General features: G+C 64.9%; 44 protein-coding genes (1 of these 44 cut by a window edge). 29 read left to right on the plus strand and 15 right to left on the minus strand.

Annotation, left to right across the window (positions count from 1 at the left end):
- Both AB7A72_RS17575 and AB7A72_RS17580 read left to right on the plus strand, forming a co-directional pair.
- Window positions 1-552 carry the 3' portion of a carbohydrate ABC transporter permease gene (locus tag AB7A72_RS17575; protein ID WP_369460708.1) on the plus strand. It extends 315 nt beyond the left edge of the window, so only the last 552 of its 867 coding nucleotides appear in the window; its start codon lies off the left edge, out of view; the stop codon is at window positions 550-552.
- Window position 553: 1 nt separating this feature from the next.
- Window positions 554-1645 (plus strand): ABC transporter ATP-binding protein, encoded by a 1092-nt coding sequence (locus tag AB7A72_RS17580; protein ID WP_369460709.1) that lies wholly within the window; start codon window positions 554-556, stop codon window positions 1643-1645.
- A gap of 63 nt (window positions 1646-1708) precedes the next feature.
- Here the strand turns inward: AB7A72_RS17580 and AB7A72_RS17585 are convergent, their stop codons facing one another.
- On the minus strand, window positions 1709-2260 hold the full coding sequence (locus AB7A72_RS17585) for a nitroreductase family protein (RefSeq protein WP_230773338.1): 552 nt from the start codon (window positions 2258-2260) through the stop codon (window positions 1709-1711).
- A 58-nt stretch (window positions 2261-2318) separates the two neighbouring features.
- A complete protein-coding gene (locus tag AB7A72_RS17590) occupies window positions 2319-2780 on the minus strand; it encodes a PaaI family thioesterase (protein WP_312413830.1) in 462 nt (153 codons plus the stop codon).
- Between the two features lie 191 nt (window positions 2781-2971).
- Here AB7A72_RS17590 and AB7A72_RS17595 point away from each other — a divergent pair, with 191 nt between their 5' ends.
- The 6 genes from AB7A72_RS17595 (at window position 2972) to AB7A72_RS17620 (ending at window position 7373) form a co-directional block, all read left to right on the plus strand.
- Window positions 2972-4327: a hypothetical protein gene (locus tag AB7A72_RS17595; RefSeq protein ID WP_369460710.1), complete on the plus strand. Its 1356-nt coding sequence runs from the start codon at window positions 2972-2974 to the stop codon at window positions 4325-4327.
- Complete coding sequence (locus AB7A72_RS17600) at window positions 4324-5511, plus strand: hypothetical protein (protein ID WP_369460711.1); 1188 nt, start codon at window positions 4324-4326, stop codon at window positions 5509-5511. The genes AB7A72_RS17595 and AB7A72_RS17600 overlap by 4 nt, the downstream gene beginning before the upstream one ends.
- A gap of 268 nt (window positions 5512-5779) precedes the next feature.
- A complete protein-coding gene (locus AB7A72_RS17605; RefSeq protein WP_312836305.1) occupies window positions 5780-5908 on the plus strand; it encodes a hypothetical protein in 129 nt (42 codons plus the stop codon).
- A 38-nt stretch (window positions 5909-5946) separates the two neighbouring features.
- Window positions 5947-6105, plus strand: a complete 159-nt coding sequence (locus tag AB7A72_RS17610; RefSeq protein WP_239810280.1) for a hypothetical protein — start codon at window positions 5947-5949, stop codon at window positions 6103-6105.
- 108 nt (window positions 6106-6213) lie between these two features.
- Window positions 6214-7014 (plus strand): hypothetical protein, encoded by an 801-nt coding sequence (locus AB7A72_RS17615; protein ID WP_369460712.1) that lies wholly within the window; start codon window positions 6214-6216, stop codon window positions 7012-7014.
- A gap of 206 nt (window positions 7015-7220) precedes the next feature.
- Complete coding sequence (locus AB7A72_RS17620; RefSeq protein WP_312525905.1) at window positions 7221-7373, plus strand: transcription initiation factor TFIID subunit D10; 153 nt, start codon at window positions 7221-7223, stop codon at window positions 7371-7373.
- Window positions 7374-7512: 139 nt separating this feature from the next.
- On the opposite strand, the gene gatB is transcribed toward AB7A72_RS17620, so the two are convergent.
- From gatB to gatC, 3 genes are all read right to left on the minus strand, one after another.
- Complete coding sequence (gatB, locus tag AB7A72_RS17625) at window positions 7513-8967, minus strand: Asp-tRNA(Asn)/Glu-tRNA(Gln) amidotransferase subunit GatB (RefSeq protein ID WP_312462188.1); 1455 nt, start codon at window positions 8965-8967, stop codon at window positions 7513-7515.
- Between the two features lie 20 nt (window positions 8968-8987).
- Window positions 8988-10463 (minus strand): Asp-tRNA(Asn)/Glu-tRNA(Gln) amidotransferase subunit GatA, encoded by a 1476-nt coding sequence (gene gatA, locus AB7A72_RS17630; RefSeq protein WP_312525901.1) that lies wholly within the window; start codon window positions 10461-10463, stop codon window positions 8988-8990.
- A gap of 142 nt (window positions 10464-10605) precedes the next feature.
- Window positions 10606-10905 (minus strand): Asp-tRNA(Asn)/Glu-tRNA(Gln) amidotransferase subunit GatC, encoded by a 300-nt coding sequence (gene gatC, locus AB7A72_RS17635; RefSeq protein WP_369460713.1) that lies wholly within the window; start codon window positions 10903-10905, stop codon window positions 10606-10608.
- Between the two features lie 212 nt (window positions 10906-11117).
- Between gatC and AB7A72_RS17640 the strand changes: the two genes are divergently transcribed.
- From AB7A72_RS17640 to mrdA, 4 genes are all read left to right on the plus strand, one after another.
- On the plus strand, window positions 11118-12164 hold the full coding sequence (locus AB7A72_RS17640) for a rod shape-determining protein (RefSeq protein ID WP_021026802.1): 1047 nt from the start codon (window positions 11118-11120) through the stop codon (window positions 12162-12164).
- A gap of 287 nt (window positions 12165-12451) precedes the next feature.
- Window positions 12452-13393, plus strand: a complete 942-nt coding sequence (mreC, locus tag AB7A72_RS17645; protein WP_239810286.1) for a rod shape-determining protein MreC — start codon at window positions 12452-12454, stop codon at window positions 13391-13393.
- A gap of 37 nt (window positions 13394-13430) precedes the next feature.
- Window positions 13431-13949 carry a rod shape-determining protein MreD gene (gene mreD / locus AB7A72_RS17650; RefSeq protein WP_239810287.1) on the plus strand — a complete coding sequence of 173 codons (519 nt, stop codon included), beginning with the start codon at window positions 13431-13433 and terminating at the stop codon, window positions 13947-13949.
- Between the two features lie 20 nt (window positions 13950-13969).
- Window positions 13970-15922, plus strand: coding sequence for a penicillin-binding protein 2 (gene mrdA, locus AB7A72_RS17655; protein ID WP_239810288.1), 1953 nt, complete (start codon window positions 13970-13972; stop codon window positions 15920-15922).
- Window positions 15923-16046: 124 nt separating this feature from the next.
- Here the strand turns inward: mrdA and AB7A72_RS17660 are convergent, their stop codons facing one another.
- Together AB7A72_RS17660 and AB7A72_RS17665 are read right to left on the minus strand one after the other, a co-directional pair.
- On the minus strand, window positions 16047-16805 hold the full coding sequence (locus AB7A72_RS17660) for a sulfite exporter TauE/SafE family protein (RefSeq protein ID WP_312462182.1): 759 nt from the start codon (window positions 16803-16805) through the stop codon (window positions 16047-16049).
- A 535-nt stretch (window positions 16806-17340) separates the two neighbouring features.
- Complete coding sequence (locus AB7A72_RS17665) at window positions 17341-19023, minus strand: GMC family oxidoreductase (RefSeq protein ID WP_312836564.1); 1683 nt, start codon at window positions 19021-19023, stop codon at window positions 17341-17343.
- Window positions 19024-19321: 298 nt separating this feature from the next.
- Here AB7A72_RS17665 and AB7A72_RS17670 point away from each other — a divergent pair, with 298 nt between their 5' ends.
- The 5 genes from AB7A72_RS17670 to AB7A72_RS17690 are packed head-to-tail and all read left to right on the plus strand — an operon-like array spanning window position 19322 to window position 23564.
- On the plus strand, window positions 19322-20446 hold the full coding sequence (locus tag AB7A72_RS17670) for an MlaE family ABC transporter permease (RefSeq protein WP_239810291.1): 1125 nt from the start codon (window positions 19322-19324) through the stop codon (window positions 20444-20446).
- Window positions 20447-20448: 2 nt separating this feature from the next.
- Complete coding sequence (locus AB7A72_RS17675) at window positions 20449-21276, plus strand: ABC transporter ATP-binding protein (RefSeq protein ID WP_313333438.1); 828 nt, start codon at window positions 20449-20451, stop codon at window positions 21274-21276.
- Window positions 21277-21278: 2 nt separating this feature from the next.
- Window positions 21279-22244, plus strand: a complete 966-nt coding sequence (locus AB7A72_RS17680) for an MlaD family protein (RefSeq protein ID WP_369460714.1) — start codon at window positions 21279-21281, stop codon at window positions 22242-22244.
- 10 nt (window positions 22245-22254) lie between these two features.
- Window positions 22255-22926, plus strand: a complete 672-nt coding sequence (locus tag AB7A72_RS17685; RefSeq protein ID WP_312525888.1) for an ABC-type transport auxiliary lipoprotein family protein — start codon at window positions 22255-22257, stop codon at window positions 22924-22926.
- The gene (locus tag AB7A72_RS17690) at window positions 22926-23564 is read left to right on the plus strand and encodes a hypothetical protein (protein WP_369460715.1); all 639 of its coding nucleotides are present in this window, start codon (window positions 22926-22928) and stop codon (window positions 23562-23564) included. Before AB7A72_RS17685 ends, AB7A72_RS17690 begins: the two co-directional genes overlap by 1 nt.
- A 67-nt stretch (window positions 23565-23631) precedes the next feature.
- Here the strand turns inward: AB7A72_RS17690 and AB7A72_RS17695 are convergent, their stop codons facing one another.
- From AB7A72_RS17695 to AB7A72_RS17720, 6 genes are all read right to left on the minus strand, one after another.
- The gene (locus AB7A72_RS17695; protein WP_239810296.1) at window positions 23632-23829 is read right to left on the minus strand and encodes a hypothetical protein; all 198 of its coding nucleotides are present in this window, start codon (window positions 23827-23829) and stop codon (window positions 23632-23634) included.
- Complete coding sequence (creD, locus tag AB7A72_RS17700) at window positions 23826-25241, minus strand: cell envelope integrity protein CreD (RefSeq protein WP_369460716.1); 1416 nt, start codon at window positions 25239-25241, stop codon at window positions 23826-23828. The genes AB7A72_RS17695 and creD overlap by 4 nt, the downstream gene beginning before the upstream one ends.
- Window positions 25242-25351: 110 nt before the next feature.
- A complete protein-coding gene (gene creC, locus AB7A72_RS17705; RefSeq protein ID WP_369460717.1) occupies window positions 25352-26818 on the minus strand; it encodes a two-component system sensor histidine kinase CreC in 1467 nt (488 codons plus the stop codon).
- A gap of 9 nt (window positions 26819-26827) precedes the next feature.
- Window positions 26828-27544, minus strand: a complete 717-nt coding sequence (gene creB, locus AB7A72_RS17710) for a two-component system response regulator CreB (RefSeq protein ID WP_312413766.1) — start codon at window positions 27542-27544, stop codon at window positions 26828-26830.
- A 24-nt stretch (window positions 27545-27568) separates the two neighbouring features.
- Window positions 27569-28315, minus strand: a complete 747-nt coding sequence (locus AB7A72_RS17715; protein ID WP_369460718.1) for an SDR family oxidoreductase — start codon at window positions 28313-28315, stop codon at window positions 27569-27571.
- 64 nt (window positions 28316-28379) lie between these two features.
- Window positions 28380-29255, minus strand: coding sequence for a helix-turn-helix transcriptional regulator (locus AB7A72_RS17720; protein WP_369460719.1), 876 nt, complete (start codon window positions 29253-29255; stop codon window positions 28380-28382).
- A 135-nt stretch (window positions 29256-29390) separates the two neighbouring features.
- Here AB7A72_RS17720 and AB7A72_RS17725 point away from each other — a divergent pair, with 135 nt between their 5' ends.
- The 3 genes from AB7A72_RS17725 to AB7A72_RS17735 all read left to right on the plus strand — a co-directional run bounded on the left by AB7A72_RS17725 (window position 29391) and on the right by AB7A72_RS17735 (window position 33558).
- Window positions 29391-30608, plus strand: coding sequence for an MFS transporter (locus tag AB7A72_RS17725; RefSeq protein ID WP_230773277.1), 1218 nt, complete (start codon window positions 29391-29393; stop codon window positions 30606-30608).
- Between the two features lie 46 nt (window positions 30609-30654).
- Window positions 30655-31347: a dienelactone hydrolase family protein gene (locus AB7A72_RS17730; RefSeq protein ID WP_369460720.1), complete on the plus strand. Its 693-nt coding sequence runs from the start codon at window positions 30655-30657 to the stop codon at window positions 31345-31347.
- Between the two features lie 159 nt (window positions 31348-31506).
- The gene (locus AB7A72_RS17735; protein ID WP_369460721.1) at window positions 31507-33558 is read left to right on the plus strand and encodes a bifunctional 2',3'-cyclic-nucleotide 2'-phosphodiesterase/3'-nucleotidase; all 2052 of its coding nucleotides are present in this window, start codon (window positions 31507-31509) and stop codon (window positions 33556-33558) included.
- Between the two features lie 51 nt (window positions 33559-33609).
- Here the strand turns inward: AB7A72_RS17735 and AB7A72_RS17740 are convergent, their stop codons facing one another.
- Window positions 33610-34854, minus strand: coding sequence for a magnesium transporter CorA family protein (locus AB7A72_RS17740; RefSeq protein WP_407064993.1), 1245 nt, complete (start codon window positions 34852-34854; stop codon window positions 33610-33612).
- Window positions 34855-34925: 71 nt separating this feature from the next.
- Complete coding sequence (gene hemB / locus AB7A72_RS17745) at window positions 34926-35939, minus strand: porphobilinogen synthase (RefSeq protein WP_239810305.1); 1014 nt, start codon at window positions 35937-35939, stop codon at window positions 34926-34928.
- A gap of 198 nt (window positions 35940-36137) precedes the next feature.
- Between hemB and AB7A72_RS17750 the strand changes: the two genes are divergently transcribed.
- The 9 genes from AB7A72_RS17750 to AB7A72_RS17790 form a co-directional block, all read left to right on the plus strand.
- Window positions 36138-36557: a CopD family protein gene (locus AB7A72_RS17750; protein WP_239810306.1), complete on the plus strand. Its 420-nt coding sequence runs from the start codon at window positions 36138-36140 to the stop codon at window positions 36555-36557.
- Window positions 36558-36617: 60 nt separating this feature from the next.
- Window positions 36618-37817 (plus strand): VanZ family protein, encoded by a 1200-nt coding sequence (locus tag AB7A72_RS17755; RefSeq protein WP_369460722.1) that lies wholly within the window; start codon window positions 36618-36620, stop codon window positions 37815-37817.
- A gap of 91 nt (window positions 37818-37908) precedes the next feature.
- Window positions 37909-38262 carry a (2Fe-2S) ferredoxin domain-containing protein gene (locus AB7A72_RS17760; protein WP_239810308.1) on the plus strand — a complete coding sequence of 118 codons (354 nt, stop codon included), beginning with the start codon at window positions 37909-37911 and terminating at the stop codon, window positions 38260-38262.
- Between the two features lie 109 nt (window positions 38263-38371).
- Window positions 38372-39013 (plus strand): alpha/beta hydrolase, encoded by a 642-nt coding sequence (locus AB7A72_RS17765; RefSeq protein ID WP_239810309.1) that lies wholly within the window; start codon window positions 38372-38374, stop codon window positions 39011-39013.
- An 85-nt stretch (window positions 39014-39098) separates the two neighbouring features.
- Window positions 39099-40271 carry a D-alanyl-D-alanine carboxypeptidase family protein gene (locus tag AB7A72_RS17770; RefSeq protein ID WP_239810310.1) on the plus strand — a complete coding sequence of 391 codons (1173 nt, stop codon included), beginning with the start codon at window positions 39099-39101 and terminating at the stop codon, window positions 40269-40271.
- A gap of 329 nt (window positions 40272-40600) precedes the next feature.
- Window positions 40601-40978: a 30S ribosomal protein S12 gene (gene rpsL / locus AB7A72_RS17775; RefSeq protein WP_012202325.1), complete on the plus strand. Its 378-nt coding sequence runs from the start codon at window positions 40601-40603 to the stop codon at window positions 40976-40978.
- Window positions 40979-41147: 169 nt separating this feature from the next.
- Window positions 41148-41621 (plus strand): 30S ribosomal protein S7, encoded by a 474-nt coding sequence (gene rpsG / locus AB7A72_RS17780; RefSeq protein WP_021026534.1) that lies wholly within the window; start codon window positions 41148-41150, stop codon window positions 41619-41621.
- Between the two features lie 157 nt (window positions 41622-41778).
- The gene (gene fusA / locus AB7A72_RS17785) at window positions 41779-43890 is read left to right on the plus strand and encodes an elongation factor G (RefSeq protein ID WP_239810311.1); all 2112 of its coding nucleotides are present in this window, start codon (window positions 41779-41781) and stop codon (window positions 43888-43890) included.
- A gap of 146 nt (window positions 43891-44036) precedes the next feature.
- The coding region (locus AB7A72_RS17790; RefSeq protein WP_244273727.1) for a GTP-binding protein at window positions 44037-44152 on the plus strand (116 nt) is incomplete at its 3' end.

Genomic DNA, 44152 nt, shown 5'->3' on the forward strand with positions numbered 1-44152 from the left:
TATGCGCTGTCGCGCTGGCGCTTCAAGCAGCGGCGCCAGGTGGCGCTGTGGGTGCTGAGCACGCGCATGGCGCCGCCCATTGCGTTCACGATTCCGTTCTTTCTGGCCTTTCGCTGGCTGGGTCTGCTCGACACGGTCTGGGCGCTGGTGCTGGTCTACCTGACCTTCAACCTGGCGATCGTGATCTGGATGATGCAAGGCTTTTTTGACGCGATTCCCACAGCGCTGGAAGAGGCGGCCTGGATGGACGGCTGCGGCATCTGGTCGGCCTTCTGGCATGTGACCTTGCCGCTGACCCGGCCGGGCCTGGTGGCCACGGCCGTGCTGTGCTTCATCTTCTCGTGGAGCGACTTTTTCTTCGCACTGATTCTGACCCGCACCCAGGCGGTGACGGCGCCGGTCGCCATCGTCAATTTTCTGCAGTACGACGGCTGGGAGTGGACCAAGATTGCCGCAGCCGGCACGATGGTGATGCTGCCGGTGCTGCTCTTCACGGTGCTGGTACGCAAATACCTGGTGCACGGCCTCACCGCCGGTGGCGTAAAGGACTGAGATGGCTTCGATTGCATTGAGACAGCTGCGCAAGCACTTTGAGGGGCACGATGTGCTCAAGGGCATATCGCTCGATATCGCCGAGGGGGAGTTTGTCGCGCTGGTCGGCCCGTCTGGCTGCGGCAAATCCACCTTGCTGCGCATGCTCGCCGGTCTGGAGGAAGTCAGCAGCGGCCAGATCGTGCTGGGCGGACAGGTCATCAACGACGTGCCGCCGCGCGAGCGCAATATCGCGATGGTGTTCCAGAACTATGCGCTCTACCCGCATATGACGGTGGCCGAGAACCTGGGCTTTGCGCTGAAGCTGCAGCGCCAGGCGCCGGCGGCCATCGCGCAGCGCGTGCAGCAGGTGGCCGAGATTCTGGGCCTGGAGCCGCTGCTGGGCCGCCTGCCTGCCCAGCTCTCGGGCGGCCAGCGCCAGCGTGTGGCGATGGGCCGCGCCATTGTGCGCGAGCCGCTGGCGTTTTTGTTTGACGAGCCGCTGTCCAACCTCGATGCCAAACTGCGCGTGCAGATGCGCACCGAGATCAAGTCCCTGCACCAGCGCCTGCGCACCACCACGGTCTATGTCACCCACGACCAGATCGAGGCCATGACCATGGCCGACCGCATCGTGGTGATGCGCGACGGCGTGATTGAGCAAGTCGGCACCCCGCTGGAGCTGTATGACCGGCCGCGCAATGCCTTTGTCGCGCAGTTCATCGGTTCACCCGCGATGAACCTGATTGCCGCCCGCAGCCAGCCAGCGCAGGACGGCTGGCAGCTGGTGACCGACGACGGCCAGCGCCTGCCGCTGCTGCCTGGCCTGCAGGCCCAGGGCGCGCGTGAACTGTGGCTGGGTGTGCGGCCCGAGCATGTGCAGCTGGAGGTGGCGCCGCTGAGCGGTGTGGCCACCAGCGCTGCGACGGTCGAGGTCGTCGAGCCCACCGGCGCCGAAACCCAGGTGGTCAGCCGCTTTGGCCAGCAGCCACTGATATCGACCGTCAAGGAGCGCCTGGCGCTGGCCCCCGGCCAGGGCCTGCATTGGCACACGGCGCCGCAGCATTGGCATGTGTTTGACCGGCACAGCGGCGAGCGCCTGAACGTCGCATAAAGCCTGATGTCTGAAGCACAAAGGCTCCCGGTTGGGAGCCTTTGCGTTGCTGGAGGCAGCCGTTTAAGCCAGCGGGCCTGCGCTCAGGATGTCCGACAGCGCCTTGCGTGGCGATGGTGTTTCGCGCTCTGCCAGGTCGGCTGGCAGGCTGGACTTGTCGCCGCGCTCGCCGATCGCGACCAGGCATTCGACCTGCCACTGCTCGCCCAGTTGCAGCACCTCGCGTGCGGCAGCCAGCTCGATGCCGGCCATCGCATGCGTGGCCAGGCCCATGGCATGCGCTTGCAGCGCCAGGTAGCCCCAGGCACAGCCGGTGTCAAAGCTGTGCATGGCCGATTCGGCCTTGTTCGACAGCACCACCAGCAACGCGCCGGCGTTCAGGCACCAGCGGCGGTTGAACTCGTTGGGGATGGTGGAGAACGCTTGCCAGTTGGCATCGCCATGGATCGAATACGCAAAGTGCCAGGGCTGCTTGTTGCTGGCCGAAGGGGCCCAGCGTGCGCCTTCAACAATGGTCTCGATGTCCTTGGGCGTCAGTGCCTTGCCGGAGAAGGCGCGGGGCGAGGAACGGTCCAAAAACTGGGGATGGATGGCATGGGTGGATTGGCGCGTCATGGTCAAAATTGGAGCAATAAGACCGCCAGCATGCCATATCTGCCGGTTTTTTGCAGGCTCAGATTTTCTGTTTGTCGACCAGCTTGAAGGTGCCGGTGGCCAGCCCCAAAAGGTTGCCGGCATCGTCATGCAGTTCGCCTCGCACAAACGACAGGCTCCTGCCCCTTTTTTCGCAGACGGCGGTGCAGACTACATCGCCGCTGCCCGGTGCGATGTAGTGGATGGTCAGGTCCACGGTGATGACGCCATAGCGCGACGGGTCATGCGCGCGTGCGGCGCAGGACAGGCCCACATCGAGCAACGTGGCGATGGCGCCGCCATGCATGTCGCCCCGGCTGTTGGTGTATTGCTTCTGGTAGGGCATGCGCACCCGGGCGCGGTCATTGCCGATCGCCTCGCCCTTGAGCAGAAAGGCCTCGGCCATGGCCATGCTGAGGCCGAAGATCTGGTGGGCCGGCTCATCCACGGTGTAGGCGGGGATGTCGTTGGCAACAGCGGTGGATGGGGCGGTGGTGGTCATGGGGCAGGGCGCAGCAGGTTCAAAAGCCAGCATGTTAGCGGCTGGGGCAGCCGTGCGGGCAAGGCGGCTGACGCCTGGGAGTCGCCCACCTGGCGGCGCCCAGCTTCGTTTGCAAAGCGGGTTCCCGGGCTCCTGGGGCCACGGTTTATCATCGCTGGCTTATGCCTGCCTGGTCCCCCGCATCCTCTCTGATGTCCCCGTATTGCCCGCGCTGCGGCGCTGCGCACTGCCGCAGTGCAGGCGTGCCCCATGCCTTTGCCTGCCTGCAGTGCGGCGCGCAGTTCCGGCTGGAGCAGTTGCAGGGCCAGGCCTACCCAGGCATGCCCGCCTCTGCAGGCGCAGCCAGCGGGGCGCGGCTGCGCCGGCATCTGCCCTGGGTCCTGGTGCTGCTGGCGATGCTGGTGTCCATACCCTGGTGGCTGCCCCGGTTGCAACCCGGGCTCCGACTGAGCCTGCCCGCTGCCTGGCAAGCCAAGGCACCGCCGCTGGCCCTGGGCCGCAGCGAGGCCACCACGCTCATTGAGCGCAACGGCCAGCGCCTGCTGGTGCAGCTGTATGAAAACCGTGAGCACGATGATGTGGTCTACCGCACGGTGGTGCGCGATGCGGCCACCGGCACCAGCCTGGGGGAGCCCCAGCGCATGGCGATGCCCTGGGCCGGCAGCTCGGGCAGCGCAGCGCTGCAGTTCTTCTCCGACGGCCAGCTCTACCTGTTCTTGAAGGAGCGCGGTTTCTGGCGTTTTGACCCCGGCACCTTGCGCTTTGTCGATCTGCAGCCCCAGCTGAGCGCGCGCTTTGCAGCGCAGCTGGGCGAGGGCATCGTCGGCGTGGCGCCCAAGGGCCGTGACCGGCCCGACAGCCTGGAGGTGACCAGCCGCAATGGCAGCAAATACCTGGTGTACTGGCTGCTGGGCCAGATCTGGCCGGCGGCCGACAGCAGCAGCCTGTATGAAAAGGCGCAAGCCGGCTACCGCCAGGAGACCGCCTTTTACCGCTATGAATCGCTGCCCCGCCCGACCGGCGAGGAGAACCGCGCCGTGCTGGTGCAGTCCTGGTGGCGGCACGAGCCCGGTCAGCCTCTTCACTTTGGCTACTTCGACCTGCAGCCCGGCGACAGCCGCGAGGTGCAGACATCGTTGCGCAGCTATGTGCCGATAGGCGATGGTTACTTCACGCCCCGGTATGCCACCCAGGACCGGGGGCTGCTGCGCATCAAGGTGGTGCAGCCGGCGGTGCCGCGCTTCCATGCCGATGTGATGGCGGAAAACGCGCGCCGCCTGCTGCTGGCCTACAACCCCAGCCCGGTGCGGCAGGAAGGCCGCGTCATCCAGCTGCTGGACAAGGCCAGCCAGCAGGTGGTGTGGAGCCGCACGATCGACCAGCTGCCCCCACTGGGCATGCGCGAAGGCGGTGCCTATGTCACCGGCCAGGCAGTCAGCGGCGGCTTTTTGCTGCTCAACGACATGCGCCAGCCTGCGCTGCTGATCGGCGAGGACGGTGCAGTGCTGCAGGACTTTAGCGCTGCGGCTGAAGGCGCCGCGCGATGAACATCCCCCGGCGCGCCATCGGGCCCCTGGGCATCGCCTTGGTGGTGTTTTTTGTGCTGCCGCTGCTGGTGCCCGCCACGGTCCGCCTGCTGCGCCCTGCGGACCAGGCCGAGGAGCTGGGCGAGGTCGAGGCATCGGCCATCTACCAGGGCGAGGATGGCAGCCTGCGCATGCTGCGGGTGATGAAGCACAGCACCACGCAGGACGATGTATTTGTGCTGTTGGACAACGACCTGCAGGCCAGGCAGCTGCTGGGCCAGCCCCAGCGCATCGTGCTGCCCCGCGCGCAGCTGCGCCAGCCCGCCCGCCTGCGCAGCGAGGCCGATGGCCAGCTGTCGCTGCTGCTCAATGACCGGCACTGGTGGCTGCGCCAGCCGGCGCAGACCGCGTTTGAACCGATGGATGCAGCGCTGCGCCAGCGCTTTGCGGCAGCGCTGGGCACGGGCGTGTCCAGGTACGCATTTGGCGAGCAGCGCGAACCGGGTTTGTTGGAGGTGACCAGCAATACCGGCGACCGCTATGCGCTGTACTGGGCCAGCGGCGAGCTGTACCCCTGGGCGGAGCGGCTGCAGCGCTGGCAGCAGCGCCCCTGGGCACAGTACCAGCAGACGGTATCGCGCATCGATTACGCCGACTTTGACACCGACGTGGCCCAGTACGGCTTGCCCACCATGCTGCTGCAGTTTGCGCAAAAAGTGCGGCCTGGCGAGTTTGAACGCTGGCCACGGCTGAGCGTGCATTCCAGCGCAGACCAACAGGTGCGCGCCGCGCCCAGGCTGTACCAGCCGGTGAGCGATGGTTTCGTCGTCAGCCGCCAGGCGCTGCGTGATGCAGGCATCACCCAGATCGCCGCAGTGGCCCAGGTGCCGGTGCAGTTCAGCGGCGAGGTGCTGGCCCGCAATGCCGACCGGGTGCTGATGCGCTACGACGAGACGCCCACCACCGCTGCCGAAGTCGTGCTGCAGATCGTGGATGCGCGCAGCCTGCAACTGGTATGGCGCAAGTCGTCACGCGATATGCCGCAGCTGCTGCTGGACGGGGCGCAGCTCGCTGCGCAGGCCTGGCCAGGCGGCTTTTACCTGACCACCAGCGCGAACCTTCCGGCGCTGGTGATCGACAACGCCGGCCAGACCTTGTACGACTTTCAGCCGCAAAAACGCCTTCCATCCCCGGGCGAAGACTGAGCGGCGGCAGACCGGCCCTTGCAGACCACTCCGCAGCCCGGCGGTGGGGCCATAGCCGGTCCCAAAAACGGCCCTTGCGTCGATAGTTATTGGCTGGGATAAGCTGCTGTTTTGAAAAGAAATTTTGCAAATCGAACGGCTCGTTTACGTAAAGCCATTCAGATCTCCAAAACTCCTACAAGCGCGGCGCAGCACCTGCGGCACCATCTAGTTACGGCAGTGTCCAGCGCCTGCCGCCCCTCTCAACTTGACACTGAAGGAGATAGCGATGACTCAGCAGAACCGCCAGGCGTCCACCCAACAGCCTGCGCAGAAAAAGGAACAGCAGCAACAGCAGCAGTCCCCCAAGCAGCAGCAACAGGGCCAGCAAGACCGCAAGCAGCAGTCGCAGAAGTAGATAGCGACGGCACGCAGCCAGATCACACGGAGCCAGCCATGCAACACCTGCCTTTGCCGATGACCAAGCAGCAACCTTGGCCCCTGCAACAGGGGCAGCCATTGCGCGAGGCCAAGTACTCGCAGCAGCAGTGCAAGTGCAACCGCCGCCAACTGGGCACCGAGCCCAAGACGCCGAGCAATGCACAGATGTGCTGATCTGCTGAATGCTGCGCCACAGCCCGCTTCCAGCGGGCTTTTTCGTGGGCGCAGCAGCGTTGGCAGCGGCGATACTGGCGTCCTCGACCCCCTCGCCAGCAGATTGCCATGAACACCGGTTTCTTCGCGCAGCCCAACCCCCCGTACCGCCGCGCCAACTACCCCTTTGCCTACCAGTGGCTGGAGGAGGTGGCCAGCCTCGCTGCACTGCTGGCCCATGTCGAGGCGCTGCGTGCCGCCGACCCCGGCCACCGCTACCTGAGCACCTTGGACGATATCCAGCAGGCCAGCTACACCAGCGGCCATGCCAGCCAGGACGATCGGCTCTCCCTGGCCAGCCCGCCGGACATGGACTGGGACGATCCGGCACAGGAGGCCGCCTGGGAGCTGCAGGCGCTGCAGCACCGCGCGCGGCAACTGCGGCAGGTCCAGAGCCCGCAACGCTGGGCACAGGTCTGCGGCAGCCTGGCGCTGAGCGGCAGCGATATCGACGCGCTGCTGGCCGCCAATCGCTGCCCCGATCTGCTGCTGGACGAGGTCATCTACATCCAGCGTCTGCCCCTCGCCGATGCCGACCCGCTGATCGCCGGCCAGCCCAATGGCTATTTCAGCGCCGACTGGGACAGCTTTCAGAACCATGCCATCCACCAGCATCTGGCGCAGCAGCATGGCTACCAGCTGTATGCGATGGGCGCCGCCTGGATGGCGCTGGCCCGCCCGCAGCCGCCGGATGCGGCGCAGGCCCAGGCGCTGGTAGAGGATTTGCGGGCGCTGTATGCCTCGGCTGATGAGGCGTTGCGGGCCCACGCAGGCTGGCAAGCCCTGCCAGCGGTGCTGCAAACGCAACGCAGCTTGGTGTTGGGCTATACCGAAGACATGGCCGACCGCTGGGAGTCAACCCAAGCTTGAACTTCTGTGAAGGAAGGAAAGGAATGTTGTGGACTTGCGCTGATCGCCCCAGGCAAGAGCGCCATGCGGCTTTGCAAAATGTGTGCAGAGAAACGTCTCGATGCAGGCGGCGCGTCAATTCCTACACCGGCCCCTGGGCTGGGGCGCGACTATAGAGCCATGGCAGGGCAATGTCGCCCCGTCATCATCTTGAAGGAGCTAATGCTATGAACCAGCCAAACAGCCAACGCAATCCCAACCAGGTGAACCAGCAGCAATCGGGCCAGAAATCCGGTTCGCAAAAAGAGCAGCAACACCAGCAGCAGTCGCCGCAGCAAAAGCAGCCTGGTCAGCAAGACCGGTCCCAGCAGCAGCGCTAAAGCCCGCGTTGGCCTAAGCAACTGGTAGTTGCCCCCGCGCGATAGCCAGCAGGGTCAGCCAGGGTGCATGCCTGGCAAGCCCGTAAAAAAGCCTCCATCGCTGGAGGCTTCTTGCTGTCTGCGGTTTGCGGTTGCGGGATCAGGCCAGCTTGGCCTTCAGCAGCTCATTGACCTGGCCCGGGTTGGCCTTGCCCTTGGAGGCCTTCATCACCTGGCCGACCAGCGCGTTGAAGGCCTTGTCTTTGCCGGCCTTGTACTGCTCGACATTGCCGGGGTTGGCGGCGATCACCTCGTCGATGATGGCTTCGAGCGCGCCGGTGTCATTGGATTGCTTCAGATCCTTGGCGTCGATGACGGCGTCCACATCTGCGCCTTCACCGCTCCACAGCGCCTCGAACACCTGCTTGGCGCTGTTGTTGCTGATGACATTGCCGTGGATGCGGGCGATCAGGGTGCCCAGCTGCGCGGCGCTGACCTTGACCTGGTCCATGCCGATCTCTTCCAGGTTCAGGCGGCGCGAGATCTCGCCCATCACCCAGTTGCTGGCCAGCTTGGGCTGGCCGCTGGCCTTGGCGGCGGCTTCAAAGTAGTCGGCCATCGCCTGGCTTTGGGTCAGGGTGGTGGCGTCGTACTCGGGCAGGCCGTAATCGGCGACAAAGCGGTCGGCGCGCTGGCGCGGCAGCTCGGGCATCTCGGCCTTGACGGCTTGCACCCAGCTGTCGGCCACCACCAGTGGCGGCAGGTCCGGATCGGGGAAGTAGCGGTAATCGGCCGCGTCTTCCTTGGTGCGCATCGCGCGGGTCTCGCCGGTGTCGGGGTTGAACAGCACGGTGGCCTGCTGGATCGCGCGGCCGTCTTCGATCTCTTCGATCTGCCAGCGGATTTCGTAATCGATGGCGATCTGCATGTTCTTGAACGAGTTCAGGTTCTTGATCTCGCGGCGGGTGCCCAGCGGCTGGCCGGGCTTGCGCACCGACACGTTGGCATCGCAGCGGAACGAGCCTTCCTGCATGTTGCCGTCGCAGATGCCGATCCAGGTGACGATCTTGTGCAGTTCCTTGGCATAGGCCACGGCTTCGGCGGTGCTGCTCATGTCGGGCTCGGTGACGATCTCCAGCAGCGGCGTGCCGGCGCGGTTCAGGTCAATGCCCGATTGGCCGATGAATTCGTCGTGCACGGATTTGCCGGCGTCTTCTTCCAGATGGGCGCGCACCAGGCGCACGGTCTTTTTCTGGTCGCCGACGAAGAAGCTCACCTCACCGCCTTGCACCACCGGGATCTCGAACTGCGAGATCTGGTAACCCTTGGGCAGATCGGGGTAGAAGTAGTTCTTGCGCGCAAAGATGCTGACGGGCGCAATGGTGCTGCCCAGCGCCAGGCCGAGCTTGATGGCGCACTCGACGGCCTTCTTGTTCATCACCGGCAGGGTGCCGGGCAGGGCCAGGTCCACGGCGCAGGCCTGGGTGTTGGGCTCGGCGCCAAAGGCGGTGCTGGCGCGGCTGAAGATCTTGCTGTTGGCGGCCAGCTGGGTGTGGGTTTCAAAGCCAATCACCACTTCGTAGCCGTTGATGAGCTTGACGGTTGTTTCGGTCATGTTCTGTGTTCCTCCCTGCGTTACTTCGCGATGCCGGTGGGCTGGCGCAGGTGGTGGTCGGTGGCTTGCTGCAGCTGGTGGGCCGCGTTCAGGAGCTTGGCTTCGCCAAAGTAGTTGCCGATCAGCTGCAGGCCCACGGGCATGCCGCCTTCGCCAAAACCGGCGGGCACGCTCAGGCCGGGCAGGCCGGCCAGCGACGCGGGCAGGGTGTAGATGTCGGCCAGGTAGTTGGCAAGCGGGTCGCTCTTGCCGCCTAGCGCCCAGGCCACGGTGGGCGCCGCGGGGCCGGCGATCAGGTCGCAGTCCTTGAAGGCGGCCTGGAAGTCGTCGGCAATCATGCGGCGGATCTTTTGCGCCTGCAGGTAGTAGGCGTCGTAGTAGCCGTGCGAGAGCACATAGGCACCGGTCATGATGCGGCGCTTGACTTCGTCGCCAAAGCCTTCGGCGCGGGTCTTCTTGTACATGTCGACCAGGTCGCTGTAGTCCTTGGCGCGGTGGCCGAACTTCACGCCGTCAAAGCGCGAGAGGTTGGACGAGGCTTCGGCCGGGGCGATGATGTAGTAGACGGGGATGGACAGCTCGGTGCGAGGCAGGCTGATCGGCACCAGCCTGGCGCCCAGCTTTTCGTACTCCTTGAGGGCGGCATCGACGGCGGCTCGCACATCGCTGCTCAGGCCGTCGCCAAAGAACTCGGCGGGCACGCCAATGCGCAGGCCGGCCAGCGAGTCGTTCAGGTGAGCGCTGAAGTCTTCGGCCGGGTGGTCGAGGCTGGTGGAGTCGCGGTCCAGGTCGGGGCCGCACATCTCGCTGAGCAGCAGCGCGCAGTCCTCGGCGGTGCGCGCCATCGGGCCGGCCTGGTCCAGGCTGGAGGCAAAGGCGATCATGCCGTAGCGGCTGGCGCGGCCATAAGTGGGCTTGATGCCGGTGATGCCGCAAAACGACGCGGGCTGGCGGATGGATCCGCCGGTATCGCTGCCGGTGGCTGCGGGGGCCAGGCGCGCAGCCACGGCGGCTGCCGAGCCGCCGGACGAACCGCCAGGCACGCGGCTGGTGTCCCAGGGGTTGCGCACCGGGCTGATGGCGCTGTTCTCGTTGGCCGAGCCCATCGCGAACTCGTCCATGTTCAGCTTGCCCAGGGTCACGGCACCGGCAGCGGCCAGCTTGCTCACCATGGTGGCGTCAAACGGCGACTGGTAGCCGGCCAGCATCTTGCTGCCTGCGGTGGTGGGGAAGTCCTGGGTGACGAACAGGTCCTTGTGGCCAATCGGCACACCGGCCAGCTTGCCGGCCGTGCCCGCTGCAATGGCGGCATCGGCGGCACGGGCCTGGGCCAGGGTCACCTCCTCATCGATATGGACATAGGCGCCCAGGTCCTGGTGGGCCTTGGCGCGGGTGAGGAAATGTTGCGCAGCCTCGACGGAGGACACTTCGCGGCTTTTGAGCTTGGCGGCCAGCTGGGCCACGCTCAAGTCATGCAATTCGGTAGGGATGCTCATGCAAATCTCGCGATCTTGGCGATCTCGGTGAATGGGATAGGGCGCTGCGCGCCGGTCTCAGGGCCGTGGTGCAGCCTGGTGCCGCCACCACGGCCGGGGGCCGGTTGTTGCCAGGGCCCACCAGGCCTGAAGATGCTGTGAATTACTCAATCACCTTGGGTACCAGGAAATAGCCTTTTTCCACGGCAGGGGCACTGCGCTGGTTGGCCTCCCGGTTATTGGGTTCGCTGATGACGTCATCACGCAAGCGCAGGCTGATTTCCTGGATCGCGGCCACGGGGTGTGACAGGGGCATGACACCGGAGGTATCCACAGCCTGCATCTTCTCCACAATGCCGAAAAAGTTATTCATCTGCGAGAGCATGCGCTCACTCTCGATTCCGGATAATTCGAGCCGCGCCAGGTTGGCGATGCGGGCAATGTCATCTTTTGTCAGGGCCATAGATAGTCGTATGTAAACCAGTCGTAAAAAAACGGGGCCGGAAAGCGTTGCCCTGTAAGTTATTCACAGGGGATAGAGTATTATCCCGTCTTTGACGCAATAACGCGGCAACGTCGGTCATTGCGCATCAAAAACCCTTCTGTCATCTCACCACACACCAATGAAGGGCGATGGAGCGCCGAAGCGCGACCCATGCCCTAGAGGAAACCTGCATGTTCGGAGCGTTCCGTCGCTACTTTTCCACCGACCTGGCCATCGACCTAGGCACGGCCAACACCTTGATTTTTGCACGCGACAAGGGGATTGTGCTGGATGAACCGTCCGTCGTTGCGATTCGCCATGAAGGCGGCACCCATGGCCGCAAGGTCATCCAGGCCGTAGGCCGCGAAGCCAAGGCCATGCTGGGCAAGGTGCCTGGCAACATTGAAGCGATCCGTCCGATGAAGGACGGTGTGATTGCCGACTTCCTGATCACCGAGCAGATGATCAAGCAGTTCATCAAGATGGTGCACCCCCGCACCTTGCTCTCGCCCAGCCCCCGCATCATCATCTGCGTGCCCTGCGGCTCGACCCAGGTCGAGCGCCGTGCGATCAAGGATGCGGCGCTCAAGGCCGGCGCGACCCAGGTCGAGCTGATCGAAGAGCCGATGGCTGCCGGTATCGGCGCGGGCCTGCCGGTGTCCGAGGCTTCCGGCTCGATGGTGGTCGACATCGGTGGTGGTACCACCGAAGTGGGCGTGATCTCGCTGGGCGGCATGGTCTACAAGGGCAGTGTCCGCGTGGGTGGCGACAAGTTTGACGAGTCCATCATCAACTACATCCGCCGCAACTACGGCATGATGATCGGCGAGCCCACCGCCGAGCTGATCAAGAAGAGCATTGGCTCTGCGTTCCCAGGCTCCGAAGTCAAGGAAATCGAAGTCAAGGGCCGCAACCTGTCCGAAGGCGTGCCGCGCAGCTTCACGATCAGCTCCAACGAGGTGCTGGAAGCGCTGACCGAGCCGCTCAACCAGATCGTCTCTGCGGTGAAGAACGCGCTGGAGCAAACCCCGCCCGAGTTGGGTGCCGACATTGCCGACCGGGGCATGATGCTGACCGGTGGTGGCGCCTTGCTGCGCGACCTCGACCGCCTGCTGGCCGAAGAGACCGGCCTGCCGGTGCTCGTGGCCGAGGAGCCACTGACCTGTGTGGTGCGCGGCTGCGGTATTGCACTCGACACCCTGGATCGCAAGGGTGTCACGATTTTCACCAGCGAGTAACAGAGGCACCCTTCGCGGCGGTTACGCAATAATGGCGTGCGTCAGCGGCAGTGCTTGCATCGCATGCCGCAGGCCCGCCCGACGCGTATCCGGCAGCTGGGCCGCTTGCGATGTGCAGGCAGTCTGGCTGGATGCTTCGCCGCTGTGATGCGCCCGTTTCTGATTTTTCGCCTTTCTCCGATGTCCCTGCCATTGCCTTTTGTCCACCGTGCTGACCGCCGACCGGCGGACCGGCACGCGTCCGGGCCGGGCGCTGGCCACCGGGCCCGGTCCTGCTGAGGCACCGCATGGCACGCAACGTCTTCTCCGGCGGTATCCCCACTTTCCGGCCCCAGGGCCCCAGCGCCAATGTGCGTCTGGCGCTGTGCGTAGCGCTGGCGGTGTTCCTGATGGTGGCGGACGTGCGCTTCAAGCTGACCGAGCCGCTGCGCAAGGCCGTCGCCACCGTGCTTTTTCCGCTGCAGTGGGTGATGCTGCAGCCGGTGCTGCTGGCCCAGGGCGGCGCCAAGTATTTCGAAGACCTGCATACCGCCCAGGCCGCCGCCGTCACGGCCGAGAAAAACGCGATTGCACTGACGCACCGTGCCAACCTGGTCGAGACCCTGGACCACGAGAACCAGCGCCTGCGCCAGCTGCTCAATCTGGTGCCCCGCCTCAAGACCGAGGGGCGCGCCGCCCAGGTGGTATACGAGACGGCAGATGCGTTCAACCGCCGTGTGGTGATCGACAAGGGGGAGGTTGCCGGCATTGCGCGTGGCTCCCCCGTGATGGATGAGATGGGTGTGCTGGGCCAGGTAACCCGGGTGTTTCCGATGTCCGCCGAGGTAACCTTGCTGACCGACCGGGAGCAGGCCATCCCCGTGCTCAACCCGCGCACCGGCGCCCGGGCTGTCGCCTATGGCGACCCGACCAATGCCTACGGTGGCGGCATGGAGCTGCGCTTCATGCCCAGCAATGCCGATATCCAGGAAGGCGATCTGCTGACCACCAGCGGTGTGGACGGCGTCTATGCGCCCGGCCTGCCGGTGGCGCGCATCGTCAAGATCGAGCGCCGCGCGGATTCGCCGTTCTCGCGCGTCTACTGCGAGCCGCTGGCACAGATGTTCGGCACGCAGTTCGTGATGGTGATCAACCCGCTGCCCGAGGACGCGTTGCCGCCGCGCCCGCCGGCGGAAACCAAGACCCAGGAAGGTCCGGCCTCCACCCCCCGCAAGGGCAAGCGCGGATGATGCCGGCTCCGATGAACCGAACCCCAGGAATGCAGCCATGATCATGCCGCGTGGGCAGCCCTTGCTGCTCCCTGTTCCCCCAGGCTTTGTGGCGCTGACCCTGGTGCTGGCGCTGATGATCAACATGCTGCCGCTGGGCCGCGCGCTGTGGCTGCCCGACGTGCTGCTGCTGGTGCTCGTCTACTGGGGCGTGCATGAGCCCGGCAAGATCGGCATGGGCTGGGCCTTTGTGCTGGGCCTGTGCATGGATGTGCACCAGTCGTCCCTGCTGGGACTGCATGCGCTGGTGTACTCGGGCGTGCTGTATGGCGTGGCGCTGCTGCGCCAGCGCATCACCTGGCTGAGCGTGATGGCCCAGGCGGTGCAGGTGATGCCGCTGTTCCTCGCCTCCGACGTGGTGCTGATGCTGTTGCGGCTGTTGCTGCGCGGCAGTTTTCCGGGCTGGGGCTTTCTGACGCCTGGCCTGTGGTGCGTGCTGCTGTGGCCGCTGGTCAGCTGGCTGCTGCAGCTGCCCCAGCGCCAGCCGCCCGACGATGACGAAAACCGCCCCTTGTAAGCGGGGCGTTTGCGCAGACCATGACCGAGATCCAGAACTCAGACCGTGCCTTCAGCCGTTTTCGGCTGCGGGTGGTCGTCATCGGTCTGGTGGTCGTGCTGTGCTTCGGCATTCTGCTGTCACGCCTGTATGTGCTGCAGATCGAGCGCCATGATGACCTGCTGGCGCAGGCCGAGAGCAACCGCACGGCGGTGGTGCCCATCGTGCCCAACCGGGGCCAGATCTATGACCGCAATGGCGTGCTGCTGGCCACCAACTACTCGGCCTACACCTTGGAGATCACGCCCTACAAGGTCAGCGACGTGGAAGAGACCATCGATGCGCTGTCCGAGCTGATCGAGATCACGCCGCGTGACCGCCGCCGCTTCAAGCGCCTGCGGGAGGATTCGCGCAACTTCGACTCGCTGCCGATCCGCTCGCGCCTGACCGACCAGGAAGTGGCCAAGTTTGCCGCCCAGCGCTACCGTTTTCCGGGTGTGGATGTGAAGGCACGGCTGTTTCGCTCCTACCCGATGGGTGAGACCGGTGCCCATCTGATCGGCTATATCGGCCGCATCAACCAGCGCGAGAAGGAGCGCATCGACGACTCCGACGAAGCGGCCAACTACCGGGGCACCGAATACATCGGCAAGACCGGCGTGGAGGCCAGCTACGAGAAGGAACTGCACGGCCACACCGGCGTCGAGCGCATGGAAACGTCGGCCGGCGGCCATGCGGTGCGCAAGCTCGACAGCTCTCCAGCCACCCCCGGCGAGAGCGTGGTGCTGTCGGTGGACATCAAGCTGCAGAAGATGGTCGAGGACCTGTATGGCGAGCGCCGGGGCGTGGCCATTGCGATCGACCCGCGCAGCGGCGAGCTGCTGGCCATGGTCAGTAAGCCCACCTTCGACCCCAATATCTTTGTCGAAGGCATTGACCAGGAAAGCTGGAAGGCGCTGAACGAATCCATCGACCGGCCCCTGCTCAACCGGGCGATGCGCGGCACCTACCCGACCGGCTCGACCTACAAGCCCTTCATGGGGCTGGCCGGGCTGGAGACGGGCAAGCGCACCCCGTCGACCATCATCCAGGACGGCGGCAGCTGGACCTTTGGCGGCCACACCTTCCGCTCCGGCCATGCGCTGGGCCCTGTCGATCTGAACCGCGCGATCCAGCATTCGAGCAATGTCTATTTCTACACCCTGGCCAATGAAATGGGCGTGGATGCGATCCATGACTTCATGAAGCCGCTGGGCTTTGGCCAGATCACCGGCATCGACCTGCCCGGTGAAGTGCGGGGCGTGCTGCCCAGCACCACCTGGAAGCGCGAAACCTACAAGCGCCCCGAGCAAAAGCGCTGGTATGCCGGTGAGACCATCTCGCTGGGCATTGGCCAGGGCTACAACAACTTCACGATTCTGCAACTGACCCATGCGCTGGCGACGATCCTGGACAACGGCAACAGCCGGGTGCCGCATGTGGGCCGTTCGCTGATCGACCCGGTGACCGGCGAGCGCCGCCCCATCGAGCAGCCGCCGCCCGTGAACCTGGGCTACAAGCAAAGCAATATGGATGCAGTCAAGCGCGGCATGGTGTCGGTGGTGACGGGTGGCACCGGGCGCGGCTCCTTCGGCACGGCCCGCTACACGGCCGGCGGCAAGACCGGCACGGCCCAGGCCATCAGCATCGGCCAGAAGGAAAAGTACAATGCCGCGCGTCTGGCCGAGCGTCAGCGCGACCATGCGCTGTACATCGCGTTTGCACCGGCCGAAGACCCGAAGATCGCCGTCGGCGTGATCGTGGAAAACGCTGGCTTTGGCGCCGGCTCGGCTGCCCCGATTGCCCGCCGCATCATCGACTACTGGCTGCTGGGTGAATACCCCAGCGAGGCCGATATTGCCGCGATGCAGCGCGGCGATGGCCGTGCGCCGATGGGCACGCCAAGGCGCGTCGAAGATATCCAGCTGAAGCCGCAGACCGAGCCACCGCAGTAAGCCCGTGGGCCCGTGGCGGGGCAGCGCACCAGGCCACAAAAAACCGCCTCAGAACCAGGCGGTGAAGGACGAAGGGCCATGCCCGGGCAGGGCTGGCCATGCAGGCCAGCACCCAGGCCGCCGTTCAGCGCAAAAAGGCGTCGTAACCGGTCTTGAGGATCAGCGCGGCCACGACGACGATGAACATGCCGCGCACAAAGCCCGAGCCCTTTTTCAAGGCCATCCAGGTGCCCAGCATGCTGCCCAGGATGTTGGCAGCGGCCAGCGGAACCGCAAAGTGCCACCAGACATGGCCCTTGGCGGTGAACAGGATCAGCGCTGCCACATTGGTGGCGATGTTCAGGATCTTGGCACTGGCCGAAGCGTTCAGAAAGTCGTAGCCCAGCCAGCGCACCATCAAGAACACGAAGAAGCTGCCGGTGCCGGGGCCAAAGAAACCGTCGTAGAAGCCGATGGTGGCGCCAATCGCGCAGGCCACCCAGGCCTCGGTGCGGCCGCTGTAGCGCGGCGCATGGGTCTGGCCCAGCTGCTTTTTGTACAAGGTGTAGGCCAGCACGGCGATCAGGATGATCGGCAAGGCCTTGCGCAGCATGCTCGGATCGACCACGGTCACCGCCCAGGCGCCCAGCAGCGAGGCGACAAAACCTGCGCCTGCCGCCGGTGCAATGGCTGCCCAGCGCATGTCCACGCGCCTGGCGTACTGGCGCGCCGAGATCAGCGTGCCCCAGACGCCGGCGCTCTTGTTGGTGCCCAGCAAGGTGGCCGGTGGTGCAGCGGGGAAAGCGCCAAACAGTGCGGGCACCAAAATGAGGCCGCCGCCACCGACGACCGCATCCACAAAGCCCGCGAACATGGACGCGAGCGTAACGAAGATCCATTCCATGGGGCGAGATTGTCGCACCGCCAACGGGGGGCTGGCACCGTACCAGGGCGGCTAAATGCAAGGCCGCCAACGGAACAGCAGCGGTGTTGGACGGGGCAGGCGCGTGGCCTTGCCGGGTCGCGATGCAAGGCCTGGGACAGAGGAGGGATGGCGCATGGGACGCCAGAAAAACAAAAGCGCCCGAAGGGCGCTTTGAAGGAGCATCTCGTTTTTATTGATGCCTTATATAAATGTTCGAATTGTTGAGATGTCTCCTCGGTCCTCTCGCAGAGCACTGTTTCAGTGCCTCGAGTGCCTCTACTATAGGCCATCGCACCTGCATGGTGCATTGGGATTTACCCCAAAGGTAACTGATTTGGTGCAGATTGCAGGATGGCGCCACTTTTTGCCCCATTCGCGCGCCCAGCCGCCCCGGAACAGCAAAAAATGAGACAAAACTGCCGTTTCAGCGCCCGTGAACCGGTCGGTAGCCCCCCAAAGGGACGTGGTCAGCGCAGCAGCGGCCGTAACCGGGCTGAAACTCTGTAGCGCACCATCATGGCCCATGGCTGGCGCGGATCCACTCCGAAGCCCGCTCGGCCAGCATCAACGTGGGCGAGTTGGTGTTACCACTGGTGATGGTGGGCATGGCGCCAGCGTCGACCACCCGCAGGCCACGCACGCCGCGCACGCGCAATTCGCTGTCGAGCACGGCCATTGGATCGTGGTCCGCACCCATCTTGGTGGTGCCCACCGGGTGGAAGATGGTGGTGGCGATATCGCCGGCCAGGCGCGCCAGGTCCTCATCGCTCTGGTACTGCGCACCAGGCTTCCATTCCACCGGCTGGTACTTGGCCAATGCGGGCTGCGCGGCGATATGGCGGGTCACGCGCAGGCTGTCGGCTGCCACCTGGCGGTCCTCGGCGGTGGACAGGTAGTTGGGCGCAATCGCAGGGGCGCTGCGAAAGTCTGCGCTCTTGATCTGCACGGTGCCACGGCTGGTGGGGTTGAGGTTGCAGACGCTGGCGGTGAAGGCCGGGAAACGGTGCAGCGGCTGGCCAAAGGCATCGAGCGACAGCGGCTGCACGTGGTACTGGATGTTGGGATGGGGCTGGCTGGGGCTGCTGCGGGTAAAGGCCCCCAGTTGCGACGGTGCCATGCTCATCGGGCCGCTGCGCTTGAGCAGGTATTCCAGCCCGATCTGTGCCTTGCCCCACAGGTTGCTGGCCAGCACGTTCAACGTGGGCGCGCCATCGATCTTGAAGACCGAGCGGATCTGCAGATGGTCCTGCAGGTTGGCGCCGACGCCGGGCAGGTCATGCTGCACGGCAATGCCATGCTGCTGCAGCAACGCGCCGGGGCCAATGCCCGAGAGCTGCAGGATCTGCGGGGAGTTGATGGCGCCCGCGCTCAGCACCACCTCCTTGTCGGCCTTGACGATGGTCATCTCGGTGCCGGTCCAGACCTCCACCCCGGTGCAGGCGAGCTGGCCGTCGGCCTGGCGCTCCAGCACCAGGCGGCTGACCTGGGCATTGGTCCACATCTCGAAGTTCGAGCGCCCATAGCAGGTAGGCCGCAAGAAGGCCTTGGCGGTGTTCCAGCGCCAGCCGTTCTTCTGGTTGACCTCGAAGTAACCCACCCCTTCGTTGCTGCCCCGGTTGAAGTCATCGGTGGCGGGGATGCCGGCCTGCTGGGCCGCCTGCGCAAAGGCATCCAGAATGTCCCAGCGCAGGCGCTGTTTCTCGACCCGCCATTCGCCGGTGCTGCCAGTGCGGCGGTTGCCATGCCACTGCGCAAAGCTGGGGCTGGTCTCGCCCTCCTGGTCCAGGCGCCAATGGTCTTCATGGCGCTTGAAGTAGTTGACCGTGTCGTTCCAGCGCCAGCGGGCGTCGCCGGTCAGCTCGGCCCACTGGTCGTAGTCGCGGGACTGGCCGCGCATATAGATCATGCCGTTGATGCTGGAGCAGCCGCCCAAGGTCTTGCCGCGCGGGTAGAGCAGGCTGCGGCCGTTGAGACCGGCATCGGGCTCGGTCTTGTAGAGCCAGTCGGTGCGCGGGTTGCCGATGCAGTACAAATAGCCGACGGGGATGTGGATCCAGTGGTAGTCATCGCGCCGTCCCGCCTCGATCAGCAGCACCCGGTTATGGGTCTTGGCACTGAGGCGGTTGCACAGCAGTGCGCCCGCAGTGCCTCCACCGATGACGATGTAGTCGAAACTTGTGTTGTCTCCAGATTGCATGTGCGGTCTTCTTATCAGGGGGAGCGCCGGGCGCCCACGGTCCATCGAATGAATCGGCAAGTTTGTGGTCAGTATGCCGGGCTTGCCAAGCGGGAAAACCAATGTCCTGTCACCCACCGCGCCTACTGCCGGTCCCTGGCCGCCAAGCGTGGTGTAGATGCCGCAGTGCTGCGGCTCGGCGATACCTTCCTACAGAGGCACGCGCTGTGATCGCCAGCGCGCAGGGTGCGGCTGGGTAACAGACCGGCTATAGTGCGAATGGCGTGCGCGCAGGGCGACACGCTTTGTTTTTAGACCCATGGACGATACAGCCCCTCATCTACAGCAACACCAGGACGGCACGCAGCGCTGGGCGCAGCTGCGCGGACGCTGGGGCGCGGCTGAGCTGGGCCAGCGCTCGCTGTGGCGCGATCTGCGCCGCCAGCTCGATGGCGCGGCACCGGGCAAAGAACAGGGCTGGGACCTGTCCGAGGTGCAGTGGCTGGACCATGTGGGCGCGCAGCTCTTGTGGGACCACTGGGGCCAGCAGTGGCCTGCGCAATTGCGCACCACCGATCTGCAGCGCCAGATGCTGGAGCGGGTGGCCTCGTTGACGATGGGCTGCCCGCCGGAGACCCAGGTCAACTGGTGGGGCTGGCTGATCCAGCTGGGCCTGGTGCTGCTGGGCTTCATGGCCCATGTGCGCAGCATGGTCGAGATGGTCGGGCAGCTGCTGCTGGATGTGCTGCGCCTCATCAAGAACCCGCTGCGCGGCCCCTGGCGCGATGTGTCGGGCCATTTGTATGCGATGGGCGCCACGGCGCTGCCGATCACGGCCCTGGTGGGCTTTCTGATCGGGGTGGTGCTGGCCTATCTGATGTCGCTGCAGCTGCGCCAGTTCGGTGCCGATGCCTTCATCGTCAATATTCTGGGCATCTCGCTGGTGCGCGAGCTGGGACCGCTGCTGGGTGCGATCCTGGTCGCCGGCCGCACCGGCTCGGCCATCACTGCGCAGATCGGCGTGATGCGGGTCAACGAAGAGCTCGATGCCATGCAGGTGATGGGCATTGCGCAAGGCTACCGCCTGGTGATGCCGCGCGCACTGGCGCTGGCGCTGGCGATGCCGCTGGTGTCGATGTGGACCACGGTCTGCGCGCTGGTCGGCGGCATGATGGCGGCTGATGCCGCAATGGGCGTATCGCCCGCCTATTTCCTGCAGGCGATGCCCGGCGCGGTCGATATTGCGAACCTCTACCTGGCACTGGCCAAGTCGGTCACCTTTGGCGTAGCCATTGCGCTGATTGCCTGCCATTGGGGTCTGGAGGTCGAGCCCAACACCCAGAGCCTGGGCCGGGGCACGACTTCGTCGGTGGTGATCTCGATCACCGCAGTGATCGTGCTCGATGCGATCTTTGCGATTGCATTCCGCAAGGTGGGGTTCTAGTGATGGACAAGGCGGTATCTCCCCCACCCAACGCAGCGGCCAGCGATGAGAAGGTCGTTGATATCCGCAAGCTGTGGACCGTGTTCGGCCAGGGCGAGCGGGCCTTTGCGATCCACCAGGATCTGGACATGTCCGTCTACCGGGGCGAGATCCTGACCCTGGTCGGCGGCTCGGGCACCGGCAAATCGGTGCTGTTGCGCCAGATGCTGGGGCTGCTGCAGCCCGCCAAGGGCGAGGTGCTGATCATGGGCCAGCCGGTCCGGGAGCTGAGCCTGCGGGGCGCGGCCTCGCGCATCGGCATGCTGTTCCAGCAAGGGGCGCTGTTCTCGGCTTTCAATGTGCTGGAGAACATCGCGTTTCCGCTTAGCGAGCAGGGAACCTTGCCCAAGGATGTGGTGCGTGATGCAGCCATGGTCAAGCTGCAGATGGTGGGCCTCAAGCCCGAGCATGCAACGCGGATGCCCTCCGACCTGTCGGGCGGCATGATCAAGCGCGTGGCACTGGCGCGCTCGCTGATCATGGACCCGCCGCTGCTGCTGCTCGACGAGCCCACCGCCGGGCTCGACCCCAACAGCTCGGATGAGTTCTGCGATCTGCTCAAGGACCTGCATGCCGAGCTGGGGCTGACCGTGGTCATGGTCACCCATGACCTCGATACCTTGTTTGCGCTGTCCACCCGCGTGGCAGTGCTGGCCGAAAAAAAAGTGATTGTCTCGGGCACACCGGCCGAAGTGGTGCAGTTCAAGCATCCGTTTATTGAACATTTCTTCCTGGGTGAGCGTGGACGCCGTGCAATGGCTCCGGTGGCGCTTGGTGGGGTGAAGGGATAGCTATGGAAAACAAATCACACGCACTGGCGGCTGGATTGTTTGTGGTCTTGCTCACGGCGCTGGTCATCTTCCTGAGCCTGTGGATGGGCCGTGACAACACGAACTACACGCGCTATGAACTGTCCACCCGTGAGACCGTCAGCGGCCTGCAGCCGCAGGCAGCGGTGCGCTACAAGGGCGTGGCCGTAGGCCGCGTGACCAAGATCGAGTTCGACCCGGCCAAGGACGGCACGGTGCTGATCATCATCGCGGTCAACTCGGAAGCGCCCATCACCACAACCACCTACGCGATGCTGGGCTACCAGGGTGTCACGGGCCTGGCCCATATCCAGCTTGATGACGACAACACCGAAACCACGCCGCTGCCGCCCGGCCCCGATGGGATTCCGCGCCTGCGCGTTAAGCCTTCGCCCTTTGGCCAGATTGCCGAGCAGGGGCCGATCATCCTGCAGCAGGTGGAAGATGCGACCCGCAAGGTCAACGACCTGCTCAGCCCGGGCAACCAGCAGGTGCTGGTGGACAGCATGAAGAGCCTGGGCCAGGCGGCCCAGAGCCTGGACCAGCTGAGCAAGCGCCTGGTCGTCACCGTCGATACCAAGCTCGATCCGGCGCTCGACAGCCTGCCTGCCGTAGCCCAGGATGCGCGCAAGACGCTGGCCGGTATCCAGAAAACCTCGAACGACGTCAGCGCTGCAGTCGGCAGCCTGGCGGCCAAGGGTGGGGTTGTTGACCAGATGGGCCAGGCGGTCGAGAAGGTCAGCGACGCGGCCGACAACTTCAACCGCAGCACCCTGCCCGCCATGGGCCGCACGATGCACGATGTGGGCGCCGCCGCGCGCCGCATGGGCGATACGGCCGATGCGTTCAAGAACAACCCGCAGTCTCTGATCTATGGCAGCTCCAATGCGCTGCCAGGCCCTGGCGAGCCAGGTTTTGTAGCCCCGCCCGCCGTGGGCAGCGGCCGATAGGATGGATGCCATGATTTCTACTTCTCTGCGTCGCCGCCTGCACGGCGCTGGCCGTGCCGCCCTGGTGGTGACGGCCGTGGCGGTGCTGGCCGCTTGTTCGGCACTGCCGCAAAAGCCCCAACCGGTGGCACGCTATGACTTCGGACCGGCGCAGGCCCTGGCGGCACCGGCCACGCCCGCCGCGACGACCGAGCCCCTCGTTCTGGCCGATGTGCGCGCGGCCGGGGTACCCGATGCCAGCGCTTCCATCTACTACCGGCTGGCCTATGCGGATGCGCGCGAACTGCGGCCCTACACCCAGGCCAGCTGGGTGCTGCCGGCGATGCAGCTGATCCAGCAGCGCATGCGCGATGTGCTCAGCGGCCAGCGGGCCGTCGTGCTCGATGACGATGGCGCCACGCCGCTGCTGCGCAATACCGCGTACCCAGCGATGCTGCGCCTGGAGGTGGTCGATTTCAGCCAGGTATTTGACTCTGCCCAGTCCAGCCACGGCGTGCTGCGCATGCGCGCCACCTTGAGCGAGATCACGCCCAAGGGTGAGCGCTGGCTGGCCCAGCAGGTGTTCGACGCCCGCCAACCGGCCACCAGTGCAGATGCTGCGGGGGCTGCAGCATCGCTGGCGGCCGCCACCGACCAGGTGGCCCAGCAGCTCGATAACTGGCTGCGCCAACAGAACCGCTGATGCGCGCAGCATGGAGGCGCCCGCTGTGGCGCGCGTCGGCCGCCTGGATGCTGGGTGCCATGGCGGTGGTGCCGCTGTTGGCCGCAGAGATGGGCGACGATGCCTACCGGGAGGCGGTGGCGCAGCTCGATGCGCAGGCGGACCGGGCGCTGGCGCATTGCAAGCAGCTCGCTGGCGGCCCCAATGCCCAGCGCCGCTGCCTGCTGGAGGCAGAGACCCAGCACCAGGTCGATGCCGCTGCGCTGCAGGCGCGGCGCCACCCCAGCGGTAACAACCATTTCAAGGCGCTTGCGGCCCAGGTGGAACGGCGCCATGCGCTGGCCGCCGAGGACTGCAAGAGCCGCCATGCCGGCAACGACAAGGACAGCAAGAGCGCTCAGCAGGCATGCCTGCGCGAGGCCAAGCAAAAGCGTGCGGCCGGCATCCAGGATGCGCACCAGCAGGCGGCCAGCGAGGTTTCCATCTTCACGCCACCCAAGAGCCAGGCCGAACGCCAGCGCGAAGCCGATCTGGACACCGCCATCCGCAAGTGCGACAGCCTGCTGGGCGATGCCAATGTGCAGTGCGTGCGCGGCCTGTCTCCGGAGGCACGGTTGCGCGCGCTGAGCCGGGGCAGTGGCGCGCCGCCTGCCAAATAGGCACCCACCTTTGAAACGCAACCAGGCAGCCCGAGGGCAGCCTGGTTGCATGGGGTGGTAGCGGCGCTCAGAACCGCTGCTGGGCCAGCAGCAGCGAGCAGCGCAGCCGCAGCCACATCAGGCGCCGGGCATTGGCCTGCAGCGGCAGCTGGCTGCCACGCTCCAGCCACTGGTCACGCAGCGCACGCAACTGGCTGCGGCTCATCTGGCGCTGGGCCAGGCGCCATTGCTGGCGCTGCTTTTCCATGCGGTGGTCGGTGTTCATGCGTGCTCCTGCAGGCCTTGGGCCCAGGCCTTCGGGGCGGGCTCGGGGTTGTCGCCTTTGCCAAACGCATACCAGTCAACCTTGCGCGTGGCCACCATCACGATCGCCAGCACGGCAAACAGGGCGAGCGAGCCGACCGCCAGCGCCGTCTGCTCGAGCTGCAGCAGCACGAACAAGAGGCCATACATCACCGCAATCAGCGCCGCAAACGGCAGGCCGCGCCGCAGGCTGCCCAGGATGTGGCTGGCGTAGTAGCCCAGCAGCAGCACGCAGGCGCCGGCGCCAATCGCATAGGCCTGTGTGAAGCCCAGATGCTCGGACAGGCTGATCAACAGCAGGAAGAAAATGCACAGCGCCGAGCCCACCAGCAGGTACTGCACCGGGTGCACGCGCAGCTTCTTGAGCACCTCGAACATGGCCACGGCCACGAAGGTCAGCACAACGAACAGCACCCCGTACTTGGTGGCGCGGTCGCTCAGGCTGTAAGGGTTGACCGGGTCGATGAAGCTGGTGCCGAACTGCTCCAGGCACTGGCTTTCTTCGGCCGCATAGGCGTAGCTGGTATCGGCGATGCCCAGGCTGCACAGCGAGCGCTCCTGGACAAAAGCCTGGCGTGCCGACGAGGCCAGCGCAGGAATGCTCCAACTGGCGGTGAAGCCCTGTTCGCTGACCTCGCGGCTCAGCGGCAGGAAGTTGCCACCAAACGAGGGATGGGGCCAGTCGGCCTGCATGCTGACCTGGTTGGTGCCGCCCAGCGGCACAAAGGCCACGCGCTCGGTGCCCATCAGCTGCAGCAGCACGACCACCTCCATCGTGGCATTGCTGTCGCCGCCGCTGGTGCCGGCAGCCAGGGTCTTGGACTGCAGGCCCCGGGGGTAGACGCTGTGGCCGGTGCCCGGCTCCAGGGGCAGTGGCTTGCCATCGACCTGCAGGGTCGCGCTGCGGATGCCGCGCGGATCGCTCAGTGGCAGGACCAGACGCGGTGCATCGCAGTGGCGCACGGCGCTGCCCTCAGGCTTGCCTTGCAACTGGTTGCCCGGCGCAAAGCGCGCCACCAGCTTGTCATGCATCAGGAAGGTGTTGACCTGGTAGAGGCCACGGGCGCGGGGCTGCATCTCGGCACGTGTCTGGTGGCTGAGCTCGTCGGGCAACGCGTAGCGCTGAAAGCTGACCAGCCGCGTTTCCACGCGCCCTTCACTGTCCTTGCCGCTCACCTCACGGGTGCAGCGCTGGGCCAGCACCGGGCCGAACAAGGTCTGCGGACCGGCGGTGCTGTTGACCACACTTTGTACTGCGCGGTCTCGGTTGTAGATGCGGTCGCGCACCACATCGCTGATCATCATCAGCGCCACCATCAAAAGCGCCATGGTGATGGCCAGGCTCAGGGCCTTTTGCACCAGTCTGTTTTTCATGCATTCCTCGTTGCTCTGTGTATCGGTGCGGCGAGTGTCGGCGGCCCCGGTGAGCCGAGCATGAAGTCTGTGAAGGCAGCGTGAAGTGGCGGCGATGGGCGATGAAATGCTCAGCCCTGGGCCGAGAAATCGAGGCTGGCGCGCAGGCCGGGATGGGTGTTGGCAAACTGCAGCCGGCCACCATGCAGCAGCATGATGCGCTGCACGATGGACAGGCCCAGCCCGGTGCCGCTGCGCTCGCCATTGGGGCGCGGCGTGGTGAAGAAGCGCTCGCCCAGGCGGTGCAACAGGCTGTCGGGCACGCCCGGGCCGCTGTCCTGCACGCTCAGGCGCTGGGGCTCCAAGGTCAGCACGATCTGGCTGTGCGCCGGTGAGAAATCCAGGGCATTGGCCAGCAGGTTGCTGATGGCCAAGGTGACCAGCGCAGCATCCCAGGCGCCGTGGCTGTCGCCGCCCTGCAGCAGCAGCTGTATGCCTTTTTGTGCGGCGGTGGCCTGCAGCTGCGCGATGGCCTGCGCAGCACAGGCGCGCAGGCTGGTGGGGGTGCCAGCCTGGGCCAGCCCGTTGCGCTGCTCCAGCTGGCTCAGCTGCATCAGCTGGTCGATCAGGTTTTGCAGGCGCAGGCTCTGGTCCACCACCTGCTGGGCAAACATGGCGCGGTCGGCGGCGGGCAGATCGTCCTGCAGCAGCTCGCCTGCGCCCCGGATGGCGGCGACCGGGCTCTTGAGCTCATGCGTGAGGGCGCGCACATAGCCTTCGATGTAGTCGCGCCCTTCCAGCCGGCGGCGCATCGAATCCATGGCCTGGGCCAGGTCGCCCAGCTCGCCAGGAACATCGGGCACCTCGGGCGTCTTGTGCGGCAGCAGCTTGCCTTGCGCCTCCTGCAGGGTGGGGCCCTGCACATGCTGGGCATAGCTGCGCAGCTTGCGCACCTGCACCACCAGCCACCAGGTGATGGCAAAGCCGACGGCGGCCGACAGCAGCAGGAACAGCACGCCGCCGCGCAGCATCTTGCGCTCGCTGCTGTCGATGATGCTCTGCACCGCATTGGCCGGCTTGGAGACGGTGAGCACGCCGAGGATGGCGCCATCCCGCATGATGGGCGCGGAGACATACATGACGCTGGTGGCCTCGTCGGTGGCCACTTCGCGTGAGGTGCGGGCGCCGTACTCGCCGCGCAGGGTGAGGGCCACATTGCGCCAGCGCGCGTAGTCGGCCCCCACATCCTGGCCGGCGGAATCGAACAGCACGCGGCCCTGGTCGTTGGTGACCGTCACGCGCAGGTCCAGCGCGGCCTTGCGCGTGTCCCAGATCCACACCCGCAGCGGCTGCTCGAAGGCGGCCTGCACATGCTGGGCAAAGCGGCTGTTGCTGCTGCCGCTACCGCTGCCCAGCTTTCCACCGGCCAGGTCATCGCTGGCCTGGGCCGCCAGCAGGTAGGCGGTCTCGACCAAGGTGTCTTCGGTCACCTTGCGCACGCTGGGCTTGATCTCGGCCATGAACACGCGCAGCACAAAGAAGGCGGCCAGCCCATTGATCAGGAAGAAGGCAAACAGCAGGCGGATCCCCAGACGCATGGCCGGTCCTCAGCCGCCGTCGCGCAGGCTGTAGCCCATGCCACGGTGCGTGGTGATGAAGTCCTGGTCAGCGACGACGGCGCGCAGCTTGGCGCGCAGGGTCTTGATGTGGGTGTCCACCGTGCGGTCGGTGCTGTCGCTGTGCAGGCCCCAGACGGCATCGAGCAAATGGTGGCGGCTGAGGATGCGGCCCTGCGCGGCCAGCAGGCTGCTGAGCAGCTGGAATTCGCGCCGCGTCAGATCCAGCAGCACGCCTTGCAGGCGCACGCACTGGCCGGCCTCATCCACCTGGAACGCGTTGCGGGCGGCGTGGGGCGGGGCATGGCTGGCAGTGGCTGGCGGCGGTGAAAACTGCTGGGCACGGCGCAGCAGCGCGCGGGTGCGCGCCACCAGCTCGCGCGGGCTGAAGGGCTTGCTCAGGTAGTCATCGGCGCCCAGCTCCAGGCCCAGCACGCGGTCGACCTCTTCGCCCCGGGCGCTGAGCACCAGGATGGGCGCGGGCGAGCCGGCGGTGCGCAGCTGGCGGCACCAGTCCAGGCCATTGCCATCGGGCAGGCCCACATCGAGCAGCAGCGCATCAAAGCGGCCGCTGGCCCATTGCGCGCGGGCATCGGCCATCAAAAGGCTATGGGTGCAGCGGATGCCATCGCGCTCCAGCGCATAGCAGACGGTGCGGGCAATGGCTGGGTCGTCTTCCAGCAGCAGAACATGGGGGGTAGAGAGCATGTTGGCTTGGGTCTGAACGGCGGCCTAGCGCCCGCCACCGGCATCGATGAAGGAGCCGGTGCAGTAGCTGCTGTGCTCGGACATCAGCCAGTAGATGGCCTGCGCGATTTCGTCGGCGGTGCCGCCGCGCCCCAGCGGCACACCGGCCGACAGCCGCTGCACGCGGTCGGGCTGGCCGCCGCTGGCGTGGATGTCGGTCTCGATCAGACCCGGGCGCACGCCGTTGACGCGGATGCCTTGCGCGGCCACTTCATGGGCCAGGCCCAGAGTCATCGTGTCGATGGCCGCCTTGGAGGCCGCATAGTCCACATACTGGTTGGCCGAGCCCAGGCAGGCAGCCCGGCTGGACACATTGACGATGCTGCCGCCGGCGCCCCCTTCGGCCGTGCTCATGCGGCGCACCGCTTCGCGGGCGCACAGAAAGCTGCCCAGGACATTGATGTCGAACATGCGGCGCCAGCGGGCCATGTCCATGTCCTGCAGGCGCTGGGCGCGGTCCACCACACCCGCGTTGTTGACCAGGGCGCCCAGACTGCCCAGCTCGTTGTCGATGCGGGCGAACATCGCCAGCACCTGGGCCTCGTCGGCCACATCGGCCTGCACGGCCAGCGCGCGGCGGCCCAGGGCCTGCACTGCCTCTACCACGGTCTGGGCGGCAGCGGCGTTGCTGCTGTAGTTCACGGCCACATCCCAGCCATGGTGGGCGGCGAGCAGGGCGGTGGCGGCACCGATGCCACGGCTGGCACCGGTGATGAGGACGATAGAGGTCATGGCGTTGGGGCTCACAAAAGATGCACTATCTTAGGCGAGCTTGCGCCGCATGCCCATGCCGCATTCAAGGCGCAGGCAGCGCGGCCAGCCGGTCGAGCGCCTCGGCGTCCTGGTCGCTGACGGGCAGGTAGACCACCATGCGCATGCCGCTGCGCGGCGCCGACCACCAGTAGGTCTGGCGCAGATGGAGGATGCCGACCACCGGGTGGTCAAAGGTCTTTTCGTTGTTCTCCGGGCTGCGCACCTGGTAGCGCTCCCAGGCATTGCGGAAGACGGGCGAGTGCGCCAGAAAATAGTCCAGCCGCCGGGCAATCGCCGGGTCGCCGCTTTGCTGGGTGTAGGCGGCGCGGAACATCGCCACCATGCGCTCGATGCTCTGCGGCTCATGGCGCACCACGCGCTGCCACTGCGGATTGAACAGGTTCATGTGCAGGCAGTTGCGCTCCAGCGCAGGCAACCGCTGCAGCGATACACCCATTAGCCGCTCATAGGCGGCATTGGCGTCGAGCAGGTCAAACGCGGCGCTTTGCATCTGGGCGGGGTAGGGCAGCATCTTGTCCAGCAATTGCCGGTGCAGGCAGCCCGGTGCTTCCTGCATTGCAACCGCGGGCTGGTCGAGCTTGATGCCCGCCAGCACGAGCAAGTGACGCAGCTCGTCGTCATTGCATTGCAGCGCCCGGGCAATGGCCTCCACTGCCTGGCGCGACGGCTGTACCTCACGGCCTTGCTCAAGCTTGGTGTACCAGGTCACGCCAATACCGGCGAGCTGGGCGACCTCCTCGCGCCGCAAGCCGGGCGTGCGCACGCGTCCATGGCGCGCCAGGCCCATGGCGGCGGCCGACAGGCTCTCGCGCCGGGCGCGCAGAAAGTGGCCCAGCTCCTGCGCAGGGACAGAGGCCGCAACGGCAGGCGGGGCATGGGTGGGGGTGGCTGCAAGCATGGTCTTGGGCGGTTAGGGTAGCGGCAATGGTGCAGTGCAGTATAGGCCTTCCAAGCCTAGGCTACGTAAGATCTTGTACCAGTCTAAAAAACATAACACACTGGCGCCCTGTTTTATTTTCAGGCGCAGACTCCCATGCGAAGAATCACTGCTGACAACGCCACCTTCGGCGTTTTTCTGGCCTTCCTGCTGATCCCGCTGTCGGGCATTGGCACCGATATCTACCTGCCCTCGATGCCCGCCATGGCGCAGAGCCTGGGCGGCACCGCGTCCCAGATCCAGCTGACCTTGACCTTGTTCATCGCCGGCTATGGCCTGGGCCAGTTGGTGGTGGGCGTGCTGCTGGACCGCTTTGGCCGCTGGCGGCCGACGATGGTGGCGCTGGCCTTGTTTGCACTGTCAAGCGCGGCTATTGCCGTCAGCGACGACATCGTCGTCATCTGCGCGCTGCGCCTGCTGCAAGGCCTGCTGGGCGCGGTGGCCGTGGTCGGCAAGCGCACCTTTTTTGTCGATGTGTTCCGGGGCCCGGCGCTGCAGCGCTACCTGACCTGGATGACCGTGGTCTGGTCGCTGGGGCCCATCTGCGCGCCCTTCATCGGCGGCTTTGTGCAGACCCACTGGGGCTGGCGTGCCAACTTTGTGGTGCTGGCCGCATTCTCGGTGGTTGCGTTGGTGCTGGAGCTGCTGGGCGGCGGCGAGACCTTGGCCCAGCCCCAGCCCATCCGGCCGCGTGAAGTGGCCAGCCGGGCCTGGGAGATCATGCGCAACCGTGCCTTTGCGCGGGGCGTGCTCTGCGTCAGCGCTGCGTATGCGATGGTGATGGGCTGGAGCATGGCCTCGCCCTTCATCGTCGAGACGGTGTACCACCGCCCACCGACCACCACGGGATCGCTGGCGCTGCTGATGGGCCTGGCCTGGATGGGGGGCGGCCTGATCGCCCGCGCAGCGATGGCGCGCTCGCTGGCGGCCAAGCACCAAGGTGCCTTGCTGGCCATGGCCGGCTTTATCGGGCTGCTGGCGCTGACGACCTGGCTGCCCGCGTCCTGGCCATCGCTGGAGGTGATGGCGGCCGTCGCCTTTTGCATCCATGTGGCGGCGGGACTGGTGTTCAATATCCACTTCGCCCATGTGCTGTCGATGTTCCCCAAACACGCTGCCTTGTCGGGCGGCATTGCCGGCGGCCTGGCCTTCTTGCTGACCTCGCTGCTCGCGTCCTTGGGCATCCACCTGGTGAACCCGCAGACGGCGTTGGGCCTGGCGGCGGTGTATGGCGGGCTGGCCTTGCTGCTGGTGGCAGCCTGGCTGACGATGCTGGCGCGTCCGGCACCGGCAGCGGCCTGCGCCACGCCATAATCGGCGGGGCCCGAATCTTGAATCTGTTGAGCAAGGAGTGATCGCGATGGGAAATTTTGTAGATCTGAAGTCGGCCGACGGCCAGGTGTTTCCGGCCTACATCGCCGAGCCAGAAGGCCAGGCGCGTGGCGCCATCGTCGTGGTGCAGGAGATCTTTGGCGTCAACTCGCACATCCGCTCGGTGGCGGACCGCATTGCGCAAAGCGGCTATGTGGCGATTGCGCCGGCCACGTTCGCCCGCGTCAAGCCCGGCGTGGACCTGGGCTACAGTGATGCCGACATGCAAGCCGGCGTAGCGTTGAAGGCCGCTGCCGAAGCGCCCGCCGTGGCCCCTGGCGTGATGCTGGACCTGCAGACCGCGATTGACGAAGGCGCACGGCGCAGCGGCGGCAAGGTCGGCATCACCGGCTTTTGCTGGGGTGGACTGCTGGCCTGGCGCGCAGCCTGCGAGCTCCAGGGCCTGTCGGCATCGGTGCCTTACTACGGCGGCGGCATGACCACTGGCGACGAGATCGCGCGCCAGCCCCGGTGCCCGGTGATGGCCCATTTTGGCGACAAGGACCACTGGATCCCGCTGGCGTCGGTGGACGCCTTCCGCACCGCCCACCCCGAGGCCGAGGTCTATGTCTACGCGGCCGACCACGGCTTCAACTGCGACCAGCGCGGCTCGTATGACGCAGCAGCATCGGCCGCCGCACGGGCCCGCAGCATGGCCTTTTTTGCCAAACATGTAGGCTGAGCGGTCACTCCCGCCCAGCGCTGCACGAAGCCTTGCAGGCTTTGAGAACCCTGTTCTCAGCCTGCAAGGCTTTGTTGCATTTTCGGGGGCCGTTCGTAACACCGTCGTCATACCGCCTGCTGATGATGCGCGCATCGCTCACTTTCAACGATAACCACGATGCGCACCCCTTTTCCCCCTGCCTGCGACTTCCGGACCGCAGCGCTCACGCTGACCACGCTGGCTGCTGCGGCCCTGCTGACGGCCTGCGGCGGTGGCGGCTCCAGCAGCCCCACATCGGCGACCGCCACCTTGGCGGTGCTCGAGACCACCGACCTGCACTTCAACATCCGCAGCTACGACTACTTCAAGCTGGCGGATGATCCCTCGTATGGCTTTGAGCGCACAGCCACGTTGATCCGCCAGGCGCGCAGCGACTTTGCCAACACCTTGCTGGTGGACAACGGCGACACCATCCAGGGCACGGCGCTGGCCGACTACGAGGCGCAGGTGGCGCCGATCGCCTGCGACCAGCAGCTGTCCATGTACAAGGCCATGGGCGTGTTCAAGTTCGATGCCGGCACCCTGGGTAACCATGAGTTCAACTACGGCCTGCCCTTTCTCAACCAGGTGCTGGGCGGTGGCCTGCAGGTCGATGGCGTCGATGCCAGCAAGAAGTGCGCAGGCCCGGGCTACCCGATGGCACTGGCCAATGTGATCAGCAGCAAAACCAATGCGCCGCTGGTGCCGCCCTATCTGGTGCTCGAGCGCGAGATCAGCGGCACCGACAGCGACGGCAAGGCCGTCAAGCTGCCGATTAAGATCGGGGTGATCGGCTTTACCACGCCCGGCATCATGGGCTGGGACAAGCGCCATCTGGAAGGCAAGGTACAGGTGACGGGTGCGGTCGAGGCCGCACAAAAGTATGTGCCTGAGCTGCGCAGCAAGGGCGCTGACGTCGTCGTGGCGCTGCTGCATGGCGGGCTCGACGCCTCGGAATACCGAGCCGACATGGAGAACCCGGGCCTGTACCTGAGCAAGGTGGCGGGCATCGACGCGATGGTGATGGGCCACCAGCACGGCGTCTTCCCCGACACGGCGGCGCAACCGGCCTTCAGCATGGCCGGAGTCGACCACCAGGCTGGCACGGTCAACGGCGTGCCGGCGGTGATGGCCAGCAGCTGGGGCAAGGCGCTGGGCGTGGTGGTGCTGTCGCTGAAGTGGGATGGCAAGGCCTGGCGTGTGGACAGGACCCAGAGCAAGTCGGCGCTGCGCAGCACGGCCACCGGCAAGGATGCTGCAGGCAAGACCACCTATGTGGCCGTTGACAGCAGCATTGCACCGGTGGTGGAGCGCCAGCACCAGGCGGCCATCAGCTATGTGAAGACGCCCGTGGGCCAGACCGACTTCCGCATGGGCACGCAGTTTGCCGATGTGGGCGACCCCGGCGCAATCCAGCTGGTCAACCAGGCGCAGCAGGACTATGTGCAGCGCTATGTGCAGGCGAATCTGCCGCAGTATGCGCAGCTGCCGGTGCTGTCGGTGAGCGCGCCTTTCAAGTCGGGCTTCCAGGGCGGTGCGGACTACACCGATGTGGCCGCCGGCCCGCTGGCGATCTACAACGCGGCCGACCTCTACCTCTACCCCAACACCGTCTATGCGGTGAAGGTGAACGGCGCGCAGATCAAGCGCTGGCTGGAGGCCGCTGCCCAGCGCTTCAACCGCATCGACCCGGCTGCGACTGCAGACCAGTGGCTGATCAGCAGCTTTCCAGGCTACAACTTCGACATGTTCACCAGCGCCGACATGCAGTACCAGATCGATGTGACCCAGCCCGTCGGCAGCCGCATCGTGGACCTGCAGTACAAGGGCGCGCCAATCGACCCGGCGCAGGACTTTGTGATCGCCACCAACAACTACCGTGCCACCAGCGGCAAGAGCTTCCTGCCCGAGCTCGATGGCCGCGCCACCATCTATGCCTCGCCCGATGCGAACCGCGATGTGGTGATCGCGTACATCAAGGACCACCCGCAGGTTACCCGTTCGGCCAATGGTGCTGCCCACAGCTGGCGCTTTGCCAAGACGCCAACGACCGGCAAGGTGTTGTTCACGTCGGCGGCCAATGCGCTGCCGGTGGCGCAGGCAGCGGGCCTGGCCCATGTCTCGCTGGACAAGGCGGATGATGGGACGGGCACGCAGCGCGCGGTCTACCGCATTGATCTGGGCCGGTAAGCCTTCCAGCAGCGGCGCGCCATGCGCCGCTGGCTGGAGGCCGGGTAAGCGCTATCTGCCGGTGCGGGTCAGGTAGCGCTTGTACGAGAAAAAGCCGATCAGCGCCACGGTGATGAAGGCCATCACGCCCATGGCCCACCAGAAGCCGTCTTCCTTGTGGATAAGGGGGATGAACTCGAAGTTCATACCGAAGATCGCGGCAATCAGGTTGAGCGGCAGGAAGATGGCGGTGATCGTGGTGAGCGTGCGCATGATGTCGTTGGCGCGGTTGCTCTGTACCGAAAAATGCATCTGCACGGCCGTCTCGGTGCTTTGTTCGAGCCGGCGCACATGGTGCACCACGCGCTCGATGTGTTCGAGCACATCGCGGCTGCGCACCTTGAGCGCTTCGAGCTCGCGCTGGGCACTGGGGGCCTCCGGCTGAGGCCAGGTCTCCAGCGCGTCCACCCAGTCCTGCACGGCAGCGCGCTGGTCTTCGCAGATTTCGTCGAGCTGGTGCAGGGTCAGCCGCGCCTCCAGCAGCGCCTGCCAGTTGGCAATGCGCTTGCGCGGCGACAGCAGCGCGCTTTGCCACTGGTCCAGGTGGCGCGAGAGCTCACGGCGCAGGTCCAGGTAGTTGTCCACGATGATGTTGACCACACGCATCATCAGGTCAGCCGGGGACAACGGCAGGCGGATGGGCTGGAGGCCGCCCGGCGTGGGGCTGCTGCCGGGGTTGCGGAAGGCCTTGTCCTCGCGTGCCAGGCGCTCTTGCGTGGCATCCGATATCTGGCCCAGGTCAGGCGCCTCGGCAGCCAGCGGCGGCGTGCCGGTCTTGGCAAATTGCAGCAGGCGCCGTGCATAGCCATCACGCACCGTGCAGTCCTCGGGGTGTACCGACAGCAGCACCCGCTCCCACGCGGCAAAGCCCACCGGCGTGGTGCTGATGCGCGGTGCCTCATTGAGGGGTTTGGCCGCGGCGGTGCGCCGCGCCGCTGCCAGCGCAGCAGTGCCCACCTGGGATGGCGTGCTGGCCAGACGGCGTATCACCAGCAGGTCGTATTGCGAGGTGTAGTCATAGTGGGAAGGGAGCTGGGCGTTGAGCAGGTCGGAGACATGCAGGTCGACCAGCGGCGCGCCACTGAGCTTTTGCAGTGCCAGCTGCAGGCTGCCCAGCTGCTCGCTGAAATAGCTGCGGGTGCAGGCCAGCCACAGGAAGCCTTTGGCAGGGAGCTCGAAAGGCACCGAGGCCAGCTCGCTGGTCTCGTTGCCGATGATGTGAAAGATGCGGATGCTGCTGGGTGTACTCACCGGGATTCCTCGGTCGCTTCAGGCGCAGCATGGCAAAAAAAACGGGCCTGTGCAAGCCCGCTCTGGTATTTTTGCTATCAGTTTTTCTCTTTGAGCCAGCGCGCAGCGTCCAGCGAGAAATAGGTCAGGATGCCATCGGCCCCGGCGCGCTTGAAGGCCAGCAGCGATTCCATCATCACCTGGTCATGGTCCAGCCAGCCGTTTTGTGCGGCGGCCTTGAGCATCGCGTATTCGCCGCTGACCTGGTAGGCAAAGGTGGGCACCTTGAACTCGTCCTTGACGCGGCGCACCACATCCAGGTACGGCATGCCGGGCTTGACCATCACCATGTCGGCGCCTTCGGCCAGGTCTTGCGCCACTTCGCGCAGCGCCTCGTCGGTGTTGGCCGGGTCCATCTGGTAGACATTCTTGTCGGCCTTGCCGAGCGCGCCGCGCGTGCCCACCGCATCGCGGAAGGGGCCGTAGAAGGCGCTGGCGTACTTGGCGCTGTAGGCCATGATGCGGGTGTAGATGTGGCCCTGGGATTCAAAGGCATCGCGGATGGCGCCGATGCGGCCATCCATCATGTCGCTGGGGGCGACGATGTCGACACCGGCTTCGGCATGGTTGAGCGCCTGGCCCACGAGGATCTCGACGGTTTCGTCATTGAGGATGTAGCCGGTCTCGTCGAGCAGGCCATCCTGGCCGTGGCTGGTGTAGGGATCGAGCGCCACATCGGTCATCACGCCCAGCTGGGGAAATTCTTTCTTCAGCGCGCGCACCACGCGGGGGATCAGACCATCGGGGTTGAGCGCCTCCTTGCCGTCGGGCGTCTTCAGCGCCGTGTCGATCTGGGGGAAGAGGGCCATGACCGGAATGCCCAGCGCCACGCACTGCTCGGCCACCGGCAGCAACAGGTCCAGGCTCAGGCGGTCCACGCCGGGCATCGAAAGCACCGGCTCGCGCTTGCCTTGGCCTTCATGCACAAAGACCGGGTAGATGAAGTCGTGCGGGGTGAGCACGTTCTCGCGGACCAGGTTGCGGGTAAAGGCGTCGCGGCGCAGGCGGCGCGGACGGTTGTGGGGAAAGGGGGTGGGGCTGGACAGATGCATGCTGCGATTGTGCGCCAGATCGAGGGCATGCTGCACAGGGCAGCCCCGAGAGACTGCGCCGGGCATGGAGGTTTGCTACCCGGCGGGCCACTGCTTGCGCCAGATCAATGCCGCGCCGGTGCGCCCGGTGGCCCCCGTTTTTTAGCCGGGGTCCTGTGCTGGGCCATCGGCCGAGCCACTACACTGTGGCGCATGCTCATGCTGTGGATCAAAGCCTTTCATATCGTATTTGTGGCCAGCTGGTTTGCGGGCCTGTTTTACCTGCCCCGGATCTTCGTGAACCTGGCCATGGTGCCGGCCGGATCGCAGGCCGAGCGCGAGCGCCTGCTGCTGATGGCGCGCAAGCTGTTGCGCTTCATGACGATGATTGCCGTGCTGGCGCTGGGCCTGGGCCTGTGGCTGTGGCTGGGCTGGTGGCGCGGGGCCGGGGGCTGGCTGCATGCCAAGCTGTTCTTTGTGCTGCTGGTCGTCGGCTACCACCATGCCTGTGCGGTGCTGCTGCGCAAGATCGCCAATGGCACGGACCGGCATTCGCATGTCTGGTACCGCTGGTTCAACGAGGTGCCGGTCGTGGCCATGGTCATCATCGTGGTGCTGGTGGTGGTCAAACCCTTTTAATCCGCGCACACTTCGGTACCCCACCCCGCACTACGATCGGCGCACCCGGGCCCACGCACCATGCCTGATAGCAGTCCCGTTCCCTCGCACCCGCCGGCGCCTGCTTCGTCCGGCGAACACCGCACCATTGCCTGGCCGCTGGTGCCGGTGTATATGGCGTTGATCGTCTTTGCCAGCCTTTTCCCGTTTACGGGCTGGCGCACCCAGGGTATCTCGCCGGCAGAATTTTTGCTGGCCCGCATTCCGCCGCCGTACTGGACCTGGTTCGATGTCTGGATCAATGTGGCGGGCTATGCGCCGCTGGGCCTGTTGCTGAGCCTGGGCTGGTGGCGCCATGGCTGGTTCAGGACGGGCTGGTTCTGGGCCCTGTGCGTGGGCAGCCTGCTGTCGCTGTCGATGGAGTTCTTGCAGATTTTTCTGCCGCTGCGGGTCTCCAGCAACATGGACTGGCTGCTCAACAGCATCGGCACCTTGCTCGGGGCCCTGATGGTGCCCTTGCTGGCCTGGATGGGCATTCTGCGGCGCTGGCGCGATGTGCGGGCACGCTGGTTCGACGCTGATGCGCGTGGCGCGATCGTGCTGCTGATGCTGTGGCCTCTGGCGCTGCTGTTCCCGGCTGCGCAGCCCTTTGGCCTCGGGCAGGTGTTTGACCGGCTGGAGATGTGGCTGGTCGACATGCTCGAGAACTCGGCCTTCGAGCACTGGATGCCCAACTTCATGCAGGCCACCGAGCCGCTGTCGCCCATCGGGCAGCTGATGGCCGTGCTGCTGGGCCTGCTGATTCCCTGTTGGCTGGCCTTCAGCGTGATGGGCAGCGTGACGCGTCGCATGATCATGGTGGCGCTGGTGGTGTTGGCCGGGATAGGGTTTTCGGCGCTGTCGTCATCGCTGAGCTATGGGCCGGCCTATGCCTGGGACTGGCTGGACCAGACCACGCGCCTGGGCATAGCACTGGCGGTGTCGCTGGCGCTGCTGCAAGTGGGCTTGCCACGCCGCTATTGCGTGCTGCTGCTGCTGATGGGGCTGATGATCGATGTCAACCTGCTCAACCAGTCTCCGCCCAACCCCTACTATGCCGATGCCCTGCAGTCCTGGGAGCAGGGGCGCTTCATCCGCTTTTTTGGCCTGGGCCAGTGGCTCAGCTGGCTGTGGCCGTTTGCGGTGATCGCCTATGTGCTGCTGCGCCTGGGCCGGCTGCCTGCGGTGGTGGCAGCCCGCCGGCGCCAGCGGGTGACGGCCAGCCCGCCCGAGCAGCGCTAAACGCAGTAGCCCGTGGCGGTATTGCGGCCCGTGGGCGCCGCGCGGGCGCCAAGCTGCCACAATGGGGGATCGCATTCGAAGAGAGCTTGGCATGAGCGAGCAAAAACCTGGCAACGACGCCCCGTACTACCAGCACCACGTGTTCTTCTGCCTGAATGACCGCGTCAATGGCGAAGACAGCTGTGCCCACCATGGCGCCAAGGAGATGTTTGACCACTGCAAGGCCCGCGTTAAAGCGGAGGGCTTGAGCGGACCGGGCAAGGTGCGGGTCAACAAGGCAGGCTGTCTCGACCGCTGTGCCGGCGGCCCCATCATGGCGGTCTATCCCGAAGGCGTCTGGTACACCTATATCGACAATGACGATATCGACGAAATCGTCGAGTCGCATCTGAAGAATGGCAAGGTGGTCGAACGCCTGCTGACGCCGCCCGACGTGGGCCGCTGAGCGCCTGCCTGTTCTCCTTCGCCTTCACCACCACCGAATTTCCCGCCTAGATACAGGGCGCCGCTGCCGCTGCCGCCGGTGTGCGGCCCGCCATGGAGTTGACCGCAGCATGAACGCGCAAACCGAACGTTTCACCATCACCGGGCCTGCCGGCATTCTGGAAGTGGCCCGCGACCTCGCGGCCGGCGCTGACGGCGTGCAGCGCGGCACGGCCATCATTGCCCACCCCCATCCGCTCTTCGCCGGCACGATGGACAACAAGGTCGTGCAGACCTTGGCGCGCGCCTTTGTCGCCAGCGGCTGGACGGCGCTGCGCTTCAACTTTCGTGGTGTCGGCCAGTCGGCGGGCAGCTATGACGAGGGACGGGGCGAGCGCGATGATTTTCTGGCCGTGGTCGAGCAGTTGGCGCCCCAGGGCGCGCTGGCACTGGCGGGCTTCTCGTTCGGCTCTTTTGTGATGAGCCATGCGCTGACGGAACTTTGGTCCAGGCGCCAGATCGACAAGGCGGTGTTCGTCGGCACGGCGGCATCCCGCTTTACCGTGGCGACCTTGCCGCCTGAGGCGCATGAGCGCACCTTGGTGGTGCATGGCGAAGCCGATGACACGGTACCGCTGTCGGCGGTGATGGACTGGGCCCGGCCTCAGATACTACCGGTTACGGTTGTGCCCGGAGGCGGGCATTTTTTCCACGGACAATTGCCGCTTCTCAAAGGCCTGGTCACGCGCCACCTGCTCGCCCCCGCACTGTGACGGTGGTGTAGTATTGCTATTGTTTTTGATAGTCTGCAGCCTGCCATACTGCGCTGCAGGCACCTGTTTCTAAGAGTTGTACGACATGAAATCGAGCTTGATGCCCACCCTGCGTAACTGGGCTGCAGCAGCGCTGCTGGCGCCCACCCTGGCCTTTGCACAACTGGCTGCGCCCCAGCCGCCCGAGATCGCGGCGCGCAACTACCTGTTGTTCGACGTGACCACCGGCCAGATCCTGGCTTCCAAGGATGTGGATGCGCCGGTCGAGCAGGCGTCGCTGACCAAGCTGATGACGGGTTACGTGGTGTTCGATGCGCTGCGCAACAAGAAGATCAGCCTGGAGCAGACCATGCCGGTGAGCGAGCGCGCCTGGAAGATGCCCGGCTCGCGCATGTTCATCGATCCCAAGATGCAGGTGAAGGTGGACGACCTGCTGCACGGCATGATCGTGCAGTCCGGCAACGACGCGACGATGGCGCTGGCCGAAGCGGTGGGTGGCACCGCCGAGAATTTTGTGCGCCTGATGAACGAGCAGGCCAAGGCGCTGGGCATGACCAACACGGCCTACAAGAACCCCGAAGGGCTGACCGAGCCCGGCCACACGACGACGGCCAAGGACCTGAGCATTCTGGCCAGCCGCCTGATCAAGGACTTCCCCGAGTACATGCACTACTACGCGACCAAGCAGTGGTACTACCCCGGCACACCCAAGTCCAACGGCACCAATCGTAATACTTTGTTGTTCCGTGACCCGACGGTGGACGGCCTGAAGACCGGCCACACCAATGCTGCCGGCTACTGCCTGGTGTCCACGGCCAAGCGCCAGGTGCCCAATGCCGGCGAGCGCCGCCTGATCTCCATCCTGCTCGGTGCCGCCAGCGACAAGGACCGTGCCAACGAAAGCCAGAAGCTGTTGAACTGGGGCTATACCGCTTTCGATACCGTCAAGCTGTTTGACGGCGGCCAGGCCGTGGCCACCCCCAAGGCCTGGAAGGGCGCGCAGGACACCGTCAAGATCGGTAGCGTCACTCCCATCGTCGTGAATGTGCCAGCGGGCACGGGCGGCAAGCTCGAGACCCAGGTGGTGAGCCAGGAGCCGCTGATTGCCCCTTTCACCAAGGGCCAGAAGCTGGGTACCCTGAAGGTGATGGCTGGCGGCCAGCAAGTGGCCGAGGTGCCGCTGGTGGCGCTCGATGATGTGGCAGAAGCCGGCATCTTTGGCCGCGCCTGGGACGCCATCCGTCTGTGGATCAAGTAAAGCGGTGCTGATGCCGAGGCTTTAACGCCTGGCAGAGGCCCGTTCCTCCCCCTGCAAAGCGTGCCCCTGGCACGCTTTGTGGTTTCCAGGCTTGCAAAAATGAGAGCGGCTCGGGCAGATGGGCCGGCCTTTTTTGCCAGAAAGTAGCGAGATGCAGGCCGCTGTGCGGCGGGCTTGCGCGTAAACCATTTGCTCAATTTGGAGTCAGGTGGTACATTAGAGGGCTTTTCGGAATTTCCGAAGGGGCTGCCGTCTTTGCCTTTGAGGCAAGGGACTGGCAGCGAATCACGATAAGTTCACGGTAATTTCACGTTTAGGGACGTTTATTAATGCCAACCATTAACCAACTCGTGCGTCAGGGCCGCACGGTAGAAGTTGTTAAATCCAAGAGCCCTGCTATGGAAAACTGCCCCCAGCGCCGCGGCGTGTGCACCCGTGTGTACACCACGACGCCTAAGAAGCCTAACTCGGCTTTGCGTAAGGTGGCCAAGGTTCGTCTGACCAACGGTTTCGAAGTCATTTCGTACATCGGCGGTGAAGGCCACAACCTGCAAGAGCACAGCGTTGTGCTGGTGCGCGGCGGCCGTGTGAAGGACTTGCCAGGTGTGCGTTACCACATCGTGCGCGGTTCGCTTGACCTGCAAGGCGTCAAGGACCGTAAGCAGTCCCGTTCGAAGTACGGTGCCAAGAAGCCTAAGGCCAAGTAAGCCCTGGTTTTTTGAACGAATACAAAGGTGCTGTGTCCCGCGTGGCGCGAGATCCAGCGTAGTGACCCCAAGCGCAAGTGTTTTGTGTGGGTCGAGTAAGTGGGAGTCCTTGATTGGCTCTCGCGGTGTCTGAAAAGATGCCAACTGAAGCAAAGATAGAGGTAAAGAAATGCCACGTCGTCGCGAAGTCCCCAAACGTGAAATTCTGCCGGATCCAAAGTTCGGCAATGTAGAGCTGTCCAAATTCATGAACGTGATCATGGAAGGCGGCAAGAAGGCAGTTGCTGAGCGCATCATTTACGGCGCTCTGGAACTGATCGAGAAGAAGCACCCTGACAAAGACCCGCTGGAAGCTTTCGTTGTTGCCATCAACAACGTCAAGCCCATGGTCGAAGTGAAGTCCCGCCGTGTTGGCGGTGCCAACTACCAGGTGCCAGTTGAAGTGCGTCCTGTCCGTCGTCTGGCTCTGTCCATGCGCTGGATCAAGGAAGCTGCTCGCAAGCGCGGTGAAAAGTCCATGGCCCAACGCCTGGCCAACGAACTGCTGGAAGCTACGGAAGGCCGTGGCGGCGCGATGAAGCGTCGTGACGAAGTGCACCGTATGGCCGAAGCCAACAAGGCATTCAGCCACTTCCGCTTCTAAGCTGCGCGAGATCTGTCTCGATATTGCAAAGGCCGCATGCAACAATTTTTGCCTGCGGCCTTGCTCGGATTGAGACTGCCCTCACATCGAAGGCTGATGCCTGCGCAATCCGCCAGTCCGCATCGCCCCACACTTACTGATCAACAAAGGATCAACCATGGCTCGCAAGACCCCCATCGAGCGCTACCGCAATATCGGTATTTCTGCGCACATCGACGCAGGTAAAACCACCACGACCGAACGTATCCTGTTTTACACCGGCGTGACCCACAAGCTGGGCGAAGTGCACGACGGCGCTGCTACCACCGACTGGATGGAGCAAGAGCAAGAGCGTGGCATCACCATCACTTCCGCTGCAGTGACCTGCTTCTGGAAGGGTATGGACATGTCCTACCCAGAACACCGCTTCAACATCATCGACACCCCCGGCCACGTGGACTTCACGATTGAAGTGGAACGTTCCATGCGCGTGCTCGACGGTGCTTGCATGGTGTACTGCGCTGTGGGTGGCGTGCAGCCCCAGTCCGAAACCGTGTGGCGTCAAGCCAACAAGTACAAGGTGCCACGTCTGGCCTTTGTGAACAAGATGGACCGTACCGGTGCCAACTTCTACAAGGTCTACGACCAGATGAAGCTGCGCCTGAAGGCCAACCCTGTGCCCGTGGTAATTCCCATCGGCGCTGAAGACAACTTCAAGGGCGTGGTCGATCTGGTCAAGATGAAGGCCATCATCTGGGACGAAGCATCCCAGGGCATGAAGTTCGAATACGAAGACATTCCTGCAGACCTGGTGGAAACCGCCAACAAGTGGCGTGAAAACCTCGTGGAATCGGCAGCCGAAGCTTCGGAAGACCTGATGAACAAGTACCTGGAAGAAGGTACCTTGTCCGAAGAAGACGTGAAGGCCGGTATCCGCGCCCGCACGCTGTCGACCGAAATCCAGCCTATGCTGTGCGGCACCGCGTTCAAGAACAAGGGTGTGCAGCGCATGCTGGACGCCGTGATCGACTACCTGCCTTCGCCAGTGGACATCCCTGACGTTGCCGGTACCGACCCAGAAGACGAAGAAAAGAAGCTGACCCGCAAGGCGGACGACGGCGAGAAGTTCTCCGCTCTGGCGTTCAAGCTGATGACCGACCCGTTCGTGGGTCAGTTGACCTTCGTGCGTGTGTACTCCGGCGTTCTGTCCAAGGGCGACACCGTGTACAACTCGGTCAAGGGCAAGAAAGAGCGTATCGGCCGTATCGTGCAGATGATGGCGAACGACCGTATCGAAGTGGACGAAATCCGCGCCGGTGACATCGCCGCTTGCGTGGGCCTGAAGGACGTGACCACCGGTGAAACCCTGTGCGACGTGGCTTCGCCTATCGTGCTGGAACGCATGGTGTTCCCAGAGCCCGTGATTGCACAGGCTGTGGAACCCAAGTCGAAGGCCGACCAGGAAAAGATGGGTATCGCTCTGTCGCGTCTGGCTGCAGAAGATCCATCGTTCCGCGTGCGCTCCGACGAAGAATCGGGTCAGACCATCATCGCCGGTATGGGCGAGCTGCACCTGGAAATTATCGTTGACCGCATGAAGCGTGAATTCAACGTGGAAGCCAACGTGGGCAAGCCCCAAGTGGCCTACCGCGAAACGATTCGCCAAAAGGTCGTGGACGTGGACGGCAAGTTCGTTCGCCAGTCCGGCGGTAAGGGTCAGTACGGTCACGTGGTGTTCACGGTTGAGCCGCAAGAGCCAGGCAAGGGCTTCGAGTTCGTCGACGCCATCAAGGGCGGTGTGGTTCCTCGCGAATACATCCCTGCGGTGGAAAAGGGTGTGATCGAAGCGCTGACCTCCGGCGTGCTGGCTGGCTACCCTGTGGTGGACGTCAAAGTGACGCTGACCTTCGGTTCGTACCACGATGTGGACTCGAACGAAATGGCGTTCAAGATGGCCGCTATCTTCGGTTTCAAGGAAGCTGCCCGCAAGGCCAGCCCCGTGATCCTCGAGCCAATGATGGCTGTGGAAGTGGAAACGCCTGAAGACTACGCCGGTACCGTGATGGGTGACTTGTCTTCCCGCCGCGGTATGGTGCAGGGCATGGACGACATGGTGGGTGGCGGCAAGGCCATCAAGGCAGAAGTGCCACTGTCCGAAATGTTCGGCTACGCCACGTCGCTGCGTTCGCAAACGCAAGGCCGTGCTACGTACACGATGGAGTTCAAGCACTACGCTGAAGCCCCACGCAACGTGGCCGAGGCTATTGTCGCTTCCCGCGCAAAGGCCTAAAATATGCGCCCGCGCCTGGCTTGCCAGGTGCGGGCTGCTTTTTGTCTACGACCGGGTGCCGCTTTGTTTCCTGTGCGAAGCGACCCAGCAATTCGGTGTAGACGTTAAACCCAACACAGGTTTTGCTCTTTATTTGGAGAATTCTCATGGCAAAAGGTAAATTCGAACGGACCAAGCCGCACGTCAACGTGGGCACCATTGGTCACGTGGACCACGGCAAGACCACGCTGACGGCTGCTATCGCAACCGTGCTGTCTGCCAA

Source organism: Comamonas sediminis (assembly GCF_041107495.1).
GTDB lineage: Bacteria > Pseudomonadota > Gammaproteobacteria > Burkholderiales > Burkholderiaceae_C > Comamonas > Comamonas sediminis.

Bases quoted from the DNA above. Each gene is read 5' to 3' on its own strand.
- rpsG (WP_021026534.1), top strand. From the start codon at position 41,148: ATGCCACGTCGTCGCGAAGTCCCCAAACGTGAAATTCTGCCGGATCCA.
- AB7A72_RS17610 (WP_239810280.1), top strand. From the start codon at position 5,947: ATGCAACACCTGCCTTTGCCGATGACCAAGCAGCAACCTTGGCCCCTG.
- AB7A72_RS17765 (WP_239810309.1), top strand. From the start codon at position 38,372: ATGAACGCGCAAACCGAACGTTTCACCATCACCGGGCCTGCCGGCATT.
- gatB (WP_312462188.1), bottom strand. From the start codon at position 8,967: ATGACCGAAACAACCGTCAAGCTCATCAACGGCTACGAAGTGGTGATT.
- AB7A72_RS17750 (WP_239810306.1), top strand. From the start codon at position 36,138: ATGCTGTGGATCAAAGCCTTTCATATCGTATTTGTGGCCAGCTGGTTT.
- mreC (WP_239810286.1), top strand. From the start codon at position 12,452: ATGGCACGCAACGTCTTCTCCGGCGGTATCCCCACTTTCCGGCCCCAG.
- AB7A72_RS17725 (WP_230773277.1), top strand. From the start codon at position 29,391: ATGCGAAGAATCACTGCTGACAACGCCACCTTCGGCGTTTTTCTGGCC.
- AB7A72_RS17640 (WP_021026802.1), top strand. From the start codon at position 11,118: ATGTTCGGAGCGTTCCGTCGCTACTTTTCCACCGACCTGGCCATCGAC.
- hemB (WP_239810305.1), bottom strand. From the start codon at position 35,939: ATGCATCTGTCCAGCCCCACCCCCTTTCCCCACAACCGTCCGCGCCGC.
- creC (WP_369460717.1), bottom strand. From the start codon at position 26,818: ATGCGTCTGGGGATCCGCCTGCTGTTTGCCTTCTTCCTGATCAATGGG.
- AB7A72_RS17730 (WP_369460720.1), top strand. From the start codon at position 30,655: ATGGGAAATTTTGTAGATCTGAAGTCGGCCGACGGCCAGGTGTTTCCG.
- AB7A72_RS17770 (WP_239810310.1), top strand. From the start codon at position 39,099: ATGAAATCGAGCTTGATGCCCACCCTGCGTAACTGGGCTGCAGCAGCG.
- AB7A72_RS17720 (WP_369460719.1), bottom strand. From the start codon at position 29,255: ATGCTTGCAGCCACCCCCACCCATGCCCCGCCTGCCGTTGCGGCCTCT.
- AB7A72_RS17680 (WP_369460714.1), top strand. From the start codon at position 21,279: ATGGAAAACAAATCACACGCACTGGCGGCTGGATTGTTTGTGGTCTTG.
- rpsL (WP_012202325.1), top strand. From the start codon at position 40,601: ATGCCAACCATTAACCAACTCGTGCGTCAGGGCCGCACGGTAGAAGTT.
- AB7A72_RS17755 (WP_369460722.1), top strand. From the start codon at position 36,618: ATGCCTGATAGCAGTCCCGTTCCCTCGCACCCGCCGGCGCCTGCTTCG.
- gatC (WP_369460713.1), bottom strand. From the start codon at position 10,905: ATGGCCCTGACAAAAGATGACATTGCCCGCATCGCCAACCTGGCGCGG.
- AB7A72_RS17760 (WP_239810308.1), top strand. From the start codon at position 37,909: ATGAGCGAGCAAAAACCTGGCAACGACGCCCCGTACTACCAGCACCAC.
- AB7A72_RS17670 (WP_239810291.1), top strand. From the start codon at position 19,322: ATGGACGATACAGCCCCTCATCTACAGCAACACCAGGACGGCACGCAG.
- mrdA (WP_239810288.1), top strand. From the start codon at position 13,970: ATGACCGAGATCCAGAACTCAGACCGTGCCTTCAGCCGTTTTCGGCTG.
- AB7A72_RS17735 (WP_369460721.1), top strand. From the start codon at position 31,507: ATGCGCACCCCTTTTCCCCCTGCCTGCGACTTCCGGACCGCAGCGCTC.
- mreD (WP_239810287.1), top strand. From the start codon at position 13,431: ATGATCATGCCGCGTGGGCAGCCCTTGCTGCTCCCTGTTCCCCCAGGC.
- AB7A72_RS17690 (WP_369460715.1), top strand. From the start codon at position 22,926: ATGCGCGCAGCATGGAGGCGCCCGCTGTGGCGCGCGTCGGCCGCCTGG.
- AB7A72_RS17615 (WP_369460712.1), top strand. From the start codon at position 6,214: ATGAACACCGGTTTCTTCGCGCAGCCCAACCCCCCGTACCGCCGCGCC.
- AB7A72_RS17695 (WP_239810296.1), bottom strand. From the start codon at position 23,829: ATGAACACCGACCACCGCATGGAAAAGCAGCGCCAGCAATGGCGCCTG.
- AB7A72_RS17600 (WP_369460711.1), top strand. From the start codon at position 4,324: ATGAACATCCCCCGGCGCGCCATCGGGCCCCTGGGCATCGCCTTGGTG.
- AB7A72_RS17620 (WP_312525905.1), top strand. From the start codon at position 7,221: ATGAACCAGCCAAACAGCCAACGCAATCCCAACCAGGTGAACCAGCAG.
- AB7A72_RS17605 (WP_312836305.1), top strand. From the start codon at position 5,780: ATGACTCAGCAGAACCGCCAGGCGTCCACCCAACAGCCTGCGCAGAAA.
- gatA (WP_312525901.1), bottom strand. From the start codon at position 10,463: ATGAGCATCCCTACCGAATTGCATGACTTGAGCGTGGCCCAGCTGGCC.
- AB7A72_RS17595 (WP_369460710.1), top strand. From the start codon at position 2,972: ATGTCCCCGTATTGCCCGCGCTGCGGCGCTGCGCACTGCCGCAGTGCA.
- AB7A72_RS17660 (WP_312462182.1), bottom strand. From the start codon at position 16,805: ATGGAATGGATCTTCGTTACGCTCGCGTCCATGTTCGCGGGCTTTGTG.
- AB7A72_RS17715 (WP_369460718.1), bottom strand. From the start codon at position 28,315: ATGACCTCTATCGTCCTCATCACCGGTGCCAGCCGTGGCATCGGTGCC.
- fusA (WP_239810311.1), top strand. From the start codon at position 41,779: ATGGCTCGCAAGACCCCCATCGAGCGCTACCGCAATATCGGTATTTCT.
- AB7A72_RS17685 (WP_312525888.1), top strand. From the start codon at position 22,255: ATGATTTCTACTTCTCTGCGTCGCCGCCTGCACGGCGCTGGCCGTGCC.
- AB7A72_RS17675 (WP_313333438.1), top strand. From the start codon at position 20,449: ATGGACAAGGCGGTATCTCCCCCACCCAACGCAGCGGCCAGCGATGAG.
- creB (WP_312413766.1), bottom strand. From the start codon at position 27,544: ATGCTCTCTACCCCCCATGTTCTGCTGCTGGAAGACGACCCAGCCATT.
- AB7A72_RS17580 (WP_369460709.1), top strand. From the start codon at position 554: ATGGCTTCGATTGCATTGAGACAGCTGCGCAAGCACTTTGAGGGGCAC.
- AB7A72_RS17585 (WP_230773338.1), bottom strand. From the start codon at position 2,260: ATGACGCGCCAATCCACCCATGCCATCCATCCCCAGTTTTTGGACCGT.
- AB7A72_RS17665 (WP_312836564.1), bottom strand. From the start codon at position 19,023: ATGCAATCTGGAGACAACACAAGTTTCGACTACATCGTCATCGGTGGA.
- AB7A72_RS17590 (WP_312413830.1), bottom strand. From the start codon at position 2,780: ATGACCACCACCGCCCCATCCACCGCTGTTGCCAACGACATCCCCGCC.
- creD (WP_369460716.1), bottom strand. From the start codon at position 25,241: ATGAAAAACAGACTGGTGCAAAAGGCCCTGAGCCTGGCCATCACCATG.